Source organism: Streptomyces sp. JLSY215, assembly GCF_059682825.1.
This window is the reverse complement of the sequence record NZ_JCASPU010000002.1, coordinates 54,290-110,459: the sequence shown is the minus strand read 5'-3', so window position 1 is coordinate 110,459 and position 56,170 is coordinate 54,290. Positions and strand designations below refer to the sequence as shown.

The window sequence follows — 56,170 nt, the reverse complement described above, 5'->3', positions numbered from 1 at the left end:
TGTCACGGTCCGCATGATCAGGGCTCGGCCACCTTGTTCTGGATGATCGTCGGCGTGGTCTTCCTCGGCCTCCTGGCCCTCGTCGTGGACGGCGGCGGACAGCTCAAGGCCTCCGCGCACGCCGATGACGTCGCCAACGCCGCAGCACGGGCGGGCGGTCAGCAGATCGACGCCGGCAAGGCGATCCCCGGCGGGGAGGTCGTCGTCGACCCGGAAGCCGCTGCCTCCGTCGCCCGGGACTTCTTGCGCAAGGCCGGCGTGGACGGCACCGTCACCGTCTCCGGCGGCGGCAAGCGCCTGGACGTGAGCGTGAGCGACACCTACCACTGCCTGATGCTCGTCGGCGTCGGCCAGCCCACATTGCCCGTCACCGGGCACGGCACCGCCCAGCTCGTCCATCAGGTCGGAGACTGACTGACATGCCCTACCCCCACTCCCCCGCGCGTCGCCCCTGGCCGCTGACCCTGGTCCGTGCCATCGGCAGCCTGCTGGCTCTGGCCGCGCTCGTCGTCGGCCTGCCGATCGGGCTGCTGCGCATCGGCACGTTGCCCGACGGCGTGCCGTCCCTGGGTGATATCGGGGACGCGCTGATGGCACCGGACGACGGGCAGGTCCTGTTCACCGCCATCACGCTCGTGTGCTGGGTGCTGTGGGCATGGTTCGTCGCCTCCCTGGTCGTGGAGGCCGCCGCCCTCCTGCGCCACCGCGCCGCGCCGCGCGTGCGGGGCCTGGCCGCACCGCAGCGTCTGGCGGCCGTCCTGCTGGGCGGGTTGCTGGTCCTGCCGTCGGCCACCGCGATCGCCGCGACACCCGCAACCGCGGTTGCCCACAGCGCCACCGCAGCGCCCGGCCCCTCCGCTCCCCACGCCTCGGTCCCTCAGCAGCAGGCCCCGCACACCGGCCCCCAGCACACCGTGGGGGCCACCGGCGAGACCCTCTGGGACCTGGCTGAGCACTACCTCGGCGACGGACGCCGTCACGCTGAAATCCGTGCCCTGAACCCCGGATTGCCGCAGACCGCGACGCTGCCCGCCGGCACCGTCGTCAACCTGCCGGCCGACGCGAGCGGAGTGCACACAGATCTCGCCGCGGCCGCCCCGGCCGCCGCCGAGGCCGGCACGCAGCAGCAGACGAAGACCGAGACGTACACGGTGGCTGCCGGGGATTCGCTCTCCGGTATCGCGCAGAAGAAGCTCGGCGACGGCGACCGGTGGACCGACATCTATGCCGAGAACAAGGACACGATCCACGACCCGGACCTGATCTATCCCGGCGAGCGCGTCGACCTGCCCCCGCAGGCCACCCCGAGTCCTCCCGGCGAGCACAGCAAGCACGGCCAGGACGCGGCGCCCAAGCACGAACACCCCGCGCCGGAGCCGGGCAACGGCAGCGATGCCTCCCCCCATCACGAGCACCAGGAGCAAGGCGGGGACACAGAGGACACCAAGCCCGCTCCTGCTGCGCCCGACGCCTCCGAAGGAAAGACCACAGGGCAGGACGAGACGGCGACACCCTCGCAGAAGCCTTCCGCTGCGCCCTCCCCCACCCAAGCAACGCCTGCCCCGCACGCACCCGCCCGCCCTGCGGCCTCGGAGCAGGTCAGCCCCGGCCAGGTCGCCGCGATCGGTGGCGGTGTCCTGGCCGCGGCCCTGCTGTCCGCTGTCGCCACCCGGCGCATCCTGCAGCAGCGTCGCCGGCACCGCGGCCGCCGCATCGCACTCCCCGAAGAAGGGGCTGCCGCCGCCGAGCAGAATCTGCGTACCGCCGAAGCTGCTCTGGACACCACGATGCTTGACGGGGCCCTGCGCACCGCGGCAGTCCATCTCACCGCCGCCGGCCGGGAACTGCCGCCGCTGTCGGCAGCGGTGATCGGCCCGCGCGAGATCGTGCTGCACCTGACCGAACCGGCCGCGCCCGTACCGCCCTTCAGCGCCGCACCCGACGTACTGCAGCGGTGGGCCTGCCCCACGCGAGGGGGCGAACTGCTGCCCCAGGAGCAGACCGACGACGTCGAATCTCCCTACCCGACGCTGGCCTCCCTCGGTTGGGACGAGCAGGGCCACTTGATCCTGCTCGACCTGGAAAACGCCGGGCACCTGCACCTGACAGGGGCCGACCGGCACCGGGTGCTGCGCACCCTGGCCCTGGAGCTGGCGGCCAGCGAATTCGCCGACCACCTCACCGTCTCCGCCATCGGCCAGTCGGCGCCCGGCCTGCGCGAGGAGATGCCCGAGCGGGTCATCGAGCACGCGGACATCGCCAGCGCGCTGGGCGCTATCCGCGCGCATCACACCGAGCAGCAGCGCGCCCTGGCCGTCCTGGGCGCACCTGGTCTGCGTCGTGCTCGGACCGGGGAGGAGACCGCCGCTGCGTGGAACCCGCACCTCTTGTTCAGCGACGCCGATGACGGCGCGGGCACGGAGCTTGAAGAGCTGCGGCAGGTCGTTGCCGACTATCCGCGGTCGGCGACCGCGCTGGTGACCACCGGCATCGGTGCGGCCGTCCCGTCCGGGGCCCAAGTGGTGGATGCCGATACGGCGGCCGGGCCCATCACGCTGCCGCTGCCGGGCACCGAGGTGGAGGTCTCGTGCAACGTGCAGGCGCTCAGCGATGAGGACTACGCCTACGCGCTGGAGGTGCTGGCGACGACCCGCGCGGACGACGTCCCCGCCGCCCAGCCCGTCGCCACTCCCCCGAAGGCCGTCCCGGATCTGCCGCAGTACTCAGCAGCGACGGATGAGCCCACGGCCGCGCCCGTCGCTCCCCCGGCGCCGCCGGCCAGCTCCCCGGCCCAGGTACCGAGCCTGATGGCCCAGTTCGCCCTCTACGAAGACGAACCGCCCGCCGAAGACGACGCGGCGGATGCCGCTGCGGGCGACACCGAGGACCAGGAGGGCGAAAGCCTTCCCCTCCCCCCTGGCGGGATGGACGAGCCCACACCGTCCGGCTCTTCCTCGCCTGCGGCGCAGCACCGTGGCCCGGCCGTACACGCACATGTCTCGCCGATGAAGGAGACGCCGGAGCCGGAGCCGGCGTTCGAGGCCGCGGTGGAAGACACCGAGGGCGACGGCCCCGTGGTGCGGATGCTGGGCCCCGTGGACATCGAGGGCACCCAGGGCACCATCGAGTCCAAGCGCAAGCGCACCTGCATCGAGCTGGCCGCCTGGCTCGTGCTGCACCCCAACCTCGACCACCACGCCGTGGACGAGGCGATGTGGCCCGGCCGGGACACCGCCCGCAAGTACCGCAACGCAACCGTGAGCCGCCTGCGGACCTGGCTGGGCACCGACGAGGACGGCAACCCCTTCTTCCCGCCCATCGCCACCACAAGCGACGCCCGCTACGCCCTGGCGCCTTCGGTCGATTCCGACTGGCACCACTTTCAGCGCCTGACCGCATCAGCTGCCAAGAGCCCCAGCCCTCAAGCCGCCGCCCATCTGCGTGCTGCACTCGAACTCGTGCGGGGCCGGCCGTTCTCCGGCGTGAACAGCCGGCGCTACGCCTGGGCCGAGCACCAGGCCCAGGACATGATCTCTGCGATCGTGGACGCCGCCGGGGACCTGGCCGAGCACTGCCTGGCCCAGGGCGATCCGCGCGGCGCACTGTGGGCGGCCACCAAGGGGCTGGATGCGGCACCCGAGATGGAGAACCTGTACCGCGTTCTGTTCCGCACCTACGCCGCCCTCGGCGACTGGGACGCACTGGAGCGGGCCGCAGAGAATCTCGACACCCTCAACCTGGAACTGGGGGTCGACATGGAGGAGGCCACCGCCGAAATCCTGGCCCAGCTCAGCACATCCGCCTGACCGACCCGGGCGCCGTGCACCGGCGGCGCAGCACGAGAGGACGCCGCATGCTCCAGCTTCTGGCCTCACTGGTGGGCCTTGTGGCCGGTGCTGGCCTGCGCCCGGTCGTCGTCGCCCTCGCCGTCCCGGCCGGGCAGCCCGCTGCCGTCACCTGCCCGGCCTGCTCACCGCGGCCGGTGCCGACGTGGGGCCCGCACTCCTTGCGGCTTCTTCCGCCTGGCGGGCGCTGTCCCGACTGCCGTGTGCGGCTGTGTGCGCCCTGGGTGCCGGAGCTCACCACCGCCGCCGCGTTCGCGGTGGTCGCGGCCGGTGGCTCTGTCGGCTGGTACGCCGCCGCCCAGTACTGGATCGCATTCCTCGGCGCTGGCCTTCTCCTGATCGACAGTGCCGTGCAGCGACTGCCGAACCTCATGACGCTGGCCGCCGCCGTCGGCACGCTGATACTGCTCAGCGCCGCATCCGCTCACCACGAGAACGGGAGCCTTCTGCGCGCCGCGGTCGTCGCGGCAGCGGCCGGAGGGGTCTTCACGGTTCTCGCGCTGTGCGGGATGGGGCTGGGCGATGCGAAGCTGGCGATCTCTCTCGGTGCGGTGCTCGGGTGGCGCAGCTGGCAGGCCGCAGTCCTCGCGCTCGTCCTGACCTATCTCCTCGGCGCCACGGTGGCGGTTGTGCTCCTGCTGAGCCGACGCGGACACCGCAAGAGCACGCTGGCCTTCGGACCGTATTTGATCATCGGCACTCTGGGCGCGGCCCTGATCACGAGTAGCTGAGCTGCCCTCCGGGATGCCGCGCCGTCTGCGAGCCAACGTTTGATCTGTCGGCGCGCTGCTCTCGCTGACCGCGACACCCCAGGGCAAAGTGCGTCCTCCTCAGCACCACCGCATACCCGCACTACGGGACGCCGGCCGATTACCCACATGCTTACCCCGCACCGAATACCCGCAGCTCCCCGCGGTTCGGCAGGGCGCGCCTGCGCCGTGGCCGATGGCCACCGAGCACATCGGCCACGCTCGGCCATGGCCGATGACCGACTCCGGGATTCCGGCCATCGGCATCGGGGCAGTCGGCGGGTGGCCGATCCCGCGCACGTCATGGCCGGTGGCCGATGACCGGTTGGGAGTCCGGTCGGCCACTCCAAGAGAGCGGATCGGCCATGGCCGAACACGCGCAATGTCATGACCGATCAGCGGCCACGCAGACGCTTCAGCCAGCCCCGTACGCCGGTCCGCTGCGAGGCTACAAGCGCGGGCGGAAAGGCGGAGGCGGCGGGATGCGCGGAGGGGCACGGCACATCGGGCACCTGCGGTACTGGGCGGCCTTCAGCCGGTGTCTCGTTCTTCCGAGGATCCGCAGTTGGCAGCTGTGATGCGGGACGGATTGCGGGCTCCGCTCCTGAGTCGCTCGTGCCCAGGCCTGTGGCCGAGGCCGCTGCGTGGGTGGGTATCCGGGGATGGCTGGTGGGTGCATCAGCCTGCGCCGTACGCAGAGCGGATACCCAAATGCTTACCCCTGGTGGATACCTGCAGGTCCGCTGCTGGTCTGTCGCAATGGCCAGTGCGGGGTCTCGCCGTGGCGGGTGCCTGCTATCGGCGGTGGCCGTCAGCCACACGGCGTCCGTGGCCGACGGCCGATGGCCGATGTGGCTGACTCCGGAACGGCCATCGGCCACCGGCCAGCCGATCCGGTGGCGAAGCTCGCCGGGAGAGCGGCCGACTCAGAGTCCTGACCGAGGCCCTGTCCTCGTGGTGGCCGATCGGTCACGTGCGGTCGGCCACCGACCTCAGATGTCCGCGACGCTGCTGTCCCATCTCGCGCTCGCGACCTTCCTTGATTTCCCTCGCCGCCGCGATGTCGCGCTGACCCGTTCGCGGGGCCACCTTCAGCCGACGAGCGACCTCGGCACCGGACAGTTTCTTGCCGGCGGCCTCCGCTTCGATCAGCCACTGCACCACCTGCTCGATCCTCTGCTCTTCGGCATCGAGCTCTTGCTCCTGGTGCTGTGGCTGCCGCGCCGTCGCCGCACCGGTGTCGGTCGCTGCGATCTCCCGCTGTTGCGGTCGGCCGGTGTCGTCCGGCACACGCGCTGACGGGATGACCGACGGTCGGGCTGAGGACGCCACGTCGGTCTGTCCGGTCCCGTCGTCGATGGCCGGTGAGATCGGGTGGTGTACCCGCTCCTCACCGGAGGCCGACGCCGCGGCCACCGGTTCCGGAAGCGTGGCCGTAGAGGCCGCTCCGGCGTTGCTGGCCGCCCCATGGTCGACCGCGCTGCCGTATGCGGCGTGACCGGCGCCAACCGTCTTCCACTGCCCAGACTCAGGCTTCGGGTCGACCACGTCCCTGACATCACCCGTCTCAGCGAGGTGTTCCCGGCGCAGCTCCTGCAGAGCGGGGCGCAGCACGGCTTCGGCGAGCGGGCCGCCTGTTTCCGGGTCGGTGACGCCGTAGGCGTCACCGAGGTACAAGCCGAACTGCCGGGAGTTGGGGGATGTGCCGTATTGGGTGATGTAGGCGTGGAAGGCGTCAGCGAGGTCCGCGACACCAACTGTCCGCTCGGGCGTCTCCTGCATGTTGACGTCTGCAGGCGCTGGGCCGCTCTCCTCGTCCCGGCGTCCGGACTGCTCGGCGGTGTCATCGGCCGGCGCCAATGCAGGGGGAGCCTGGTCGGCTGGCCGGGCCACGGCCGGAAGTTCGATGCCCGCGGCCGTCAGCCCGGCCGGCGCGGTCTCGGCCAGCGGCACCCCGTACCGCGCCAGCCGCAGCGGCATCAGCGCCTCGACCGGCGCCCGGCGCCGCCACGCCCGGCCGAAGCGGGCCCGCAGCCGCGCCTGGTAGACGAGGCGGTCCTGCTCGAGCCGGATGACCTGGTCGTAGCTGCGCAGCTCCCACAGCTTCATCCGGCGCCACAGCCGGAACGTGGACGGGAAGGCGAGCAGCCAGCGGGTCAGCCGGACGCCCTCCATGTGCTTGTCGGCCGTGATGTCGGCGATCCGGCCGACGGCGTGCCGGGCGGCCTCCACGGCCACCACGAACAGCACCGGGATGACCGCATGCATGCCCACACCCAGCGCGTCCGGCCAGGCGGCCGCGCCGTTGAACGCGATCGTCGCGGCCGTCAGCAGCCACGCCGTCTGGCGCAGCAGCGGGAACGGGATACGGATCCAGGTCAGCAGCAGATCCAGCGCCAGCAGGACGACGATCCCCGCGTCGATGCCGATCGGGAAAACGGCCGAGAACGCGCCGAAGCCCTTCTTCTCGGCCAGCTCGCGCACCGCCGCGTACGAGCCGGTGAACCCGATGGCCGCGATCAGTGCCGCCCCGGCGACCACCACCGAGATCAGGATCCGGTGTGCCCGGGTCAGCTCTGGCGGTCTCCCCGTTCCCACAGTCACGCCGCTCCCCTTCTTCCACAGCGCTTTCAGCACGAGCGACCTTCACACTCTCATGGCGTGTTGCTGACAGCCTCGGTTCGTCGTGCGCACGGCGACGATCGTCAACGAATAGTGATCGTCGACGGGGCACACGAAGGAGGCGGGCCCCGGGCCCGCCTCCTTGATAGGTCACCCAAATTTGGGTGGTTGAGCTCTACCGGTTGTTGAGCGCCTCCCGTAACGCGTTGAGAATCGTCTGCGTCGCGGCGTTGATCTCCTTCAGAGTTTCCGTCGCAGCGCCATGCAGCTTGGTCTCGATGTCGTCGCTGAGTTCGGTGAGCGCCATGCTCACAGCGTGGGCTGCTTCGTCGTCGACGAGCTCGGCGTCCAGGATGTCCCGCTCGTCCGCCCCGGTGGACTGGCTGCCCGATTTTGGGTGCCCCGTCGACTCAGGGGCGCCCGTGACGGGGGCACCCAAATTTGGGTGACTACTGGTACCCAGAGCTTCGGTGCCTTGCTCTCCGGGCTTGTGCGTCGCCTCGTTGGCTGGGGGCCGACCTGGGCAGGTACTCCAGCTAGGCCCGTCTGCCCACACGGGGATTTCGTGAGGCGGACCTGTCCCGGATTGGATCCTGCGAGTCCAGTGGACCGTCGAACTCGATCGCTCCTTCCCCAAGGCGAAGCACGCCCAGGTCGTACTCGTCCCGGCGCCGGCTATACGTCGCGCGTGGGATTCGCACACCGCTGTCGGTCAACAGCTCGCCGATCTGTGCGCATGTATGGCTGGAGGACCAGCGCAGGCAGCGAGTTGCGTTGCTGCGGCGGGGCGGCAAAAGGACGGCGTGGGAGTGCCACCACAGGTAGGACCGCGCCATCAACGCGCTCCGCAGCGCTGTGCAGGGCGATGGCGCCCAGTGGCTGGAGGCCGCTTCCTCCTCAGGTGTGAGTCTTTTCTGGCGCCAGACCGGTTGGCGGGCGTTGCCGGTTTCGACACGGCGGCTGGTCTCGACTTCGTCGTTGAGGAGATAGCGCATTGTGCGGGTCGCCATGCTGAAACTGGTGTCCTGCAGCACGAGCATTCCTTGTGTCGGCAGGTGTCGAAGGAGGAGCGTTCGCTTGTTGATCTGGGCGACGCGTAGTCCCGGAATGCCGTAGTGCTCGTAGGAGCCATCCGGGAAGATTCTGGTGTACGGCAGCAGGTAACTCGCGACTCTTCCGGCAGTGTTGGTGCTGATGAGCAACCTGTCGAGCCGCGGGGCGATGTAGGAGAAGTACAGGATGAGGTCGCGGAACGAACGGCCGCCGTTGCGATCCCAGGGATGATCCATATCGCGACTGAAGAAGCAGTCCCAGAGCATCGCCTGGAAGGCCTGCTGGCCGGGCTGGTCGGTGTCCAGTACCAGTCGACCATTGTGCGCCCTCTGACTCAGTACCTGGCTGGGTAGGCCGAGCAGCTCCCTGCATTCGGCGAAGGCTGCTTTGTCGTGCACGTGCGGCATAGAAGCTCCAACCGGCGACATCCCGGACTGCGCCGTAGCTCAACAGTGACCGCAACGCTGCAAGGTGACATGGCTGACCATGGGAAGGCTGGGCATCGCACCCTTAGGCTCTCTTGCGCATTCATCCGGGCGAACGGCTGGCCACCAGCCTGCCTCCAAGGCTGTGGAGCAAGACCATAGGACATTTCACGTGAATCGCGTGACGGCGCCACGCTGAGAGTGCCGCAAGTCAACAGGGACGCACCACCTGACAGCACGCGCCGCACGGGTCCGGGGTACCTGACCAATCGTTTGCCCAGCTTGTCAGGGAAGAGCTCGCACGTTGGTTGCGGTCTGACCAATGACCTCGGCGACCAGTGTGAGCGCCTCGTCACACTGTTGTCGCACCCCGGCTAGGTCTCTGCTGTTTCTGGCCTTGCCCTGTGGGGCGCTTGGGTCTTGGTAGTCGAGATCGTGGACGATGGCGTTGCGGGCTGTGAAAAAGTCGTCCAGCTGCTTGAGGCGGGATTCCGGTATCTGGGCATTGGTGATTCCGAGGGTGTCGCGGAGCCGTGTCTTGAGGTCTTTGCTGCCTTGGAAGCTGGCTTTGGTTCGTGCTGCGATGTAGAGGCGGATCATCTCTTCGCGTGGTGCGGGGCTCAGGATGGCGTCCGCCAATGCAGCGGAGGGCCCCTCGGCGAGCTCGAGTTTTACGTAGTCGTTGAACTTGCGGGTGGCGTTGCCATTGCCTTCCACGAGCAGCGGCACAGTGTCTCGGAGGAGGCGTTTGCAACAGGCGTCGAGGCCGCTGGAGGTGAAGACGATCGCGGCCCGCAGCAGGTCCGTTTCGTCCCGCCCAAGCCGCCCCCTGGCGTCTTTGCCGGATTCTTGCTGTTTGGCGAGGCGTACGAGGGCGAGGCCATCGAACACGCCCTGTACCGACTGATGGGCAGCCGTGAGGAAGTTCCAGGCAGGAGTGACAGCGGGACCAGTGGGCTTTCTAGGAAGCCGTGTCAGTTCGATGGAGGTGTAGCCGTTCCCGCCCATGCTTATACGCCGCCCGCCTATGCCGTAGTGCAAGTCCTCAGATTTGCGATAAGCGTAGATAACTCCCCTGGCCTCCATGGATAGTTCACGGATTTGAGAGCAGCGCGAGAAGGGCCGTTGAGGGGACTCGGCCGGTGAGTGTGGACAGATCCACCTCCGAACCTAGTAATGTTCGGCCGCATGAGCATCCCAAGCCCACGAGGAGACCGAGAGAAGCTAATTACCGCTCTCACTCCGCAGTTGCGTCGGCACCTGAAGATCCGGGCCTTTGAACACGGAATGGACATCCAGGACGCGACCGAAGTCGCCATCAAGACCTGGTACGGCGCCACGAAGGTGCCGGAGGTGAAGACAGACGGTGCCCGAACATGGGGCACCTTCCTGCCCGCAGGGGAACCGGACGCATTCAAAGCCGCCTGCACCGAGCGAGGCGTGACGTATGTGAAGGGCCTCGCCCAAGCCGTGACGATGTGGTTGGAGGCTCACCCCTCCCCCACGACTCCGCTGACGGCCCAGCCGGTCGTCCGGGTCATAGTGGCCAACCAGAAGGGCGGCGTCGGCAAGACGTTCATCTCCAGCGGCATGGCCCAGGCCCTCGCCGAGGCCGGCCACCGCGTCCTCATCGTCGACTACGACCCGCAGGGCCACCTCACGGCCGAATTGGGCTTCGAGGACCTGATGTATGAGGACGACGTGGAGACGCTCCTCATGCACATGGATGGCACCGCCAAGGGCGACATCCACGACCTCTTGGTCGCGCTCGATCAGAAGCGATTCGGGGAGCGCCTCCATCTGCTGCCCGCATCCGACGACGCGTTCCTGCGCGACGTGGCTCTGTCGAAGGTCTCCTTCAGCGAGGCCGCTCTGGAGCGGGCACTGGAGCCGTTGGAGAACGACTACGACGTGATCATCATCGACGGGCCGCCCAGCCTCGGCCTGAACATGGACACCGCCCTGTATTACGTGCGGCGCCGCGAGGGAGAACTCTCCGACCGCTCCGGCGTCATCACCCCAGTGTGGGCAAACAAGGCTTCTCACCGGGCCTTCCGCCTCCTGCGCTCACAGATGGAAGACCTGTGCCGCAAGGGACGCATCACTGTCGACTACCTGGGTTTGGTCATCAACGCCTACGACAGCCGGCGCGGCAAGCTGGTCAAGGAGAACCGCGACCAGTGGGAGCGCAGCACCTCCCCCACCGTCCTCGCCGTCATCGGGGACCTCAAGGAGGGCCGAGAGGCCGCGGACGGTGAGATCCCGCTGCTGGAGTACGCACCTGACAGTGAACACGCGCAGGCGATGCGTGACTTGGCGAAGGAGCTCGCGGTATGAGGCAGGCCAAGGCGAAGCAGCAGCAGCGCGTGACGCGCGGCTTCACGCTGGACGAGGAGGGCCAGGACGTCGGTGCTCCTGAACCTCGCCGGGTCCGGACGCGTCAACAGATCATGAGCGGCGAGGGCAAGCGTCCGCCGGCGGCGGTGAAGCTGGCCGAGCTCGCGCACAATCCGTACAACCCCCGCGAGGAGCTCACCGATGTCGAGGAGACCGCCGAGTCACTGAAGGCCAAGGGGCAGATCCAGCCGGTGACGGTAGTCCGCCGCGAGGCCTTCCTCAAGGCCCACGAAGGGCAGGAGGAGGCACTCGGGGACGCCTCGTACGTGGTCATCGACGGCAACCGCCGCCTGGCCGCCGCACGCCTGGCCGGCATCGATGAACTTCGGATCGACGTCCACGACGATCTGGCCGTGAGCGCTGCGGACATCCTCGAGTCGGCTCTGATCGCGAACATCCACCGCGTCGACGTCGATCCGCTGGACCAAGCGAAGGCAATTGAGAAGTTGGTCGAGACTCACGGCCAGCAGAAGGAAGTTGCCGCCCGGCTCGGCAAGACCCCGGCATGGGTCTCCCAGCGTCTGGCTCTGCTGAAGCTTCCCGAAGACCTGCAGGAAAAGGTCGAGACCGGCGAGCTGACGGTGAAGGACGGACGCCGGATCGGCAGCATGCACCCCGAGGTGCAGCACGCGGAAGCCGAGAAGGCGATTAACCGGGTTAAGTCTCCGCGCAAGCCGCGTGGCAGCTCTCCGAACACGGCGCCCTCGGCCGAGCCGGAGACGACGCATGCGGGTGTCGCCGTCGCCGACCCTGCGTTGCCCTCGCAGACGACAGCCCAGGAATCGGCGGACGCTGCGCCCGCCGAGACGATTAACCCGGTTAATCGCGATGCGCCTGCGGCGGACCCAGTGGCGGCGTTCACCCGCTACGTCGAGCGCGCTGTCGACTTCGCTGCCGAGATGCAGGGCATCGCGGCCTCGTACCGAGAAGCAGCCACCGTCGATCAGGGCGAGGCAGACAAACTGGTGGCCAAGCTGCGAGAGCGCCTGGACCGTGTCACGCGTCATCTGCCTGAAACGGGCAGCGAGTAGCAAGCAGGAACACCGGGCGGAAGGCCGGGGTTTCGGACTGCGAGGTCTGGAACCCGGCCTTCCGTTTTTGTGCCCCATCTCCCTTTCCTCGCAGTCCGGTTGAAGGGCTGGCCGTCACGTCGTGCTTCCCCTCAGCAGCACCACAGCGCCGGTCCCAGGACCTGCCACCGTAGGTAGTCGGTGGGGTTCGAATCGAAAGGAGGTATCGGTGGCCCGTTTCACCGAGAGCAGGTCCCTCATCAAGAGGCGCGTCCGGTTCTACGAGAAGACGCCTGCGATTGTTGCCGCGCAGCGCGCACTCATCGCCGAGCAATACACCCCTTGCCGGCGCATCGCTCTCACCACATGCGCGGACCCGCGCGTGGACACCGACTGCGTCGTGGAGGATGCATACGCCCGTCTCTGCGCCGACTGGGTACGCCAAGAAAAACGCGCAGTGCAGTCCCTTCACGAACTTGTGCGGTTCTACGCACGGGACGCACTGAAGCACGTACCTGACTCCTGGACCGGCAGGGACTGGACCGACCACGAGTACGCCGTGATCTTCGCCGACGTCGCGGACACGGAGGTCATGAAGGCACTCCACGTCATCGACGCGATGCCCGAGTCGATGAAGCGAATCTTCGAAGCCCGAAGGATCTTCGCCTACCCCATGGCGCTGACCGCGTCCCGGCTGGGCGTCTCGATCAACTCCGTCGGCACCACGAAAGCCGACGCCCGCATCAGCGCGGTGACCGACCTGAAGGCAGTCAAGACGTTCTTCGCGGAACAGATGGAAGGGGGTTCCTGATGCCCGGCAAGTCCGCCCGACGAGAGGCACTAACCGACCAACGCTACGTACGAATCATGGAGAAGGCCGATGCGATCCAGGCTCGACAGCGTCGGGAAGACGAAGAAATCAGCGTGGTCCTTAGCAGGACCTCGCTCGCCACCCTTGTCCTCACTGGGATGCTCGTGATGGGTGCGCTGCTCGCAACGGGCGTCTCCTTCGAGATTCTCCAGTCGCTCATCGCCGTGGTCGCCGCTGTCCCTGGCGTCGTCACGTTCATCCTGCGTTTCAAGAACCGAGATTAAGAACGGGCCCGCCCTCTCACCGACCGTCTCTCACAACACCCGATGAGGGGCCGGCCCATGGCATATCCGGAGGACACACCATGTTCAATCGTCGCACAGCAAACTCTGAGCCGTCAGCTCAGCCGACCCCGCGAAGCGACGAACGGGTGCGGGAAGCTGGGGCAGGGGAGTTCAAGCCGCCCAGGCACTGGCTGCCTGATCCCGTCTCGCGGCTCGGCGCGACCTTCTACGCCATCGCCGGCGCGGCGGTCTGGGAGACCACGATCTACGTGGTGCATCACGTTCACGTGGTGCTCACCTGGATCTGAGTGCCGCGGAGGGGAAGTCCCCGAAAGCCTGAGTTCCGCCCCTCCGCCATGCACGGAATTAACCCGGTTAAGTTGCCCCGCTGTCCCGACTGCCGGGAAGGCGAATTCAAGCGAGCATGCTCGAAACGCAAGGAAGGCCGGCCCCACAGAAGTTCTGTGGGGCCGGCCTTCCTTGTCGTTCGGCAGGCGGAGCGTCGAGCTTGCGCAGGTATCTCAGCGGTGACGCCAGTGCTGATGCGCCTTGAGGACTTCGTGGTCGGCGAAGCAGAACGGGGCGGCTGGGTGCTCGGGTCCCTCGGGCCCGTCACTGCGACAGCGTGCACCGCGTCGTTCGCTGGCGGGATGCCCACATCGCGGGGGAAGCCCAAATCAGCCTTGGGCGTGGGTGAGCATCCGGTGGTCCGGGAGTGAGGTTGAGGCGTGTCTCGCAGCGCCGCTCGCTGTAGAGGTCGAACCGGGTCAAGGGCAGCGGCGAGCACAGCCTGGTGCTCCCAGCGGCACGGCGGTCGCAGGCTGGGCGAGTCCCTTGAGCGTGTGGGGGCGTGGCTCTGCGCTCGTGTATGACCAAAGCCCACTCGACGTCGCGTGAGCGCCGATTAGCGACTCCTGCGATCCTCACGCCCATCGATTTGGCTGCCAGTGACGATTTCGAAGCGGCGTTCCGAGACGTGCCATCTCGCCGCGCTCCCCGGTCTGGCGAGCGCCTCGAGTCCTGCAGCCTCCACCGCGTCATGCTGGGGCATTGGAAGCTTCAGGCCGCTCCAGTTGTGCCACCACTCGTAAGGTTGGCAGACGATCTCGCATCGGCCCCATCCCGTCTTTCGGACGCTGGCGACGGCGATGCTACGGGGAGGTTGCATGTGCGAGTCGCACATGTGGCAGAACCAGTGCCACGGGGGGACTGTGATCCACCGGCTGGAGCTTTCTGGGGCATGAGGATCGAATACGGCGTCCAGTACAGCGCGAATCTGCTCGGGGCCGACTGGCTCCTCGACATTGCGCTTCTTCGCTCGTGCTGACGGACGGCGCAGGGAAAGCGAGGGGGTGCTGACCGCAGCTCGCAGGGCATTTCGGCGCGCTTGTTGGAGTGCTTGCTCGGCTGCGGAAGCCCCATTCTTCGCCACGGGTGACGGGGCCCAGCGCTGAAGGGCTGCTATCCCTGGCCGGGGTGCGTACCAGCGCCGCGCCACCCCATCCCAGCGAGCTCCGAGTGCTTTCGCCTCGTCCTTCTCTCGGAACGGCACATTCAGCCAGATGCGTTCTGCTGCCATCTTCGCCCCCCGGTAGACCTGACACCGTCGCCGCTCAGCGTAGGGCCAGGGTTCGCTTGCCAGCCGTCCCTGAGGTGCCTGCGGGGGTTCCGTCGGCTGCCCGTGGGGAGCGCATGGACAGAACCCTGACCTGTGGCGACTGTTGGGTGAGACCTACGCCGGGCAGTCCTACGCGAGGAACACCCCGAGGCGCACCACGCGCTGCTGCGAGAGCTGACCAAGCAGGAGCAGCCGGCCTGAGGCCAGAAGCTGACCCTGAACGCAAAAAGCGGCCCCTGCCGACCGGATCCAGGTCCGGTCGGCAGGGGCCTCTTCGCATCTGATGAGGCGGGCTTCGGTAGGACCTCTGGGGCCCGGCGGTCGGACGGTGTTGGTCAGCGGGCGTCCGAGGCCGGCGTGGTCTTGTGGCTGTCGCGGTGCTCGCGGGCCTCCGGTTCGACGAGCAGGCGCAGGTAGCGCGGTCCGTCGATGACTCCGTGCTCGCTGCACTTGGCCTGGTAGCCCGTGCGGCCGGTGCAGCCGGAGTCCGGGTCGCTGGGCATTCCGGACGGCTTCACGTCGTGGTCGCAGACGGTGCCGTCAGAGTGGACCGGCTCGATCTTGACGCTGGTTCGGGCCATTCTGCCGATCTCCTATGTGTTGGGTTCGCCGGTGTAGGGGAGTTGGATCAGGACCGCCCTTTGCGTACTGCCTGGGGACGGGCGCGGTGGTGCGGGCGGCTCGACACGGACCAGCTCGAACTCGGGCAGGAGACCGAGCTGTCCGGCGGCGGCTGCGCGGGCGGCGAGGGTGAGCGAGCGGGTGACCTGATGCCACCTGCTGAGTCGCCGAAGGCAAGAAACTGCCTGACCCGCCGCAACGTCTTTGAGGGCATGACGCCCCCAAGCACCGAACCGTCTCCGGCTCCGCCAGACTGGCCTCACTGCGGTCACGGCGCGGACTCTGCGACTGACCCGATCGGCTGCCGAGGAATACAGGTCCCCACGCATTCCCTCTGCCTGGCCCACCTGAACCAGTCGGACCGCGACGCTTATCTGGCCACCTTGTCGCCCAACGCCGACATCGACCACCGTGGCACCGCCTTCACCGATGAACTGCTCAGCGAACTGCTCGCCACGCTCACTGAGCCCTCCACAGGACAGCCCCGAATCGGCAACGCCCGTTTTGACGAAGCTGAGTTCAACGCTGGCACGGTCTTCGACGCGGCAACGTTCAACGGCCCTGCCTGGTTCGCGGGAGCCACGTTCAGCGGCGACGCCCAGTTCAACAAGGTCGAGTTCGGCGACGAAGCACACTTCGAGAGGACGTACTTCGGCGGCATTGCCTCATTTGAGCGAGCCGTATTCGCCAGCGGTGCCTGGTTCGTCAGTACGCAAATAGTCGGCACCGCCGTGTTCGGCGGAGTGAAGTTCAGCCGCGAGGCTTCCTTCTTCGGCGCACAGTTCAGCAGCATCGCCTGGTTCGGGGGGGCTAAGTTCATCGGCGAGACCTGGTTCCGTCGGACGGAGTTTCGCAACGACGCTGTCTTCCTCAAAGCCGCCTTCGAACGCACCACTGCTCTGGGGCCGTTGGTTTGCACAGGAACGCTGCTCCTGTCGGAAGCAATCTTTGGGGCACCCGTGACCATCGAGGTGGCAGCGCACACCGTGCGCTGCCAGAGGACGCGGTGGGCTTCCACTGCCGCGCTGCGACTGCGCCGCGCCGCAGTGGATTTGACCGACGCAGTCCTTGAACACCCCGTGAGCATCGCCGCCCCCTCCCGCCCCTTCACTGCGGACAGCGAGGAATTGAGCGAAGTGAACCTGCCCAGCGATCGCGTTCGTGTCGTATCGCTGAGAGGAGTAGACGCGGCGCACCTGGTACTCACCGACATCGACCTCACCAACTGCCGGTTCGCCGGAACGATCCACCTCGATCAGCTGCGGCTGGATGGGCTGTACTCCCTGGCGGCCGCTCCCGCCGGCCTACGTTGGCGCGGGCTACGACCGGTGCGCTGGACGCCTCGCCGGACGCTAATCGAAGAACACCATTGGCGTGCAACACGCTTCGACGACGCAGACGGCTGGACCGCTCCCCTCGAGGGGGAGGAGGCGCTCAAGCCCGCTGCACTGGCGCCCGTGTATCGGCAGCTACGCAAGAGCTTCGAAGACGGCAAGCACGAACCAGGAGCCGCCGACTTCTACTACGGCGAAATGGAGATGCGCCGTCACGCCGACGACATCCCCTGGGCCGAGCGGACTCTGCTCACCGCGTACTGGGTTCTGTCCGGCTACGGACTGCGGGCCTCTCGCGCCTTCATATGGCTGATGACAGCCATGGCCGGCACGACGCTGGCGATGTTGCTGTGGGGTCTGCCTCAGCACGATCCGAAGGCGACCATCACTGGCGCCCTGAGCGGCCCCGGCAAGATCACCCTGACTGCCCTGCCGCCCACTCTGGCCAACCTCAACATCCCGTACCACGAGCGTCTCTCGGCCGAACGAGTCGAGAAGTCCCTACGGGTGGTGATCAACTCAGTCGTCTTCCGTTCCTCCGGTCAGGACCTCACCACCGCCGGTATCTACATCGAAATGGCCTCACGGCTGAGCGAGCCCGTCCTGCTTGGCTTGGCCCTCGTGGCCATCCGAAATCGCGTCAAACGCTGAGGACCACCGCAAGTACCTCACGCCAAGCTCTCGAGGTACTTCCACCGCCAAGAGCCCGGAGGCGTGGGTGCGATGCCCTGACGGCAACCACAGGGCCTCACCAGCAGACCAAAATCGCCTGTGCGGCGATCTGACGGCCTGGCAGGCACATCAAGGTCGCACCATACCAACCGCTTCGAGTTCGGCCGCGCATGGCGCCGTTCTGGCGGTCGCCTTTTGGGTGATGGGGGCGAAAACTACCGCTTCGACCAGTGGCTGCCCCACCCTCAAGCTTCACTGAGCCGCACAACGGGGGCTATTGAAACTCCGAGCGCCTGACGGTCCAGCGGACCTATCGTCTCGGCCATGGATTCAGAGCAGTTGAAAGATTCGTCCCACAGATGGATGAATGCCGCGCTGGCGGCCTTCGTCGAGGGCCCCGAGAGCTACGACTTCGCCATTCACCACGCTGGAGTGGCTACGGAGCACCTGCTCAAGGCATACCTCGCCACGTTTCATCCAGCTCTGATTGTCGACGGTCGGCACTTCGACTCGTTGCTCCACGCCACGGGCCTGGGTGCCCACGCAGGCCCGCTGACCAAGGTCAAGACCATCGGCCTTGTTGAGGCCCATGAGCGAGTGGTCAAGCTCCTTCCCAGGAAGACCCCGATCGACAGGAAGGCTCTTGAGCCCCTGGCGGACGCCCGCAATGGAGTTGCCCACAGCGCGATACACGACTCCTCGCAAGCCGAAGCAGTGTTCACGGTCTGCCTGCGCTTGGCCGACCCGGTTCTCGAAGAACTGAAAGTTGATCCGCAGAGCTACTGGGGCCCCTATCTGGTTCTGCACGACAAGCTGGTCGATGAGCAGGTCCGACAGGAACGCGTCGCGGCGGAAGCCCTACTGGTCAAGGCCCGCTCAGTGTTTGAACAGCGCTTCGGACACATGTCACGCAAAGAGCGTCAGGTCGTTCTGGCTGCAATCACCAGTCAGCCGATGATCACCATGAGTAAGGAAGTGCCAATAGAGTGCCCTGCCTGCGGTTCTCAGGGGTGGGTAGCTGGCGAGGTGAGTGTCCAGGGCTTCGCCGAACACGCCAGTGTCCACCTCGTCCCTTACGCGTTCCACTGCGCGGCATGCGACCTCGAAATCGAAACCAAGCTGCTCAAACACTTCGGTGACCTGGATTACGACATACACCTCTTGGACGAGGACGCCTACGACTACCTCAGCGACGAACCGCCGGGGGACGAAGACTTCTACAGAGGCCGATGAGTCAGCTCACCCAACGGCATTCCGCAGGTTCTGTTAGCCGCAGTTACCAATAACGGGGAGCGAAGCGGCGGCCAGGAACTCCAGGCCGCCGACGGTGAGCCGGGCGGGTTGGTCTGGGGCCTCCGCTTGGACGACGATCCCGGAAACGCGCAGCAGGTCGCCGGGCTGTATCTCGGTGAGCAGCGCGTCGGCGATGCGGGGGTCTGCGGTGGTGCAGGAGAACACCGTGTCGGGGACGTCCGGGGCGGCGTCTGCCTGGTCGGCGGGGGAGACGATCAGGTCGAAGCGGGCGGTGCCCCAGCCGGTGCCGGGTGCGGGGATGGCGTCGACGTAGCCGTCGAGGTGCGTCTGGGGGTTCATCAGGTGGCCTCCGCCAGGGTCTCGGTGGTGCGAGGAGAGCGGGTACGGGTGGTGCGGTGCGCGAGGGCCAGGAGGTCGCGGTTGCGGCGTTGCTGCTCGGGCGTGATCGGTCGGGCTTGCGGGCCCCGGTCAGCATCTTGTCGAGCTGCGCCGGACCACACGTCCGCTTGTCGGCACCCTCCGGGCGCGTCTTGTGCCACTGGTGGGTCTGCTTCGACTTGGCGACGCATTCGTTCCACACCCACCGGCACCGGTCCCACTCGCCCCTCAGGGCACTGCGGGCCGTGGACGACACGCGCAGCCGGCACGTCCACCGGGCATGCCTGACATCATCCGCCATCACGCGCGTCGCCATGAACATCAACCTATCCGGAAAGCCATGAAACTCCGCCCGAGTTCGTGACACGATCTGGTCCATGGGAAGAGCCTCACGCCGTCGAGCGGAACAGCGCGCACGACCTGCGAAAACGAGGCCCACCGCGGCCGTCCGCTCCTTGGCACCCACCGACCTGCCGACGGTGAAGCACTTGCTGAAAGCAGTGGTGGAACCCCGAAGCTCTCAGGCGCTGGACTTCTACGTATCGGAGCCGTCCGAGGCCAACCGATTCGGTGTGGGCTTGGTCGCGGAGAGCGAAGGCGAGGTTGTTGGCGTCGTAGCAGGAGCAGGAATCGGCCTCCACCTGCCTGGACTTCATGTCTCCGAGCAGGAGATCGCTCGGCGAATCGGGCTACTAGACGTTCTGGCGATCCGCCCGGATCATCGCCGCCAGGGGTTGGGTTCCCTGCTGTGCGGTTCCCTGCTGGACCGATTCCGTGACGGCGGGCACCAGATGATGGTGACGATGTTGGCAGCCGGCAGGCGGGATCTCATCCCCGTCTACACCGGATGGGGGTGGAACGTCGGGGTACGCGGCGCTGGGGTAGGAATCGAGATCGGCCCGCACCAAATTGCCATCGCAGAGGACCCAGCCGCACGCACAGCCTGGACAGCACTGGCGCCCGGGGTACGCGCTGTTCCCGTCAAGGGACTCGGGGTTCCAGTGGTGACCGGAATCTTCGGGTGACCCAGCTCAGTTCCTAGGCTCTCAGCTCGCCAGCTGGCCCTCAGCGCCCGAGTGGGGGTGTTCCGGGTCCCAGTCGGGTCGCTCATCCGGGCATCACGTGTGCCGGCTGGTCGGCCTTGAGTCCGATCCGGGCGGGACATCTGGGGCACTTCGAGCCAACGCCAGCGGCGCCGCCACCCGCCCGGCTCACCACGAGACGGGTGGGTGGTCCTGGACCGTGTGTACGCCCGGTTCACTACCTACCTCGGCTCGCCGATGGTCTTTGCGGTCGCTGCGGCGAGTCGGTCAGCCGGTTTGAAGTCGGCGAGTTCGATCGCGAGCAGTGCACGTACAAAGGCGGAGAGTTGAATGCTGCTCCGGCGGATCTCGAAACGTCGATAGACACCGGGAGTGAATGCCGCGCGGTGCTTGCAGCCTGCCCGAAGGCAGTGTCCCTCCGCGGCAAGGGCGAGCCGCTTGTAGGCGTCATCCTTGGCACCGGTCACCTGGGCGTCACAGCCGAGGTGATCCAGCGCAATCCGGTGATGGGCAGTGGTTTCCTCGATCGTGAGCCGTCCTCCTCCGGCTGTGATGTAGCGACCAGGATTGACGGACGCGTACGGGTGAAGGAGCGGCAGCCCTGTCTCTGATGGGTGCAGGGGAGGGAGCCCGTCGTACTGGACGTACGGGCCGCGGTCGGTGGCCATGTGATTTCCCTCGTCACGGGTTGGCGCCAGGCTAGGGTCTCGGGGGATCGTCAGCAGGAACGGTGGGGAGCTCTCCTGGCAGTGGGCGCGGCTGGGGCGGTAGAGGTGCTGGAGGGCGTCGGCCCGGCCCTACAACGCGTACGGGCACCCAAGGTCACCACACATTCCGCCGACACGGTGCCGCTGGTACTCAGGTCAGTCTCGTTCAGGTGCGCTATCGGGTTGAGAGCACAGGTGCGCGGCCGGACAGGCATCGCATCCTCGCTGGTCCGCCCAGCCGGAAGCACCGACCTCGGCGAACAGCTCCTTTGCACGCTCAGGGCCACCGACACCGTCGAACGCCCCGTACTCCTCAGCGTCGGGGCGCTCGAGCTCTACCTGCTTGGCCCGCATGTACATCAGCGCGGAGAGCTGTTCGGGCGTGAGGTCCTGCGCGGCGGCGTTCGGCATGCAGACGCCGGGGACATTGCTGGCCGCTTGCTCGCCGTAGAAGATCCACTGGTCACCGGGACTCTCCGGAGGCTTGGCGACGAAGCGCAGGAAGGGGGTCTCTTCGTACTCCTCAATCAGGAAGGCACCAGAGGCGTGCAGGCGATGCAGGCTGGAGCGGATGCTGCCGAGGTCGGCGCCGAGGCGTTCAGCAGCTACTTGAAGCGGCAGGATGTGGCCGCCGTCGGGACCGTCCAGGATTCCGAGATGCCCAGTGTCGATGGCCATGTCGAGGAGGATCGCGGCCATCGGCGCGTTGCCGCCGTAGTGGGTTCCGATCACCGCGAGGCGCTCCATGAAGTCGCGGCTGTCCTCATCCAGTCGGGGATCTTCCCGCACGTAGGTCAGGTCCATGTCCGCCGGTACTTCTAGCCATTCCTCGTACGGCTTCCCTGGCGGCTGCAGCTGCTGCAGGGTGTACGGCGCGGCCTTCCGCGGCCGGCGCTGCTTGCCCGGCTTTCTCCTGCCCATCGCTTCCTCTTCTGCTGGTGCCTGCGGCCTGCGCACTCTCAACGCGCGGGACATTCCGGGAGAAACGGCCATAGGGGAACATTCGTCGCTCGGAGCACAGTCCCCAGTGGGGACTTGTGGAGCCTGCTGGCAGACATCTGAGGGGGAGGTGCGCCTGGTCCGCGGCCGACTCGTGCACGGCAGCCTCGACGTTGACGGTCAGGTGGCGACAGCCAAGCTGGAGACGGACGCGGTGGCCCGACTGCGGCGGGTGCGATGGGGGACGTCGAGGATGGGGGGTGGGGTGGTGAGGACGGTAGCGGCGCTGGAGGGGGCTAACTGGGGTGGGCCGGTTGGCGTTGAATGAGCTGCGGGTGATGCGTCGCCAATGCTCGCCTTAGTCAGGCTTCGCGATCACCAGCTGCAATTGACTTTGCGTGGTGCGTAGGAATGCCGATCCTTGGCGATCAACACGTCAACGGCGTGGGGCGCCGTGCCGTGGAGGAGCAGCAGGGTGTCGGCGTCATATTCCAGCTCGGCCGCGAGTCCCAGATTGCGCAGGTGTAGGGGGTCGGAGTCCTCAGCTCGGGGCGTCAGGGGGGCCATGACCACAATGGCGGACGTCGCGGCAAGCATCTTCAGGCGCCGGCCGAGGTCTGCGGCCTGCTCCGGGTGATGCACGGTCGTGCCGTCCAGGTCGGGCGTGATGAGCCCGAAGTGGTCGATGACGACGAGTTCGACGGGACGGCGGGTGGGCGCGAAGGACTCAAGGACCGACTCGATCTGCGACGGGCACAGGTCCCGGCGCTGGATGTGGAGATCGGGAATGGAGTTGCGGGAGGCAAATTGGGGTGACCAGAGGACTGTCCGCAGACCCTGAGCTGCGGTGTGCACGGCGAGGTCGTAGCCGAAGTTGGCCTCCCTGCTGCCGGGGAGGGCCCCGATGCCTACGAGGTGACCTGGCCTCAGGTGCAGGTAGGCGTCGAACTCGGGCCATGGCGAGGTCATGTACTCGGATTCAGTGCCTACGGGGATCTGGTCATCGGTAGGGTCCATGCCTCGTCCTTCGTGAAAGGGCACGACGTTCGGCGCCACCGTCGCATCTCCGGCGTCAGCGCAGGTGCAACACTGTGATCTTTTGGCCTGATCGGCGTTGTGGCTGGCTGATTGCGAGCGGTGATCTGCTCTCGCGCCCGGCGCGGACTCGAGTCGCAGCGGCAGGCTGGGGGGTGCCCTCCGGTGTATTCGGACCGCGGCGGCCGCCGCGGTCAGGCTGGCCTGTGCCCGGTGGAGCACGTCCGGCACGCGGTCGCGCTGCTGGGGTCGTAGCGCCGCTGCCGGCAGGCGCACCAGGGCCAGTTCAGGCATGAAGGGCACTGGGTGTGCGGGGCTGCGACCGGGAGGCCGCAGGTTCCGCCCTTGCCGGTGCATTCGGCTATCGGCGGCCGGTAGCTGACGGCTTCGGCGGGGGTGCGGTCCGCGGCCGTACGCTGCTCAATGTCCTCGGCTTCCCCGGCGGCTTCGTTTTCGTGGGGCGCAGTCAGCAGCCGGCCGCCGCGGCAGACGCGACAGGGCGTGTCGTCCTGATCGGGGCGGTCGGGCGGTGCGAGGAGCCAGCCGTCCTCGCAGCGGCCAGCGCACTCGGTTGGTGACACCAGCCACGCGGCGACGTCGTCCGGCTGGTACCCGATGTGTCCGTGGCCGGCCTTGCGGTGAAGGGGGCTGTTGGCCCACCTGCGCCACCAGCGGCGTTCGATGCGCGCGGCGAGCTGTCCTGGGGTGAGCCACTGCAGCTCGTGCTGAATGATGTCCATCGTGGCGGGTGGCACGGATCCGCCGCACGCCCGCATGACCGGTTCGGGCAGGGCGGCCAGCACGCTGCGCACCGGGCTAACTGTCCTGCCGAAGGACGTGGCGGCCTGGCAGTCCGCGCACCGGTTCCAGTCCCACGACCGCGGGAAATAGGTGCGTACCCACTTGTGCCGGTGGTCTTTGCGGTCTTCCGGCTGAACATGATTGATACCCGAGGCGTAATCGGGGCGTTCCGACAGAGGGGCCGCGCAGGTGACGCAACGGCCGCTGCAGGACCGGCAGAGTTGGCCGTCGGTGGTGGCGGCCTGGCAGCCGGGGCACTCCCGCTTGCAGACCTTGCACAGGTGGTCGTCGGGGTGGGGCTCGGGCAGCCAGCGGTGCTTTCCCTGGCACCGTACGCAGCGGCGGGTGTCGGTGTCCTTGTTGTGTGTCGGCAGCACCGGCTGCCCCGGGCATCGGTCACAGACCACGATGTCCCGGTCGGCGGCGTAGCGCAGGTTCATGCGGGCACCTCCTGGCGTGCGGCTCCCCAACTGCAGCCGCCCTCAGCCTAACTGGGGCTGGACGTGCCGCCGCGCTGCCAGCGAGCGTGGGTCTCTGCGCGTCGTTGCCGGCGTCGTTCGCAGGCATCGCACAGCCAGCCGTGGGGAACATTCGCCGTGGTGCCGTTCGAGCAGCCGACCCCCGCGCACCGTGTCGCACGGGGCTCGTGGTGGACCCGCACGTCAGGCCCTCTCGGCCCCTCCGGCTCGGGGTATCCCTCTGGCTTTTGACCGAGGATGAAGGCGCCGTGCCGGACCGGCGAGAAATTGACCCATTCGCGGGGGCTGTGATCGGGGACGGAAGTGTCGGCGTGCAAGTCGCACCGCTGGGTCAGCCAGCGTTTGATGGCCCGGAATTCGACCGTGTCGAGCGACCACACCCACATCGTGCCGCCGGTCTCGTTGAAGATCTGCTCGCCTTCGCGCCCAGCGGCGTAGGGGATCTCCGTGCGCACCCAGTGGCCTTCCGTCAAGGAGGAGAGGGAGTAGACGGTGTCGGCACACCGCTCTCCGCCATCGGCTGTTGCGGTGCACTGCAGTTCCTCGATCCGGCCCGGGGCCAGGCGCAGGACGCTGCCGTAGCGCATGGTGTGCCGTACCTGGCCGGCTCGGGCCGCGTTCGCCGGTTCCGGTTCGGCGACAGCCCCCGGGTCGTGGGACTCCACCGGTCGGGGGGTGAACGTCCCCGCGTTGATGTTGTTCTGCATCCGAGCCCCCAGCTTCGTCACAAGCGGGCGCAGGGTTTCGTCGAGGTCGCCGTGGTCGAGGGCCGGGCAGATGGTGGTGTGGGCCAGGCGGCAGTATGCGTAGCCGCGCAGGGTGCCGGAGTAGGCGACGCCGCCGTCCACGTACCACCGGTACCTGGGCGGGATGTACTTCAAGGGGAATTCGCCGGGCATCAGGGGGATGCGGCGTTCGTCGAAGCGGTCGAACCACTCGACCGGGCATGAACAGTACGCGCACACGCCCTGGGCTTTGCTGCGCAGCAGTCGCGAGGTGTTCGACCGGTGCAGGCTTATCGACATGGCGGGCCCCCTGGCAGTTCCAACGGGGCTGCCACGCCCTGTTGTTGCTCTTCGACCGGACGGTCAGTGTACGAGCCGGCCCCGGGCCGGCGAGCGTGACGCTCCCATCTCGTCACTCCGGCGTACGGTCGCCCGGCGACGGCCGTCGCCGGTTCACCTCCGCTCAGATCTCGCCGCGATGACATCCAGGTAGCTAGGCCTCGCCTTCGTCCGGTATGAGGTCGTCGGACAGGAAGGCTCGGTTCTCTTTCGGTTACATCAGGATGGTGCTGAGCCTGCCGAAGATGTAGTCGCCAGAGTTGCTGTTTTCACCGTCGACCGTGAGTGGATGAATGAGTAGGTCGGTGGAGGCCATTACAGCCAGAGCCGCTTGGCGTTCGCCCACGATCGGGAACAGCCGCATGTAAAGGCGCTGCAGGCGGAGAGCGGCGCGGCGGACGACCCGTTGGTCGACCTCCGCTTCCAGCCCCGGCGTGGACTCGGTGAGCAGTTCGAGTACGAGAGGAACGTCGGCTGGCTTCCAACTGTCGCGCTGCTCGTTGATCCACCCGATCAGCGAGGCAAGCTCATCGACTGACCCGTCTTCGGCCTCCACACCGGGCTGTGGCGTGGTCGCGGCCGGTGGCAGGGCGTGCCGGATTTCCGGCAGGCTGGTCTCCAGCGGGCGGAGGTCCAGCACGGTGTAGAACAGGACACGGGTCATCGCGCTCAGGCCAAGGTTGTTGATCTCCCCGAACGGTTTGATCTCCCAATCCGGATCGGCGGCCGCGTGCTGCGCGTGGGTCTCGAGTTGATTGACGGCATGGGTGCTCATGTGGATGCGCGGTGCACGAGGGTTCTTCTGCGCGGCCTCCGCAGCAGCTCGGGTGGCCCGCCACACCAGGTTGTAGATCTCGCCGAGTGGCCGGTGGCGGGCCACTTTGTATGCGGCATCCCGTAGGCGCGCCTCGTGATGGTCGGTGACCTCGGGCAGGTTCACTTCCTCCAAGCGGTGGAGGAAGTAGCGCAGGGCCTCCTCCGCCACGAGTTCTTCAGCCAGCGAGAGGAGGTCGTCTTGCTGTCCAGCGGTCAGGCGTGCGGGATTCAGGGCAGTCGCGAGGTGCTCGTCGAGCTCCTCGGCTCCCGTACCGGGGCTGGTGCCGAAGGGCGCGTAGAAGTGGGCCATGCCGGGATAGAACTGCGAGGTCAGCTTCGGAGTGTCGACTTCGTCCGGCTCCCCATCGGTCGCGCGCAGGGCGTCCTCGAATGATTCGGGCATCCAGATGAATGCCCCTACGGGGCTGGATGGATGGATTCTCAGCAGCCCGACGCGCACCAGTGCACCGAGCACCGAAGACGTTTCGTATGCCTTGGGGTGCAAGGGATCCAACCATGATCCGATGTCACTGACTGGGGTGGTGGACGGCGCGTAGCGAAGCAGCGCCAGGGCCGCGGTCATCTCCCTGACCGGCGCGGTGGGCACGGAGATCTCGTAGGTGAGGGCGTACTTCTTGTCGAGGAGAGTGCGTTGCGCCTGCGTCCAGGCGGTCCGGACCGCTTCGCGGGCTTGCTGCGCTTCGGCCTTGGTCTTTGCTGCTTCTCGTTTGGCCTTGCGCTTGGGGTCGAGAACAGCTTGGACGGCGCCCAGCAGGGATGGATTGCAGTCCACACAGGCTGGTGTCTCACCGTTGCACAGTTGTTGAAATGCCGTGCGGGAGGTGAGGCTCAGGGATCCGCCGCACTGGGGGCATTTGTGTCCGGGGACGACAGCGCGGACGGCGGCGGCAGCCACAGCGTGGATGGGGCTTCCCCACCCGGCGGTATCGATGCTGGTGGTCTTCTCGCACCAGATGGGGGTGCTGTAGTCGGGCGCGAACCCGGCCAGCGCCCAATACCTCTCGCCGATCGCGACGAGCTCAGGATCAGCCTCATCGTCCGTGATGACGGCTGGGATGAGGTGGGTGAGGTCGTCGCTGGTCTGTCCGTGCTCAGGCGCATCAGTCACATCTGCTTACTCTATGCAACCGGTGCCGTTACGGGAAACGGATGAGATGCCCGCCCGTTGCGTCCCGTCCTGCGAAGCGGTTGGTGAACGCACGCAGGCCGGTTCCTGGAATCTCGTGGCACAGCTGGTGTTCCGCGCCGATCTGTACCCGCAGCTGTGCCGTCGCCTGGGCCTCCGCGGCTGCCTCCATCTCGTCCACTTCGGCAGCAACGAGCAACGGCGCCGCCAGCAGCAGCTGGGCCAGCCCGCCGACCATGCCACTGCCTCCAGCCCTCCGCCGACGGCCTGCCCCGGTTCAGCCCCGCCGTCGGCCTCCTCTGCGCTCGGACCGTACGGGGACCAGCGGCATGACGGTCGTGCCCCGCGGTGAACGTAGGAAACCGCCAGGTGTGGGGCCGCCCTCGGTGCGAGGGGGGTCTCAGGCGCTGTGCTGTGGCTGGGTGAGCCCGGCCGGGTCGATCTCGAACGCGAAGGGCTCGGTGAGGCTGGTGACCGTGCCGGGAAGTGCGGTCGCTGTCTCGACGTATCGTCCGCGGTCCAGTTCGCTGATGATCAGGCGCGGGGCCGGGTCGAATTCCAGGCGCCAGTAGTGCGGGATCGCGGCCTCCGCGTAGAGCAGTGGCTTGAGCTTGCGGTCCATGGTCTTGTTGCCGGGCGAGACCAGCTCGATGACCAGTTGCACGGCGTCGGCGTCGATGCTGACGGCGTCCTGTGCGGTCGCGCCGGTATCGGCGACGACGATGTCCGGCACCACCAGGCCGGACGGCAGGAGCACGTTGATGGCCTCCAGGATCTCGACCGGTGCGTCGGCGGCTCGGGCCGCGGCGTCCAGGGCGACGTGGAGGCGGAAGCTGGCCCGCTGGTGGCGCAGACCGGGGGCGGGGGACATCACGAGCGACTCCCCCAGCAGTTCGTAGCGGGTCGCGCGGTCTTCCGGCAGGGCCAGGACCGCGTCAACGGTCCAGGGCCCGTGGTGCGTAAAGCTGGCAACGCTCATCCCTTCACCTCCCATCACGTACTGACAGTGTGGCCCAGCGCCGAGGCCGGTGTCTGCTGTCAGCGGTCTCCGGGCCTCACGAAACGGCACCGGCCAGCCGGGCGAACCGCTCTGCCCGGCTCAGGCCCGCGGCTTTGCCCTCGCAGGCGGCACATCGGCATCCGGCGGGTGGCTGGCCGATGAGAGTGAGGCCGCAGTCAGTGCAGGTCCAGGCTCCCTGCGGACGCCGCGCAGGTGTGACAGTGGCACGGGCTTGGGCGGCGCCGGCTTGGTAGGCATCGGACCGTCCCTGGAGTGTGGGTTCCATGGGCTGTGCCGGGGTGTGGGCGACGCGCCATGCCTTGCTGCGGGTGGCGAGCAGGTGCTCGGCGGTGCGGGTGCGTGCCTGGTCGGCTGCCTCAGCGGCCGCCAGCTGTGCGGTGTCGAGATCCGGGTACAGGTGGCGGCGGCGCATCTGCGCCGCGTGGGCCTGGTCGGCCTCGGCACTGGCGAGGAGGCCCCGGGCGAGCGTGTTCAGCGCGTCGGCCCGGTATTCGTTGACGATGTCGTTGGCCTTCAGCTTTGCGGCCAGCGCGATCATGATGTCGTTGCCGCCTGCGGCCTCGGTCTGGGAGCAGGCGGCCTGGATCCGGGTGCGGGCCTCCGCCTCAGCGTGGCTGACGAGAGCGGCGGTGAGGTCGGGGTCATCGCAGCTGCCGGCCGCGACCGCGGTGACAGCCTGCAGGAGCAGCTTCTCGGACTCCCGGTAGTCCCGGCACACTTGGCACAGGCCAGCCGCCTCCGGTTTGCCGCACTCGATGCAGGGCATGGCTCGCCGGACCTGCTCAGCCGCTTCGGCTGCTTTCCGTGCTGCTTTCCTGTCGGCTTGGAACTGCACCTCGGCCGCCTCAGCCTGTCGGCGCCGTTCTTCGACCTGAGCGAGCTCCTCGTTCACGGCTTCGCGCACCTGCTGCGCGATGGCCTCGCGCAGCTGCTCCGGTGTGGCCTCGGGCCTGCGGGTCCTGACCTCGTCGGCGATGCGGCGGCGCAGTCTGCGGCGGTCTGCAACCATCTCCTCGCAGCGCTCGCAGACGGCGCCGGAGTGCATGAGGGTGCCCTCGTCGCACCGCTGATCACCGCAGTGCGAGCGGGAGGGCAGGCCCCGGTGCAGGAGCCAGCCGACCGGGTCCTTGACCCCAGACGCCCGTCCCTTCTGGTCAGTCAGACGGCGCGTCAACCGGTCAGCGAGGTACGCCTCCGCCCGGTCATCACCGACCCAGCTCGCGACACGCCACAGCTCGCGGTAGGTGGCCTCTTCCACCAGGTCTCGGGCGTGGGACCGGTCCAGCCGGTCCCACAACGCCTCCACCGGAGCGAGAGCCACCTGCAGCTCATGACGAGGCCGGGGAACCCTCCCTCGCAGCCTGCTGTGGTGAGACCCGCCCATGTCGACGAGTAGGCGGGCAGCAGCACCCTGCCCAGGTCCAGGGCTTCCGCCGTCCGTGGCCTGCTCCTGGCGCTCCTGCTGTGTGGGGATGGTGGGGGGAGTTGTTTGCATTTCCCCGCGCAGCGGGCGGTCCGCAGCACCGGTCGGCGGCACGGGCCCGGCGGCGGTGTTGGTCTCGGCGGTCTGGTCCTCGCGTGTGCACGCGCGTCCCGGCAAATTACCGGTCCCCCCACGGCTGTAGCCGGAAAAGCCACCACTACCTGCACCCTCATCCCCGAGATCAGCCATAGGTGCGTGGTAAGCGTGCAGTCCTGCAGAAGACACACCTGCTTCAGAGGCCGATCTACCCCTGTTGACCTGCGGTTTCGCCGCCTGCGCCGGGATCTGGTCCCCCCCTGCAGTTGTCGCACCCCGTCCCGGACGCGGAATAAGCCCTCCGGGCCGGCCCTCAGCCCGCCGGATCCGCCGCATCTCCCGGTACGCGGCCTCCACCGCAGGGATCACCAGCTGCTCCCGGCCGCCTGGTGTCACCCGGGCCTCCACCACGCCCGCAGCCACCAGCCGGGCCAGGACCTGAGCTCCCTCAGTCGGCGAACTCCCCAGCAGCCGCGCGATCGTGGCCGCCAGGCGCCCGTGCTCGTCCACCGCACCGCCGCACAGCCGCACCACACCCGTCGCACGCGACTCCAGCACCAGCAGCAGCAGCGCGAGGCGGTCCGTCGCAGCACTCCGGCCGGTGCGCGTGCCCAACAGCCCAGGCGGCGTCTGCCTACCGTCGCGGTGTGACCAGCCCGGCGCGCACACCGCCCCCAAAAGGCCCCACAGCACGGCGAACTCCACCTTCTCCAGCCGCAGAGGATTGTGGGCGGGCTGGTGGTGGCGGGCATCGAGCAGCGGCAGCAGCTGCCAGCGAATACCAGTGATCACCTGTGTGCCCGGCCGCATCTGGTTCTCGGAGTCGGTGATGTGCTCGCGGTCCAGATACGGGCGTACCTCATGTCCGATGGTCGACGCCGTCACCCCGACCCACCGGCCCAGCTCCCGAGCCGTCATCTCCACCGAGAGGTCTGCCGCCGAAATCTTCGCAGCCAGCGCCACCGCCGTCATCCGCACCGAATCCGGCGCACCCACCAGACCCGGCTGCCCCATCAGCTCATGCATCGCTCCCCGCAGCCGGTCCTTCATCGCGTCGGTGTGTGTCAGCGGATGCCCCGCCTCCCACACCGGCACCGCCTCCGCTGGCCGCACAGCAGTCGCCCTCCTACTCACGGCGGCCCCCTGCAGCCACGCACGCAGGCGCGGAATTGGGGACAGCGGCATCAACAGATGCGAACGGTGCAGGCTGGGCGTTGAACTTCGAGGTCACGTACAGAGAGGGGACCGCCGAACGGCCAGATGTGACACCTGACCAGGAAGAAATCTTCAGGCGACCCTGGAGCCGGTGCCTGGTGATCAGCCGGTGTCCATCGTTTGGCTTCTCGCCGAGCGGCTGGAACGGTGCGCTGATGGTGGCCGAAACCGACCCGCGCGACTGCAAAAAAGACCTATTGCGCGCCATTCGGGCATGGGTGGGCTGGCAATGGGGAGACCTGTGGTGCAAAATGACAACGCCTCCGAGCGCTAGTTGCTTGACGGCATAAAGAAGCGCCCTCGTGGTGCTTCACGGTTCGGGCAGAACCAAGATCGAATCGTTCGAAGCCGGGTGGCACCGGGTCGAACAACTCCTCCAGGAACGGCTGTGGCAGGCCGGACCGGAGATCAGACGGGGCGCTGCGCCAAGGTGAGTGGCATCACCAGGTGGCCAGGCCCCGGGCGGCTAGAAGTCCTGTTTTGAACAGGCGCCGCCCCCAGACTTACGTCATCTCGACCCCCGTCAGGGGCGAGGTGTGCCCGCGCCCGGACCGGCGCGGAAGCATAGAAAAGGCACCCAGTTTCCGGAGCGACGTGCAGGCCATCGCTACTACGGGAGTGGGTGCCTTGTGTGTCTGGCAGAGGGTACGGGTACCCTGATTCATGTCGAGACCATTCTCTGTAAGGTCTGCGGCCGTGCCCCGGAGTGCAGCCTCGCGGGGCTTAGCCATGTCTGTATTGATCTTATCCGCAGACACAGTACCCCCCTCGCGTCATGTAACGACACCCCGCCACATGCCGTGTCGGCCTTGCGTAGCACCTTCCTGATGCACCGCCAGCTCGAAAACGTTCCTACCCTTCGCGAAATCCCGGGAGCTCAGACCGGCATGATGAACAGCATGCACGCGACGCTGACCGACCCCCTGGACGTGGAGACCTTCGCCAAGCCGGCGCAGCAGCTCCGATTCGCCGCGGCGATGAACCGGATCGCTGACAGCCGGCCCCCAGGTGCCCCGGTGCGCGTCTACATCAGTGCGGCCCCCAGGACGATGAACAACCCAAAGTGGGACAGCTGGCTCGCGCAGATCACCGAGGAACTGCCCGACAGCGTCGAACTCCTCCACTACCGCAACGTCTTCACCGACGAACGGCCCTACAACTGGGACAGTCTCGTCGAAGAACTCGATGGCCTCGTCATCGTGGGCAAGCAGAAAAGGGCCGGCAGCCGGGTCTACCTTCTCGGGCCTATCGCCCGCCTCGAGCTCCGCTCGCTCATCGCTCAAAAGCCGGTGCTGCTGTACGGGCACAACCTCGGCCTCATTCCCGTCATCGACTGCCGGAGCCAGGTCCTCAGCCCGGAAGCCGAAGCGCCGCGGCTGAAGCTCATCGCGCCGAAGAGGTGGACGAACGACAGGACAACCCTCAAGGCTGCTTTGCATGCGCTCACCCCAGCCAGTGAGGGTGTTGGGGCCGGACAGGACACTGGCATGGGGGACCATCTCACCCATCCGTTCGTCGCACCCCCTCAGTGATCTCTCAGGACCGTCGACCGGACAGGCCGCAGGCGTTTCGTGGCCTCAGGTCAGTTGAGCACCCGCATCTGCCCCACGGTCGTCGCCACCGTTGACGCGCGGGTGGTGGTGAGCTCTCCGGCCTGTCCGGCGCCCGTCCAGTGCACTTTCCAGGTCGCGGTGGCTCTCACTTGGTAGCGGTGGTCGGGACGGTCGCTGGAGGAGTGCTGCAAGAGGTGCCCGCAGTCCGGCGACTTCTGCTTGCCGAACTCAGGCCGGTAAGGGGTGCCGGCCCCCATGCAGGTGACCGTCGTCCCGTCGCCCATCTCCCACCGGACTTGGGACACCGTGGCCGTCGCGTTCACGGTGACGGCCCCTGCGGAGGCGGTGGCCGTCACCGGACCGTAGGTGGCGCGGCCCTTGCGTGCCCACATCCACATCGGCATTCCGACGACGTACCGGCCTGCCGCCCGGGGACTGGCGATGTCCGGGCCACCCAGCCGCATCTTGCTGACTGCCTCCTGGGCGAGCGCCTGGAGGTCTGGCCCCTTAGCGTTCGGGGGAGCAGCGGCAAAGGTCACCCCGCCCATCAGCTCCCGTCCAGCTCCCGGGCACGACACCTCGTACAACGCGCCCTTGTCACCGGGTTTCCAGTCGTCGGGGATATTGTTGGCGATCTTCCACACCGGGTCGTCTTTGGCCGGCTGGGGCGTCATCGGTGCCCAGTAGCAGGCATCCGCCGAGTTGAAGGTCCCCATCCCATCCCGGTGACAGGGCACCGTCTTTCCGTCGATGGCGCAGCCCGACCCGCCGCCGGTCCTCCTAGGGCGGCTGTTGGTCTTCCCGGGCGGGGCGGGCGCCGGGGCCTTCGCTGTCAGATCGCAGTCCAGTCGGTCCGGCGGGCAGCTCACCGAGCCGCCGTCGGCGGCCGCGCCGGGAGCAGCGGCGAGCATCAGGGCAACCGCGACTGTGCCGACGCTTGCTGTTGCCCGCAGAGGGCGGCCGGTCAGCACGTCTGTCCCCGGTCGATCTTGGTGGTCCAGATCTTCCACGTTCCGCCGACCGTGACAGCGGTGGCGGTGTAGACGTGGCGGCGAGGGCCGGTGCCCACCGGCACCTCCTTGCCGCTCTTGCGCTCCACTTCGGTGTAGTGGCTGGTGTCCACGCAGTCCGTGATCGTCGCCTTCGCCGGTTTCGAGGCAGTGTCCACCGCGGTCACTCGCGGCGCGATGACCGGCTTACCGCGCATCACCGTGCCGTGGTCCTGGTAGTAGGCCAGCGTCACCCGGATGTTCGACAGCGCCGTGTTCGCCGCGTGCTGGGCGGCTGCCGGGTCCAGTTTCGCCTTGGCGTAGGTGCGGGTCCGCGCTTCCCACAGAGCCCGGTATGCCTTGAGAACTGCGGCCTTGTCTGCCGCCTGCGGATCAGTGGGCGAAGGCGAGGAGGAGGCCGCCTGGTTGGTCGTCGCGGGCGCCTTAGCGTCCGAGTTGCCCGAGCTGCCACATGCGGTCAGAACCAGCAGCGCTGCAGCGGCGAGCAGCCCTCCGGCGGCGCGTGATGATGCGGTGGTCACAAGGCCTCAGTCCCCCAGATGATCGGCCAACCTCAGATCCGCACGGTACCTCTGAGCGGCTGAACGGTCACAGAACATACCGGTTAGCCCAGTACTACCGGCCTGGCTGAGGTGACGGCCCCCGTTTGCGGTCGGCCCTCACACGCCCGGATCGGACGAGGACCGCGGCGCAGCCCATGTGAGACATGTCGATCAGGCTGGAGCGTCCGTGGTCGGTAGGGCAAGGGCTGCCAGGACGGTTGTGGGGTGACCGTCGTAGACGAGGTGCGGTTCGAGGGATGTTGGTGGATGAAAGCGGCCGGCGAACCTGCGCAAATCCTCTTCGGAGAACTCGATTGAGTTCGCGTCCACAGCGGCGTCCTGGTTCCGCGTTTGGATTCGTTTCCACCGGACTTCGTGCGATACGGGTAGGTACACCAGCAGCGGGGCGCCCCCGGCCTGCGTCGCATAAGTCCGCCATTCGCTTCGCTCCTCCGGCGTCCAGAAGCCATGATCGACTACCACGTCCTGACCGTCGGACAGTCGCCTGCGCAGCTCCGCGGCAATGTCACGTAGGACAGGCGCTTCTCGGACACGGAATTGGCCGCGCGGAAAATCGGTGCCGTATCGCCCGTACCTCCGAAACATCTCTTCATCTGGACACATCCGGACCAGGCCATGCTCGGCAAGGGCCTTGGCAAGGCGTGTCTTACCAGCGCCGGGCATAGCGCTCATCAGAACGCATCGTGGAACACGCGCTTCGTTGCACCGGCTCACAGCACTACATCCGACGTATCGAACCTGGTCCGGCCAGGCGCACCGACGTCCACGCCATGCTCCAAAGGCTGCTCGTGGTCGTCGAGGAACGTTGACGAGAGGACGAGAACGGCAGCCACGGTCCCCGGCTCCAGTTCCAGGTTTTCGATGTCGCGATCAGTGGCGAGGCGAGCCGCGGTTGTGTCTCGGCGGGTTGTCACTCGGCGGCCTGTTTTGTGGGCAATCAAGTCCAACGAAGTGCCGTCCTTGAGGCGTTCGGCATGCAGAAGCTCGGGGAGCTCCTGAGCAAAGGCCCCGGGGATCCAGGACGTGGAGTGCGCCACGACACCGTGACCGTCACGGTACGTGCGCGTCCGCTGGATGACGCGGTCGCCAGCACGCATTCCGAGCGCCTCGGCGACATCATCCGGTGCTGCTACGAGCTGTGCGGCATGCGAATCTGATCGCTCTCCATCGCCCCACGAGGACCCCGTCCGCCGACCGCGATCCAGCCGCTGTCCCCCGGACGACAGGGGGGCCGGCGGGCCCAGCACCTCGCTGCCAATGCCCGGTGCCGAACGGATCAGGCCCTCGCTGCGCAGGACATTCAATGCCTTATCGACGGTCGCCCGGCTGACGTCCCACTCCTCAGCAACACGTCTCGCCTGGGGGAACCTCTCGCCTGGGGGCAGATCCCCCCTGTAGATCGCCTCCCGGTAGTAATTCGCGATTTGCCGGAACGGGGCCGTTACCCCGGTGATCTTTGGCATCTAGGCCGGCCCTCTCACATCGATCCCTTGGTACTTGCTGTACATGCATAGCTTAACGCTTGACGGCCTAGGCCGACATAGGCCAAGCTAGGCCATGTCGGAACCGGTTCTCTCATCCGGCACCGCCCCAGGGCGGCGGCAGATGAGGGAGCTGGATCCTCGGCCCCACAAAACTTCATAGCCCGTAGAGCTTTTCCGAGGTGACGAACCATGAGATCCCTCGCCGGCTACGGGAGCACCACCACCGCGATGCGGTGTCCACGCCCCAGGAATGCGTCATCGCCCTGGCACGCGGAGACCGGCTCGCCCACCCACCCTCTTTCCGCGAACCTCGTTCGGGAGCTCTCATGAAGCCCAACCTGACCCGCGACCCTCTGAAGATCAGCAGCCTCCCCGTCCACCACCTCCAGCTGCGCGTCAATGAGCACCGCTCGCTCGTCTGTCCTGACTGTGAGGAGTGGCACCCGGTTCGCCGCGGCGTTGTGTGGCCCCACCGCCTGGAGCGCACCGAGCGCGGCAAGAACGGTGCCAAGTGCCCCGGGTCGGCCCGCCGCGTCGTCATCGACATCGACCTCGAGGCGTGGGGCCGGGCAATGGCGGAGGCGTCGGCCTCCGCGACCGGCCGGCGCAGCACCAAGGTGACCCGGAAGCCGACGGCTCCCACGGCCGCCCCCGTCGGTCAGCTGGCTGCCGTCATCGCATGCCAGGGCCCGACGGCCGTATCGCGGCTCGCTGTGGTGTTGGAGCGGGCGCGCGGCGCCGTCGCGGCGCACCGCGTCTCCTGCCCGATGTGCTGCAACGGCGCACGGTGCGCGGCGGGCGGGGAGCTGGAGCGGCGACGCGCTGAGACCGAGGCCACCTGGACGCTCGCCCGTGAGCAGCAGGCGCGTGCTGAGGGGGCCGCGGAGAAGCGCCAGCGGCACCACCGTGAGCAGCAGGCCCGTACCCGCCGTGCGCAGTGGCAGAGCCAGAAGCAGGCCGTGAAGCGGAAGGTGCCTGCCGGGGCGGTCGCGCCGATCGTCGGCGTCGATGTGCCGCTGGAGCCGCTGCGGATCACCGCCTGACGAACGACGAATCAATTGGCCCCGGAAGCATCTTCCGGGGCCAACTCGCTTTTACGAACTACTCCGCGTGCGCCATCCCCCGTGTGGATGGCGCACACGGGGTTGCTCGTCCGAGCAGCCTCACGGCGACAGCCCCCGGGTGCGACCAGGGGCTGTCAGTACCAGGACCTGAAGTGGAGGACCTGATGACCGACAGCATGACATCCGTGATCACCCGGCCGAACAGCGGCGTGTTCGACGACATCGCGTTGGACCGTCTGCACGCCGAGGTCCAGCACCGCCGGCGCACCGCCGATGCCCTTGTCCCCGCCTCCCGGCGGGCGGCACGCACACTCGATGCGATGCGGGATCGTCTTCCCCTTCCTCCTCTTCCTGCGTTCGCGGCGACGGAGGAGGACCTGAACCGGGAGTTGGAGGATCCGGGGGAGGGCTGGGACCAGGCTGTACCCCCGACCGTGCTGCCGCAGGCCGCCGGTGGCGTGATCTTCGGTGATGGTCGCGTCGGCGTCGACGTGGCGATGAGCGTGTCCTGCCCGGATTGCGGTGGCGAGGGCGGACGGATGCATGACACTTCCGACGGGGGAGTGCTCCGCCAGACCTGGCACACCTGCAGCACCTGCCGCGGCACCGGGACGCTGGGCCAGTGACCACGCAGGCACCCGTGCGGTGCGATGACTGCCAGGGCACCGGCCGCCAGTAGCCGCCCGCAGCCGTCTGGCGCGGCGGGGAAGGCCAGCCGCCGAACGCGGCCGGGGCCATCGCGCCGCGCATCGCACCACATCCCGGCAGGACCTCTCGTGCTCGACTCCTGCGGCATACGCCGCGCCCGCGTCGCCCGCAGTTGGCGGCGCGGGCTCTCGCACTTCACGGACTCGCACACCCGTACACCCGCATGTTGCTCGCCGCTGCCGCTGTTGCGGCGGCGGGCTTGTGGGAGGCCGGCCACCGGGTCCGTGACCTCCATCCACCTGCACTTTCACAGGGACATCGTCATGGAACAGCCCAACACCCCTCCGACCCCGCCGGTTTCGCGGTTCACCGCTGACAAGGCGCGCAAGATTTTCGCTCCGGAGGTCGGCCCGCGGGTCATCGGAGGCGTCTACTCCTGCGCCTACTGGCAGACGACCTACCGCGTTGCTGGCATCCACTACGGCCCGGACGCGCTGGCCGCGATCGGCTGGGACGCCGGATGGGCCATCACCGTCCAGGACGCCCAGGGCGTGCGAACCCACTGCACCGCCTGGGCCGAGGAGGACAAGGCCTTCGTGTCGCCGCCGTGGGCGGTCGTGTACCGGGCGGCGCACGGTGCTCTGCCCCTGGACCACTACAGCAACCTCCAGGCCGCCCGCGCCCACATCGCCGACCTGATCGAGCGCGAGGAACCCGGCGCGGTTGCGGTGTGGCTCGCGGATGACGTCGAGGACCCGCTCAGCACCCTCGAGGCGCACCTTTTCGGGCGGCACGGTGAGCCCGAGCCCACCGAATACGTCATCACCCCGCTGACCGTCGCCGACCGATACGACCCCGCGGTCGACGAGTAGGCGGGCGCCGTGGCTGACGACCTCTACACCCGCTACATGCGCGCCCACCAGGAGCTGCGTATGCACACCGGCGCCTGCGCCGACTGCACCGACACCGCCCGGTGCCCGGTCGGCGAGCGGCTCTACGAGAGCTTCGCCCGCCTCCAGGACGCCCACCTGGGGCGCCAGCAGCGCCGGCACAGCCCGTGACTTCCAAGCCGGACGCCTGAGAGATCGGGCTGGTCAACCGCGTCACAACCGCCGCCTGTTGGTTGCCCGCTGCGCCCCTCCGCCACGTCGGCCGGAGGGGCGCAGTCGCAGGGGAGCCGGACAGTCCGGACCACAACTCTGAGAGAGGGCCCCTATGCCCAAGACGACGATCGCTCCCGCCGAACCCACCGCCGCCGCTGTGGTGTTCACCGACGAAACGCTGCGCAAGGCGGCCAACCTGGCCGCCGACGCCTACCAGCCGGTGTGGACCGGCCCGTCCGGCGAGGAGTCCTCCGGCGAGATGCTGGCCCGCCACATGGAGGCCACCGTCACCCTCCTCGACAAGGACGGCTGGATCCGCGCCTACGACTACCGCACCGGACAGCCGACCGGCGCGGACCTCGCCGACATCGACTCGATGACCACGAAGGACATGGTCAAGACCCTGCTGCGCCTGGTCCGCGACGATCTGGGCACCGACCCGCAGCGGACTCTGTCCGGCGGCCTGCGACAGGTCGGTGAGGCTGGGCTCCACGGTGATTCGGACACCGCCCATATCGCGACCGGGATCCTGGATCTGCTGATCCAGGCCCACACCGGATCGGCGACCGCCCGCGCCACGCCGTGGTCGGAGCGGCTCAGCCGTACCTATGCGGACATCGTCGCGCTGCTGACTGCGGGTGCCTGCTTTGCCCGCACCTACGGGCCCGGTGCTGCCGGCGCCCCGGAGCGGGTGGCCTGACCCCTCCGCAGCACTGCCGGGAGCGGCCGCTCACACCTGCGGCGGCCGCTCCGGCAACACCCCCTATCCCGCCTGAGCTGGCCGATCGGCGCAGCTGCTAGACCCCCGCGGCCCGCCCAGCATCTGGGCGGGCCGTCGTGTTGACCCGAAAGGAGTTGGCGTGGCCGCCCGTTCCGCCACCCGCAGCAAGTCCAAGACGAGGAAGCCGGCCTCCGCGCCTGCGAAGAAAACGGCCGCTACCGCGTCCGCGAAGAGGACCGCCGCCGCTGCGAAGCCGGCCACGCACGTCCTGCAGGCTGCGCAGGAGACGGTGGAGCAACTGCCCGTGCAGGCCCAGGGTGAGGCCGCGGAACTGATCGAGCGCGCTGGCGAGCAGGCGCGGCACATCCGGCACGTGGCAGACGACCGCGCCCGGCAGGTCCTGGCCGAGGTCACCGAAGAGGCGGGGCGCCGGCTGCGCGAGGCCACCAGCGACGCCGACAGCACGCGAGCCGAAGGCGCCCGCGACGCCCAGGCGATGCGGGACGAGGCCCGCCGCGGTGCGAAGGACACCACCGCCGCGGCCCGCGCGGGTGCGGCCCGGCACCGCAACCGGGCCGAGCGTGCCGCCGCCGCGATCGAGCAGCGCGCCACGGACCGGGTCGAGCAGTTGCTCGTCGACGCCCAGGCGCGCGCTGAGGACCTGGCCGCCCAGGCCCGCGCCGAGGCCCGGCAGGCGCGCCTCGGCGCCCAGGCCCAGGCTCGGCAGATCCTCGCGGAGGCCACCGAGGAAGCCGGCCGCCGCCTGCGTGCGGCCGCCGAGGACGCCGGGGGTGACGCGCAGGAAATCCGGGCGCAGGCCCGCCTCCAGGCGAAGGCCGCCGTCACCGCGGCCCGCGCGGCCGCGGCCCGGCACCGCAACCGCGCCGAGCGTGCCGCCGCCGCCATCGAGCAGCGCGCCGCAGCACAGGTGCAGCAGCTGCTCGTTGACGCCCAGGCGGAGGCCGACGCTCTCCGCTCCCGTGCGGCCGACGAGGCCGGCAACCTGCGTTCCGAAGCGCAGGCGCAGCTCGGCCAGGCCCACGCCGAGGCCGAGCAGTGCCTCGCCGAGTCCCGCGCGGCCGCCGACGCCGTCCGTGCCCAGGGGCACAGCGATGCCGCCGAGCTGCGAGCGCAGGGCGAGAGCGAGGCCGGCCGGATCCGGGCCGACGCCGAAGCCGAGGCGGAGCGCCTGCGCAGTGAGGGACGGTCGGAGGCCGAACGGATCACCGCGCAGGCCCGCACGGCCGTTGAGGACGCGCAGCGCACGACCGAAGCGGCCCGGGAGGCTGCGCAGCGGCTGCGTCGCCTGGCCGAGGAGGACACCGAGCGGCAGCGCACCGAGGCGGCTGAGGACGCCCAGCGCACCACCGACGGAGCCCGCGCCGAGGCGGACCGGCTGCTGGGGGATGCCCAGCACAGTGCGGCCCGCGCCAAGGCAGAGGCCGACGAGCTGCTCGAGCAGGCGCAGGCGCAGATGACGGAGGCGGGGGAGCGGCAGCAGGCGGCCGATGACGCGGCTGCGCAGGCCGCTGAGGAACTGCGCCGGGCCACTGACCGCACCGAGCGGCGCCTGGCCCGCAAGGAGCTCAAGCACGAAGCCCGCAACCGGCGCCGCGACGCGGCCGCCGCCCGTAAGGAGAAGCGGCGCGCCAGCCGACCCGCTCTGTCGGACCGGCTGGTGCGGATCTCGGCGTGGTTTCGGAAGCTGTCGACCGATCAGGCCCGCCGGGTGCTGGTCGCCGGTCCGATCCTGGCGCCGATGGCGGTGGCCTGGTGGTCGCAGATGGACTACGCCAAGGCCGCGTTCGGCTGGTGGACGATCTTCGCGATCGGGTTTGCGGCTGCCTGGGAGTGCACCACGGCGTTCACCGGCTGGATGTACCACCAGGCCCGCAAGGCTGGTGACGCCGGGCTGTTGTACCGGATTTTCACGTGGATCTTCGCCTGCGGTGCTGCGGCGATGAACTACGCCCACCACTGCGGCCCCAACGGCCGGCCGACGCAGCCGGCGGTGGCCTTCGCCACGATGTCCATCGTCGGGATGGTGCTCTGGGAGCTGTATGCCTCCCTCCTGCACCGCAAGGCCCTGCGGGCCAAGGGCCAGGTTGCCAATGCCCGGCCGCGCATCGGCGTGATCCGCTGGATCCGCTACACCCGGCACTCCTTCACTGCTTGGTCTCTGGCCATCACCGATTCCACGCTCACCACACTGGACCGGGCCTGGGCCGCGGCCGAGGCCGAGGTCGCCCGCAGGGACACCCTGAAGGCGGCGCGTGACGGCCGGCCCCTGCCGTCCTCGTACCGGGTGGTTCCCGCCTCCGGCTCGGCCCGTCCCACACACGTTCCGGCGTTCGGGGTGAGCCTGACGCGGTTCGCCGAACCGCATCGCCCCACCGGCGTCCCGCTGGGCCGGTTCGCGCCCTCCCGAAAGGTTCGCGAACTGACCGTGAAGGGCGAACTGGAGGCTCCGCAGCGCGAACCGGTTCGCGAACCGGACGGCGAACCCGCCTCGCCCAGGTCCGCGAACCCCACACCGCGCGAGCGCCAGCAGATGGAGCAGGAGGAGCAGGTTCGCGCAGTGCTCGGACTGATCGGCGAACTCGGGTATGACGAGGTTCGCCTGCCCGTCGTCATGGAGCGAACCGGCATGGCGAAGACCACCGCCCACGCACGGCTCAAGACAGCGCGCGAACTCTACGCGCAGGCGTGAGCGCAACGGTTCGCGAACCTCGCGAACTCCTTGGGCGAACCGGATCCGGCGAAGGCGCGAACCCGGTTCGCCGGACTTCCGCAGGTAGCAACGATCTGGGGCGCAGTTCACGAACCAGTTCGCTGAGCGTTCGCGGACCGGGCGGGGCCGCAGGCGGGTTCGCCGAACCAGTTCCCGAACGATGCCCCACCCGCTTTGCCGGGCAGTTGCCCGAACCTCTTCGGCCGACACGGTTCGCGGATCTGGCGCTCGCCTCCCCCGAGACGAGACACCGCGAACCGCGAGCCGCGAACGCGAACCACTGACCGGTTCGGCGAACCACCCACGACTTTCTCCTGCCGACCGGTGTCGGCCCCAACCGTGCCCCGAGGGTGCGGGTGTGGGGCCGGCCACGGCCGCCAGGCGGCCACCGTGCGCCCGGCCCGCTTTTGCAGGGCCTGGCCGGGCGCACGTCCCTTTTCACCGACCGCGCGGCGGCCCGCTTTTGCAGGGCCCGGCCGCCGCGCGGCCTCTCGCTCGCAAGGAGCTGACTCAGCATGGCATTTCCCCGCATCTCCATCGCCCCCGGCAGTCGCCCCGACTCCCGCCACGAGACGACCTACCAGGCGTCCCGCGGCGGCCACTACAAGACCGAGCCCAAGCCGGTCCCCGCCACGCCCAAGTCGCAGAAGCGGGAGGCACGCTGATGGCGTTCTTCGGCCTCGTCGGCAACGACCGGCAGCTGGCGTCGACGACCTACGGCGACCGTGAGTCGGCCTCCGACAAGGCCGCCCGCAAGCGGCTGGAGGGCCACCGCCGCAACGCGCGGGCCGCGGACCGGCAGGGCCAGGCATGGGAGAACGCCGAGCGCGCCCGGCAGGACCTCAGGGGTCGGTGGGGCCGATGAGCGCGAAGACCGCGAAGGCCTCGCCCAAGACGCTGCGGGTCCGTGAGGAGCAGCGAACGCTCGCCGCGGTATCAACGGTCCTGCCCACCAGCAGCGGCGCCGCCTCCTGCACCACCAAACGCGACGTGTTCGACGTCGCCGACAGTGGTCGCGCGCCCCTCGAGATCCGCATCGAGGCGGCGACCACCTGCGCGAGCTGCCCGCTGCGCCAGGGCTGCGGGTTCCGCGTCGCGATGCCCCGCACCGACTCCCGCGCCCGTGCCCGCAACCGCGCACGCAACCGCAATCGCACCACCTGACCCGCCACCCAACGTTGCAGGCCCGCACCGACCCTGGTGCGGGCCTGCGCCTGTCCCAGACGGAGTGCTCGTGTTGGCCTGCCTGCTGCTCATCCGCCGTCCCCGCCGCCTGCGTCACCTGCGCCGCCTCGCCGCCACCGATCAGCCGGCGACCCGCACCCTGCTGCCCGGCCACCCCGCCCCGCCCCGCCCGGCCGCCGTGCCGCCGCAGCTGCCGCCCACCTTCGAGCCGGCCGAGCCGGTCCTCACCTCCCCGGCCGCGCCGGACGAGAACGAACGCTCCACTGCGATCCGTCTGCAGACGGCGGTCGACGGCCGCGCCCACACCGTCCCGGAGGCGCGCCGTGCCTGACGCCCCGCCCTCATTCACCAAGACCAGCTGGCCCCTGGGCGCGACCGACGGCGGCTGCTGCGCGCTCTGCCCGATCCGCCAAGGCTGCGCGCTCGCCGGCGACACCTATGTCGTGTGCCCCATCACCGGCACCGTCCCGCCCACCGCTCCACCGCCGCGTATCCCCGCCCAGCCCACCGTCGGCGCCGACGACGCCGACGCCGAGGATCCGTCCGAGCAGCGGCGGTTCGACGTCACCGAGGTCGCCTCCCGCGGCGTGGAGGCCGCGATCTCCGGGGCGTTCGGGTTCGGCTGGACGGATGTGGCCACCGCCCTCATCGAGCGCAGCGCCGTGTGGGACTCCGAGGGCAACAAAGTCGACTGGGGTCGTCTGCAGATCAAAAGGAATCTGCTGTGCATCGCAGTTGCCACGGCCGCGCCCCTGGGCGATCACACCGCGACCGTGTGGGTCGCCGACGCGGTGCGCACCTACAGCCTCGGCGCCGTCTTCGTCCCCGCCGGAATGACGCTGGCCTTCGTCGGGCCGCTATTCGTCGGCAAGCACGCATCCGGCGCTTTCGGCTTCCTGTGCAAGGCCTTGTGGGGCGTGGCCGCTGCCACTGCCCGCGCCGCCTGGAGCCTGATCACCTCACGTCTGGGCTGGGTCATCACCCGCCCCGCCATCTGGGCCGCCATCTGCGGCCTGACCGTCGCCACCTGGCGTTTCGTCGTCTACCGCCTGACAGGAGCCCTCTGACCATGAACATCTTCGACAACCCCGGTGCCAACGCCGGGTTCGGCACCCTGGCCTTCGCCGCGATCGGCACCGTCGTCATCGTCGCCGGCTTCAAGTTCAAGTGGCTGCGCGAGAAGTGGACCGTGATCCTGGTCGGGGTGTTCGTGCTGCTCGTCACGGTCAACTCCGCCGGAATCATCGGTGAGATCGCCGGAGCCCTGCGCCACGGTCTGAACGCGGGCGGCGAAGCCGCCGTACAGGGCGTGGCCGGCGCCAAGACCACACCGCACCCTCCGCGCACCACCATCACCCCCGTCTCGGCGGGCGGCGCAGTCGTGGGGCTGTGCGGCATCGCCTGGTACGCCGTGAAGCTCTTCGCCGCCAAGGGCAAGGCCAAGGACCGCAAGGAAATGATCATCGGTGCCGGTGTCGGCATCTGCTACGGCACCGGCCTGGGGTTCACCGGGTTCTTCGTCGCCGGCGCGGTCCTGGCCGCCAACAACGTCGGCCTGTGGCTCTTCGGCGGCTGATTCGGGCCGGGACGGTCCCCCACACCTCGCTGAGGTGTGGCGGGCCGCCCCAGCCCGGACCACCCGCCCACCACGGAGGACACAAGTGAGCACCACCCACCACCCCACCCCCCGGGGCGAGGTCGCCCCCTACGAGGGTGAATACGTCTGGGCCGAATTCGTCGACGACGAGGAGCCCGGCCCCCGCCCCAACGAGGACCAGGAGCAGCCCGCCGGTACACACGACCGTCGCAGGCCCGCCCACACCGCTGTGCGGGCCGCGGCCATCGTCCTGCGCGCCATCGCCGGTCACACCCTGCCCGGCCTGCGCCACGCGCGGGCCGCCGTCGCCCACTGGACGACGCTCGGCTACATGTCGGGCGAGGAGATCCGGCGCCGCCTGGTCAAGCGCCACCTCGACACCTACGTCGAGCAGCGCGAGGACATCACCGCCGACATCAACCGCCTGGGCAAGAAGGCCCAGAAGCTCACCCGGGACGCCGTCGACTACGGCCTGACCGCCGAAGAAGGCCGCCGCCTGAAGGACGTCGCCACCGAGCTGAAGCTGCGCCGCACCGCTGGCAAGGCGCTCACACGCATCCCGTTCGATGTCGCAGGCGCCCAGCCCACTGGCGACCAGATCCGCCAGTTCCGCACCGTGCGGGCCCTGGGGCGGTTCGTAGGCGTCATCGTGCCCGCCGGGGCCGCCGCCCTCGGCGTCGTCCTCGCAGCACCGCTGGCCGGCCTGGTGGCGGTGCCGGTGCTGGCCGGTGCGGCCTGGTGGCTGGGGCGTCACCCGCTGGCGCTGACGCAGCGGGCCCTGCCCGCCGAGCTGGTCGGCCCCCGGGAGCTGGAACCGCTGCCCGGGGTCACCGAGGACGCCACCGTCGCCGAGGAAACCCCAGCCGGGCTGTTCCCCGGCGACGACGGGAAGCCCTTCCCGATCCGCGCCGCGACCACCCCCGAGATGGCCACCGAGTGCGTTCGCCGGGCCCTGTGCATCGAGGGCATGCCGCTCGCCCACGTCGGCGAGGCCGTGTCCTACCCATGGGGTTGGGAGACGGTGGTCCGGGTGTCCGAGGGCACCCCGGCTGCCATCGCCGACAAGCTCGGCGCCCTGGAGACCCGGTTCGACGTCGGCGACGGCGACGTGATCCTCGAGCCCAACCGCAAGCGCACCGCCGAGGCCCTGCTGCGGGTGGTCACCGGTGACCTGTTCGGCGAGATGAAGCCCCCGCCCTACCGGGCCCCGCACTCGGTGGACATCAACGCCGCCGGGGTCTTCGGGATGAGCGCGGACGGAAGTGACCTCTCCTTCTCCCTCGCCGAGCTGATGGGCGAGGTGATCGCCCGCTCCGGCGGCGGCAAATCCACCATCATGCGGGACCTGCTCGACTGGACCACCGCCGCCCACAACGCGGTCACCGTCTTCCTGGACCCGTCCGGCGACGGACCGGGCCAGTTCACCGACGCGATCAAGCTGCCCATCACACACCCGATCCACATCGAGTTCGCCCTGCTGTCGCTCTACCGCCTGGCCACCGGCCGCGCCCGCATCCGCCGCAAGCTCGGCATGGGCGACAACTGGCAGTGCACCCGGGAGCACCCGGCGGTCATCGCGTTCATCGAGGAGTTCCCCAAACTCACCAAGCGCAGCAAGCAGATCATCGCCGAGCTGATGCTCGTCGGCCGAAAGGAAGGCATCTGGATCATCTTCGCCGCACAGGGGGCGACCAAGGAGTTGCTCGGCAGCAACATCGCCGAACACCCGGCGTTGAAGATTCTCGGCGCCTGCAGGGCAGTGGACACCGTCGGTGCCCTGGGAGGCGGCGCAGCCGACTTCGGGTACCTGCCACACCGGCTGCGCCCGAAGTCAGGCAGCGAACTCAACCACTGCGCCCAGACGTACATCGTCGGGGCCCCGGGCCTGTCCGAGGACCCCATGCTCCACAAGTGGCATTTCATTCCTGACGACGAGGGAGGCCGGCGTGCGGCCGAGCGGCTGGCCGCCGGTCTGGTCGACGTCGACCAGGCCTCGATCGATGCCGCGCTCAGCTCGCCGAACCCGCCGGGCCTGAAGTTCGCCGACGAGGACGAGTACCTCCACTACGTGCCGTGGCCCAAGCTGCTGAAGATGGTCGCCGAGGACGACGACGAGCCCGAGGCCCGCGGCCCGGCGGATCTGCCGCTGATCCTGCGGGCGTTCCGGGAGGCATTCGAGGCCGCTGAAAATCCTGACTTCCTGCTCACCGATCAGGTCCTGGACCACCTCGCACACTTCGGCCCCGAGTGGCGTCAGTGGGATGGCAGGGAGCCCGCGGACCGCCGCCGTGAGGGAGCCAAGAAGATCGCCCGAGAGCTGAAGAAGGCCGGCATCAGCACCCTCAAGACGGTCCGACGAACCGACCTCGACAAGGACACCCCGCCCTCCGGCTACCTCCTCACGGACGTCGAAGAAGCCCTCGACGCCTACCGGAACTGACACGCAACGTCACCACACCCGGCGCCCGCCGATCCGTCGCCGATCCGTCCGCGACCCGTCGCCGATCCGTCCGGGGGACGGATCGGCGACGGTCGACGGCAGATCAAGAGGACCAATCACCACCTGCGGAAACGGATCAGACAGATCAGATCCACACACCCCCGAAACGGGCCGTCAGAGCCCCACTCAGAGCCGTTTCCCCGCCCCCAGCAAACACCAGCGCCGCTGATCCCCCCGCCAGCCCCTACTGACTACCCAACGTCACACACCACTCGCCTCTGGCCCTCCTGGCACCCGCCATGGAGGGCCGCCACATACCCGCCGGAAAGAAGCGATCCCATGCGCCGGTACCTCTACCGCTGTCCCGTCTGCCGCACCACCAGCCCCCTCTGCCGGACCCGTGCCGAGCTCAAAGCCGAGGGCGAAAGCCACCGCGAAACGCTCCACGGCGGCCACTTCCCCGACGGCGAGAAGGCCGGCGAAGTCGACCGCCGCGGCCGCTGGTACACCGACCTCGGCCCGCTCGCCACCCTCCAGACCCGCCTCGCCGACGCCTACGCCGACCTCCGCGACCCCGACGGAATGGGCCACCGCCTGTGGGCCGGCGCTCTGGCCTGGCTCACCCTCGCCACCGCCGGTCTGACGGCTCTGTGGGCCACCACCGCGGCCCTCCAGCCCTAACTCGAAAGGAGTCGATTGTGTTCGTATCTCGTCAGGGACTCGCCCAGACCACATACCCGGAGCACACCAATGCGTCCGTGATTCTGCCGGACGAGGCGCAGCCGGTGAGGATGGCCGGCTGGACAGTGACCACCTGGTATCGCGACGCCAACCTCGGCGGTCGCCCGTTGTACCGCAGGACGATCGCCCAGGCGTTCACCGACGCCGCCGGCGAAGTGCGGCACCGCGAATGGTGATGCCGTGCCGGACCGCCCTGCTGCTGGCGGTCTCTTTACCGGTCACGGTCGCCGCGGCCGCCGCCACGCTCAAGGTCGGCCACTGGCAGCTGTACGCCGACCGGCACCGCATCGAGCTGACGCCCCGACCCCGCCGCTCCTGCTCCGACTGCCGGGGCGCGGGCGGCTGGTGGGTCGGCGGCGCGAATCCGGAGATGGAAGCGTGCGGCTGCTGGGCCCCCCGGCGCGAGCTGCGCATCCGGCTCCTGCCCGTTCCGGCCTGGCCGGACGAGCCTCCGTTCTGAACGACCCGGCCCCAGCCACACCGGCAGGGGTCGGGACCGCCGGGTGGCCGCGCATCGACAAAGGACCGGGCAACCCGAGGGCCGCTGCCCGCAGGGCGGCCGCGAGAACTCCTCCCATCCAACCGCTTCCACGGAAACCACGCCCATGACGATCTACGACCTCAGCGGCGACGTACGCGCTCTGACGGTGAAACAGCCCTATGCCGCCTGCAGTGCCGCCGGAGCCAAAACGATCGAGAACCGCAGCCGTCCCGTCCGGTGCTGGTCCGCTCCGGTGCTCATCCACGTCGGCCTGCGCCTCGACCGCGCGGCCCTGCGGGAGTCGCTCGTCGCCGCCGCCGTCCGCGGCATGGACCTGGAAACCGGCGCGGTGATCGCCGTCGCCCGCCTCGCCGGATCCCACCCCGACGACGGCCCCTGCACGCCCTGGGCCATGGCCGACCACCACCACTGGCTCCTCAACGACATCCAGCCCCTGCCACTGCCCGTGCCCTGCACCGGCGCCCTCGGCCTGTGGCGCCCACCGCCCCACGTTCTCAACCACGTCCGCACCCAGCTCACACCACTGAACGAGGCCCCATGACCGTCTTCCGCAGCTGCCCGGCCTGCCAGTCCCCCGACACCGAGGACTACGGCCAGCCCATCCCCCATACCGACGACAGCGCCGACTGCGCCCGCTGCCGCACCTGCGGCCACTCCTGGTCCCTGGACCCGGGCGCCAACGGCTCGTGCACCGACTGCGGCGGCAGCGGCCGCCTCGGCAACCAAGGCCTGTACGACCCGCGCTGCCCGTGCCACGAGGACACGCCCCAGCTGACGGCGTTATCACCTGCTGCCCGCGCCGACGCCAACCTCACAGCCCAAGTCACCACCCTGGAAAGCCAGCTCGGCCGCTGCGACAGCAAAGCCTCCCTGCTCCTGGCTCTCACCGGCGCGCTGCTCGCAGGCCTCGCCAGCATCACCCCCGACATCCACCCGCCCACGGGCGCCATCCTCATCGGTGTGCCGGGCATTGCCGCTGTACTGGCCGCGACCCTCCTGCTCCTCCTGGCGGTCCGGCCCTATACCCGCGGCGACGACCGCGCTTCCTGGCCCCACTGGGCACGCCTGACCCCTGACCAGATCTGCACCCAGCTCGCCGAAGACCGCCGTGCCCAGCAGATCGGCGTCCTGTCCCAACTCGCCGCCGCCAAGTACCGCCGCATCCGCCTCGCCGTCGACTTCATCATCAGTGGCCTCACCCTCCTGACGCTCGCAGCGATCACCGGCGCCGTCGGCGCGTGACGCCACCCACACGAAGGCTCCTGCGTGCCGCAGCAATGCGGCACGCAGGAGCCCTCTTTGCGTTCTGGGGCCGGCCCGCAAGGCCCGCACGCGATGCCCTGGCCGTTACGGACCGCGTCTGACGCTGCCATCCAGCGCCTTGCCGTCCCTCTGCTCGCCGCTCCCACGGGTTAAGACCGATGCCGTCCGGCGCGAGGCCGCCGTCGTAGCTGGTCGGGGCAAGAGAGGTTAGTTCCAGCGCAGGCTGAAGCAGGTTTGCGTCATTGGCGCCCGGCACGCTAGGACCTGTCCGGGCGATCACGTGCGGAGCCAGATGACGATGGCTGCGACGGTGACGGTGCCGAGAAAGACGTAGCCCCGCTTGTCGTAGCGGGTGGCGACTGCTCGTGCCTGCTTGAGTCGGTTGATCGTTCGCTCGACGGTGTTGCGTTTCTTGTACCGCTCTTCGTCGAAGCCTGGGGGCCGTCCGCCTCGTGAGCCCTTGCGTAGGCGGGCAGCCTGGCTGTCTGTCTTCTCCGGAATGGTGTGCCGGATGCCTCGATGTCGCAGGTAATGGCGGCAGGGCCCGTTGCTGTACGCCTTGTCGGCCGCGACACTCTGCGGCCTCTTGCGCGGCCTGCCGCGCCCGCGTCCTGGGACGCGAATCTTCTCCGGCACCGGTGCGAACTGAGTGCAGTCCGCCCGCTGCCCCGGCGTGACGACTACGGACAGCGGACGGCAGCGTCCGTCCACGCTCAGATGGACTTTCGTGGTGAAGCCACCGCGCGAGCGGCCCAGGCCCTCACCCGATGCGCCACCTCCACCAGGCGGCCGTGCAGGTTCTGCCACGGCGTTTCGTCCTGGTGTTCTGCCGTTGTGGCCCCCTTTTGATGCGGGGCTGGTGGTGGGTCGGTGCGGGCGCCGGCAGCGTGGTGGTGCGCGCGCACGGTCGTGGAGTCCACGGAGATGTCCCAGTCGATCTCACCCGCCGCATCGGCTGCGGCCTGGACCTGCTGCAGCACGCGCTCCCATGTCCCGTCAGCCGACCACAGCCGGTGCCGTTCGTAGACCGTTTTCCACGGTCCGAAGCGTTCCGGCAAGTCACGCCACTGCACCCCAGTCCGTATCCGATGCAGGATGCCGTCGATCACCTGGCGGTGGTCCCGCCACCGGCCGCACCGGCCGTTGCTCACGGGCAGGAACGGCCGCAGTCGGTCCCACGCCTCGTCCGTCAAGTCCCCGCGAACGGTCATGCTCCGGAAAACGAGTTCTGCCGTCTGATCAGCACGGCCTACGCTTCCGTGATCGATGACACCGCATATCCAACGTAACGCGGGTATTGATGTGGACGTGAACAGCGGCAGTGGCCTTGCATCGTGGGAACGGTTGCCTGGCTACGTCTTCCGGCCGTATCGCGGCCACGACGACCATGGCGCGATGGCCGCTGTGCGGCTGGGCTGTGCCCAGCGGGATCGGACCGACGCCCGCTCGGTTGTGGAAGGAATCCCGACGGCAGCCGAGATCGCCGAATCCTGCGCCAAGCTGGACGACCCATCCGAGAACCAGGTCCTGGTGGAGCACGACGGTGGCGTCGTCGGCTACTCGACGATCAGGTGGTGGCAGGAGCGGGACGGGACATGGCTGTACCTGCACCGCGGCTACCTGCTGCCCGAGCACCGCGGCCAGGGCATCGGCTCGGCCATGCTCAACTGGGCAGAAAGCCGTATCCGCCAGCTCGTGCAGCAGCATGGAACCGCGCAGACGGCCGTGATCGGCGCGAACGCCATGGCCTCCGAACAGGAGGCAACGGCGCTGCTGCTCGAAACGGGATACCGGCGTGTCTTCAGCCTGGTAGAGCTGGAGCTGTCCGATCTGCGACAGCTCTCCGACGGCAAGCCGTTGCCAGCCCGCATCCGAGTCGGTGCGGTCGATCCGAGCAGCTACCGCGCGGCCTGGAAGACGGTCGTTGATTCGTATGCGGATGCCGCCTTCACCCAGAGGTGGACGTTCGAGAGCTTCCTCGCTACTGCCGACCCGACCTGCTGGCGGGCTGCTTGGGATGGGGAGAGTATGGCCGGGGTCGCCTTGTGCTCCATCCGTCGGCACGACCCCGCTGTGGGCGAAGTCGAAGAACTGAGCGTCCGGGCAGAGTCAAGGCGTCTGGGACTTGGGCGGGCCCTGCTGCTGGACGGGCTGCGATGTCTTCGCGAGCACGGTGCGGAGACCGCCCGGTTGTACACCGGGACTGCGAATCCGCACCGGTCCTACGACCTCTACGAGAGCGTAGGGTTCCGGCGCCGGAACGAGCACGTCCGCTACCGCAAGCCGATCGCTGTCTGATCCGACAGAGGCAGCTCGGCAGCACCCTGACAGTGCGGATTGCAGAAGACTGAGCCCGGATTGATCGGCCGGACAGGTCCTAGTCGATCTCGATCTCCAGCTCTTTGATCTTCCCGCTGCTGCTGACCTCGGCGGTGATTTCCGTGTGTCGGTGGACGCCCGCGTCCTGGGCGGCGCGGACGAAGTCCTCGAGCTCCTCGAACGTGATGTTCTTCCATTTTCCCGTGAGTTTCAGCGTGCGCGGCATGCCCCCATGCTCGCTGATCACTACCTGCTGCCACAGGGCTTTGTTGGGCTTTGGTCGTAGACCCGCGGCGCAGGGAGAGCAGGGCGTCGGGTGGTGTGCGGAGGCCGGGCTGCTTACACCGGGTCGTAGTCCAGGTCGATGTCGGGGCAGGTGGTGGCGAGGTCGCGGAGGGCGTTGCGTTCGGTGTGGTCGATGGTGAGGTTCCAGCGGAGTTTGGTGGCGACCCAGTCGGCGATGTAAGTGCAGCGGGCCTCGGCGGCCGGCGGCATCCACTGGGCGGGGTCCTGGTCGGCTTTGGAGCGGTTGGTCTTCGCGGTGACGGCGACGAGGCTGCGTTCGGCGTCGAGGTCGTTGGCGTAGGCCTGGCGGCGGGCGGCGGTCCACTGGGAGGCCCCGGAGTCCCAGGCTTCGGCGAGGGGGACCATATGGTCGATGTCGAGGCCTCTGGGGTCGGTGACCGTCTGCTGGTCGTAGTAGCTGAACCAGACGCCCGAGAGGATCTTGCAGCCGGGTCCGGTCTCGACCGGGACGCGGGATTCGGAGATGAGGACCTCGGATCGGGTGTTGCAGCCGTCCTTGTCCTGGTCGACCCAGTGCCGGAACTTGGTGCGCTCGTAGCCGTCGCGAACTTCGGCGGCCTGAGGGAGGGCTTCGATGCCGTCGTGGAGGCTGATGGTGGCGGCGTGCGCGGGGGTGGCTGCGGCCAGGGGCAGCAGGGCGAGGGCTGCGGCGGCGAGGGCGCGCATAGTCGTTTTGATCACGATGTGTTGATAGCGCTGGTCCGGCACCGCATGTTGAGGAATGCCCGGGGCGGTCACCTTCGGGAGTGAGTAGTCGTACCAATAGCCTCAAACCTGCGACATGCAGGGGACGGCTCGCGGGTGGCTACGGGGCACCGGGGTCGAAGCTGCCGCCGGTCAGCGGGGCGCGGCGCAGGTCGGCGTAGGCGCGGACGGTGACGCCGGGCTGGCCGGGGGTGCGCCTGGGTGCGGAGGGGCCGCTGGAGAGCCACAGCCCGCCCAGCGCGTCCACCGCCTGGGTGGCGGTTTCCTCGTCGGCGGCGGTGATGTCGACCACGACCAGGCCCGGTTCGCTGACATGTCCCTCGGAGATCTTCATGGCACGGCAGACGCCGCGGGGGCCCGGCGGAGTTCGCCGTGATCGCGAACATCACCCAGATGAGTAGGCCCGGTGCTCCGGCGAGCAGTTGCACACCGCTCGACGGCCCGGAGGTTGGGTAGACGCCAGGAACCTGACGTTCTCTCACCGTCCCGGGGGTTCGATGCCTTACACACGTCGCCTTGCTGCGCTGGCCTGTCCGCTCGTGCTGCTGTCCGCAGTCGCCTGCACGACGAAGGCACCTGGCGAGGACAGTAAGCCGTCGGCCGCGCCGAGCTCGGGAGCCTCTGACGGGAAGGGCGGCGGGCACCGGCTGGCGGACGCGATGGGCCGGCTGAAGACTGCGACGGAGTCCCGGACCGGCTACGAGCGGACCAAGTTTCACCTGTGGATCGACGCCGACCACGACGGCTGCAACACCCGATCCGAGGTTTTGATCGCTGAGGCGGTGAAGAAGCCACAGCAGGGTTCGGGCTGCCGTCTTACCGGCGGCACATGGCGCTCGGCCTACGACGGCAAAACCCTCACCAACGCCCGCCAGCTCGACATCGACCACGTAGTTCCCCTCGCCGAGGCCTGGGACTCGGGTGCCTCGAAGTGGAGTGCCGACCGCCGCGAGGCCTACTCCAACGACCTCGACGCAGCGCGCAGCCTGATCGCGGTCAGCCTTGGCTCCAACCGCAGCAAGGGCGACAAGGACCCGGCCGAGTGGATGCCGCCGGCCAAGAACGACACCTGCACCTACGCCGCTGACTGGGTCGCATCCAAGCTCCGTTGGAAGCTCACCTCGGACCGCGCTGAGAAGGCCAAGCTCAAGCAGATCGCAGACGGCTGCCCGCGGACGATGGTGGCGTACAAGCCCGCACCGTAGACCGCCGAGGTATCAGGCTGGTGGCCCGGGGAATTCTGTCCCAGGCTACCGGTCTGTTGGTGTCGGCCTGCTGGGCGATGGTCCAGCGTGTGGTGGGGTGTCAGCGTCTGCGGATGGCCGCGATGATGATGCCGGGCCTGGGGATCCTGGAGAGCCTGAGGGTGTCGGGCGCGGATGCGCCTGTCCGCAACGACCGATGAGAGTGGCGGGAAACTGTTCCTTCGGGCCAGAGCCCCGAAGGAATACTGCCCGCATGGCCGTGACACAACAACTTGCCCGGGTGAGCGAGGAATACCTCGATCGATGCCGCACCTTGGCCGCCGCCAATGCCAATGCCAATGCCGATCCGGAATGGAACCCGCCCACCAACGACTGGATCGATCTCGACTGGGCCCCGCGTTTCCTCACTGGTGCCTGCAAGCTCGCCGGGGTGGACTCGGGCACTCTCGAAGCGCTCAACCGTGCCCTGGACGGTGACCCGGACGTCGACGTTTCGGTGCTGCTCCATCCAGAAGCCGCCAGCTCCTTCGGACCTTGTCCCACGGCTCTTGCTCCCGACTCAGTAACCAACGTCGCAGCCAAGCTCGCTGAGCTGGACTGGGACAAGGTGTTGGCCGCGATCCCCGAAGACCGTTGCGAAGCCATCGCCGGCGACGGGTTCACAGGCGACTCACTGATCTACCTCACGAACCACTTCACGGCCCTGAGGGACTTCTATGTGGATGCAGCGCAGCGCGGGATGTTCGTTGTGATGTGGTGGGGCTGAGTCTTACCTGGGCTGGGCCAAGCTCGGGCTGACCGCCGGGGGCGTGGTCCTCACGCTGGCCGACTATCAGGAGACGAGGCGGCCCTCATCGGCGCTGGCAGTGGGCAGCAGCCGAGCGCGCCGGCCTCCTACCCGCCGGGCCCGTATCAGCAGCAGCCGAGCGCGCCCAGTCCGTACCCGGCGCCTCCACCCACGCAGCCGCCGGGTCGGTAACGCCTTGTCGTATCGATAGGGCTGTAACCGAACCCAGCAGCCCGCACGCCGCGGTACGCCTAAGGGGCCCGGACGATCCTTGAGTTCTAGTGGTCGTCGCAACACCCCCAGCTCAGGGGATGCGATGGACTTCGAGGTTCGGGCGGATCGGCGGCCACAGGGGCCGAAGAAGTTGAGCCGCGAGCGGGAGACATACCTTCTGCTCGTGGATCAAGGAATTCCTGATGTGGACGCCTGCCGGATCGTTGGCATCAACGACCGGACAGGCAGGCGATGGCGAAACGGCCGGCAGGCGTCCGGGAAGAACAAGGGGGCACCACCCCTCGTGGAAACGGGGCCATGGCGGTACACCGAGGACCCAGAGTCGGCGGCCACCCAGGAGCGCGAGGACGACGCTCCTTCGCGCTACCTTCGCGAGGCGGACCGGATCCACATAGCCGACCGCCTCCGGGAGAAGGCGTCAGTCCGCACGATCGCTGCCGAGCTGGGACGCAGCCCGTCCACGATCTGCCGGGAGATCCGCCGCAACCGCACGGTCCTGCCCAGCGGCCAGTGGTACTACCGACCGCATGCGGTCCATCGGCGAGCGGTCCGGCGTCGGCCTCGGCCGAAGGTCGGCAAGATCGGCCAAAACCCGGAGCTCCGTGACTTCGTCCAGCATCACCTGACCCTGCGCTGGAGCCCCGAGCAGATCTGCCACGCTCTGCGCAGACGCTTCCCCGACCGGCCGGTGATGCACGTGGTTCACGAGACGATCTATCAGGCGCTTTACGTCCAGGGCCGCGGTGAGTTGAAGCGGGAACTGACCCGCGCTCTGCGGACGGGACGCGCAGTGCGCCGGCCGCATCGCCACTCAGCACGCCGGAGAAAGCGGTTCCCCCACCCGATGGTCGTGATCAGCGAGCGGCCCGCAGAAGCCGCTGACCGAGCTGTCCCCAGGCACTGGGAGGGGGACCTCATCATCGGCAGCAACTCCCGCTCCACCATCGCCACCCTGGTCGAACGCAGCACTCGCTACCTGATGCTGGTTCACCTTCCCAACGGCCACTGGCTTTGTTCATCTCTAGGAACAGCATTTGTCGGCCGGTTTCGGAGGAAGTTGGTGATCAACTGGCTCATGAATGTCGAAGAGAAGTGATGGCGCTGTCGTGAGCGCATATTGAGGTTGCGCCTATGACCAAGAAGGGGCCAC

The 56,170-nt window shown here is 68.6% G+C and carries 56 protein-coding genes and 3 pseudogenes (1 of these 59 only partly in view); 34 read left to right on the top strand and 25 right to left on the bottom strand.

Annotated elements, in window-relative coordinates; translation table 11 throughout:
• The 3 genes in view from AC5677_RS41440 to AC5677_RS41430 are tightly spaced (at most 47 nt apart) and all read left to right on the top strand, a layout consistent with a single transcriptional unit that may run on beyond the window.
• Positions 1 to 414, top strand: the 3' portion of a protein-coding gene (locus AC5677_RS41440) for a TadE/TadG family type IV pilus assembly protein (RefSeq protein ID WP_497197080.1). Its footprint begins 45 nt before the window's first position; only the last 414 of its 459 coding nucleotides appear in the window; its start codon lies off the left edge, out of view; the stop codon is at positions 412 to 414.
• Between the two features lie 5 nt (positions 415 to 419).
• The gene (locus tag AC5677_RS41435) at positions 420 to 3,806 is read left to right on the top strand and encodes an AfsR/SARP family transcriptional regulator (RefSeq protein ID WP_497197079.1); all 3,387 of its coding nucleotides are present in this window, start codon (positions 420 to 422) and stop codon (positions 3,804 to 3,806) included.
• Positions 3,807 to 3,853: 47 nt separating this feature from the next.
• Positions 3,854 to 4,576: a prepilin peptidase gene (locus AC5677_RS41430; RefSeq protein WP_497197078.1), complete on the top strand. Its 723-nt coding sequence runs from the start codon at positions 3,854 to 3,856 to the stop codon at positions 4,574 to 4,576.
• 987 nt (positions 4,577 to 5,563) lie between these two features.
• Here the strand turns inward: AC5677_RS41430 and AC5677_RS41425 are convergent.
• The 4 genes from AC5677_RS41425 to AC5677_RS41410 all read right to left on the bottom strand — a co-directional run bounded on the left by AC5677_RS41425 (position 5,564) and on the right by AC5677_RS41410 (position 9,735).
• Positions 5,564 to 7,198, bottom strand: a complete 1,635-nt coding sequence (locus tag AC5677_RS41425) for a DUF2637 domain-containing protein (protein ID WP_497197077.1) — start codon at positions 7,196 to 7,198, stop codon at positions 5,564 to 5,566.
• A 193-nt stretch (positions 7,199 to 7,391) separates the two neighbouring features.
• The gene (locus AC5677_RS41420; RefSeq protein ID WP_497197076.1) at positions 7,392 to 7,655 is read right to left on the bottom strand and encodes a hypothetical protein; all 264 of its coding nucleotides are present in this window, start codon (positions 7,653 to 7,655) and stop codon (positions 7,392 to 7,394) included.
• Between the two features lie 97 nt (positions 7,656 to 7,752).
• Complete coding sequence (locus tag AC5677_RS41415) at positions 7,753 to 8,667, bottom strand: hypothetical protein (RefSeq protein ID WP_497197075.1); 915 nt, start codon at positions 8,665 to 8,667, stop codon at positions 7,753 to 7,755.
• 312 nt (positions 8,668 to 8,979) lie between these two features.
• Positions 8,980 to 9,735 (bottom strand): hypothetical protein, encoded by a 756-nt coding sequence (locus tag AC5677_RS41410; protein ID WP_497197074.1) that lies wholly within the window; start codon positions 9,733 to 9,735, stop codon positions 8,980 to 8,982.
• 246 nt (positions 9,736 to 9,981) lie between these two features.
• Here AC5677_RS41410 and AC5677_RS41405 point away from each other — a divergent pair, with 246 nt between their 5' ends.
• The 5 genes from AC5677_RS41405 (at position 9,982) to AC5677_RS41385 (ending at position 13,504) form a co-directional block, all read left to right on the top strand.
• On the top strand, positions 9,982 to 11,031 hold the full coding sequence (locus AC5677_RS41405; RefSeq protein WP_497197073.1) for a ParA family protein: 1,050 nt from the start codon (positions 9,982 to 9,984) through the stop codon (positions 11,029 to 11,031).
• Positions 11,028 to 12,122 carry a ParB/RepB/Spo0J family partition protein gene (locus AC5677_RS41400; RefSeq protein ID WP_497197072.1) on the top strand — a complete coding sequence of 365 codons (1,095 nt, stop codon included), beginning with the start codon at positions 11,028 to 11,030 and terminating at the stop codon, positions 12,120 to 12,122. Before AC5677_RS41405 ends, AC5677_RS41400 begins: the two co-directional genes overlap by 4 nt.
• Positions 12,123 to 12,330: 208 nt before the next feature.
• Complete coding sequence (locus AC5677_RS41395; protein WP_497197071.1) at positions 12,331 to 12,912, top strand: RNA polymerase sigma factor; 582 nt, start codon at positions 12,331 to 12,333, stop codon at positions 12,910 to 12,912.
• Entirely contained in the window at positions 12,912 to 13,196 is a 285-nt protein-coding gene (locus tag AC5677_RS41390) for a hypothetical protein (protein WP_497197070.1), read from the top strand. Before AC5677_RS41395 ends, AC5677_RS41390 begins: the two co-directional genes overlap by 1 nt.
• Before the next feature lie 146 nt (positions 13,197 to 13,342).
• Positions 13,343 to 13,504, top strand: a complete 162-nt coding sequence (locus tag AC5677_RS41385) for a hypothetical protein (RefSeq protein WP_497197069.1) — start codon at positions 13,343 to 13,345, stop codon at positions 13,502 to 13,504.
• A gap of 1,124 nt (positions 13,505 to 14,628) precedes the next feature.
• On the opposite strand, the pseudogene AC5677_RS41380 reads toward AC5677_RS41385, so the two are convergent.
• Positions 14,629 to 14,775, bottom strand: a pseudogene (locus AC5677_RS41380) (DUF5710 domain-containing protein); the annotation flags it as partial.
• Between the two features lie 374 nt (positions 14,776 to 15,149).
• Positions 15,150 to 15,395, bottom strand: coding sequence for a hypothetical protein (locus tag AC5677_RS41375; RefSeq protein WP_497197068.1), 246 nt, complete (start codon positions 15,393 to 15,395; stop codon positions 15,150 to 15,152).
• Between the two features lie 42 nt (positions 15,396 to 15,437).
• Between AC5677_RS41375 and AC5677_RS41370 the strand changes: the two genes are divergently transcribed.
• Entirely contained in the window at positions 15,438 to 17,420 is a 1,983-nt protein-coding gene (locus AC5677_RS41370) for a pentapeptide repeat-containing protein (protein WP_497197067.1), read from the top strand.
• A 345-nt stretch (positions 17,421 to 17,765) separates the two neighbouring features.
• Entirely contained in the window at positions 17,766 to 18,674 is a 909-nt protein-coding gene (locus AC5677_RS41365; RefSeq protein WP_497197066.1) for a hypothetical protein, read from the top strand.
• Positions 18,675 to 18,707: 33 nt separating this feature from the next.
• On the opposite strand, the gene AC5677_RS41360 is transcribed toward AC5677_RS41365, so the two are convergent.
• Together AC5677_RS41360 and AC5677_RS41355 are read right to left on the bottom strand one after the other, a co-directional pair.
• On the bottom strand, positions 18,708 to 19,034 hold the full coding sequence (locus tag AC5677_RS41360) for a hypothetical protein (protein WP_497197130.1): 327 nt from the start codon (positions 19,032 to 19,034) through the stop codon (positions 18,708 to 18,710).
• A gap of 115 nt (positions 19,035 to 19,149) precedes the next feature.
• A pseudogene (locus tag AC5677_RS41355) lies at positions 19,150 to 19,389 on the bottom strand (RNA-guided endonuclease TnpB family protein); the annotation flags it as partial.
• A 139-nt stretch (positions 19,390 to 19,528) separates the two neighbouring features.
• Between AC5677_RS41355 and AC5677_RS41350 the strand changes: the two are divergent.
• The gene (locus tag AC5677_RS41350; protein ID WP_497197065.1) at positions 19,529 to 20,098 is read left to right on the top strand and encodes a GNAT family N-acetyltransferase; all 570 of its coding nucleotides are present in this window, start codon (positions 19,529 to 19,531) and stop codon (positions 20,096 to 20,098) included.
• A 239-nt stretch (positions 20,099 to 20,337) separates the two neighbouring features.
• Here the strand turns inward: AC5677_RS41350 and AC5677_RS41345 are convergent, their stop codons facing one another.
• The 9 genes from AC5677_RS41345 to AC5677_RS41305 all read right to left on the bottom strand — a co-directional run bounded on the left by AC5677_RS41345 (position 20,338) and on the right by AC5677_RS41305 (position 30,757).
• Positions 20,338 to 20,784 carry a DUF6420 family protein gene (locus AC5677_RS41345; protein ID WP_497197064.1) on the bottom strand — a complete coding sequence of 149 codons (447 nt, stop codon included), beginning with the start codon at positions 20,782 to 20,784 and terminating at the stop codon, positions 20,338 to 20,340.
• Positions 20,785 to 20,979: 195 nt separating this feature from the next.
• Complete coding sequence (locus AC5677_RS41340) at positions 20,980 to 21,816, bottom strand: hypothetical protein (protein WP_497197063.1); 837 nt, start codon at positions 21,814 to 21,816, stop codon at positions 20,980 to 20,982.
• Between the two features lie 321 nt (positions 21,817 to 22,137).
• Entirely contained in the window at positions 22,138 to 22,779 is a 642-nt protein-coding gene (locus AC5677_RS41335; RefSeq protein WP_497197062.1) for a P-loop NTPase family protein, read from the bottom strand.
• A gap of 212 nt (positions 22,780 to 22,991) precedes the next feature.
• On the bottom strand, positions 22,992 to 24,038 hold the full coding sequence (locus AC5677_RS41330; RefSeq protein ID WP_497197061.1) for a hypothetical protein: 1,047 nt from the start codon (positions 24,036 to 24,038) through the stop codon (positions 22,992 to 22,994).
• 47 nt (positions 24,039 to 24,085) lie between these two features.
• Entirely contained in the window at positions 24,086 to 25,102 is a 1,017-nt protein-coding gene (locus tag AC5677_RS41325) for a DUF6083 domain-containing protein (RefSeq protein WP_497197060.1), read from the bottom strand.
• 253 nt (positions 25,103 to 25,355) lie between these two features.
• Positions 25,356 to 27,086, bottom strand: coding sequence for a hypothetical protein (locus AC5677_RS41320; RefSeq protein WP_497197059.1), 1,731 nt, complete (start codon positions 27,084 to 27,086; stop codon positions 25,356 to 25,358).
• A gap of 28 nt (positions 27,087 to 27,114) precedes the next feature.
• On the bottom strand, positions 27,115 to 27,342 hold the full coding sequence (locus AC5677_RS41315; RefSeq protein ID WP_497197058.1) for a hypothetical protein: 228 nt from the start codon (positions 27,340 to 27,342) through the stop codon (positions 27,115 to 27,117).
• A 162-nt stretch (positions 27,343 to 27,504) separates the two neighbouring features.
• A complete protein-coding gene (locus AC5677_RS41310; protein WP_497197057.1) occupies positions 27,505 to 28,083 on the bottom strand; it encodes a Uma2 family endonuclease in 579 nt (192 codons plus the stop codon).
• 76 nt (positions 28,084 to 28,159) lie between these two features.
• Positions 28,160 to 30,757 carry a hypothetical protein gene (locus AC5677_RS41305; RefSeq protein WP_497197056.1) on the bottom strand — a complete coding sequence of 866 codons (2,598 nt, stop codon included), beginning with the start codon at positions 30,755 to 30,757 and terminating at the stop codon, positions 28,160 to 28,162.
• Between the two features lie 929 nt (positions 30,758 to 31,686).
• Here AC5677_RS41305 and AC5677_RS41300 point away from each other — a divergent pair.
• Positions 31,687 to 32,391: a hypothetical protein gene (locus tag AC5677_RS41300; protein WP_497197055.1), complete on the top strand. Its 705-nt coding sequence runs from the start codon at positions 31,687 to 31,689 to the stop codon at positions 32,389 to 32,391.
• Between the two features lie 50 nt (positions 32,392 to 32,441).
• Here AC5677_RS41300 and AC5677_RS41295 read toward each other — a convergent pair whose 3' ends face one another.
• From AC5677_RS41295 to AC5677_RS41280, 4 genes are all read right to left on the bottom strand, one after another.
• The gene (locus AC5677_RS41295; protein WP_497197054.1) at positions 32,442 to 33,383 is read right to left on the bottom strand and encodes an ATP/GTP-binding protein; all 942 of its coding nucleotides are present in this window, start codon (positions 33,381 to 33,383) and stop codon (positions 32,442 to 32,444) included.
• Complete coding sequence (locus tag AC5677_RS41290; RefSeq protein ID WP_497197053.1) at positions 33,377 to 33,943, bottom strand: hypothetical protein; 567 nt, start codon at positions 33,941 to 33,943, stop codon at positions 33,377 to 33,379. Before AC5677_RS41290 ends, AC5677_RS41295 begins: the two co-directional genes overlap by 7 nt.
• A 192-nt stretch (positions 33,944 to 34,135) precedes the next feature.
• Positions 34,136 to 34,657, bottom strand: coding sequence for a P-loop nucleotide/nucleoside kinase family protein (locus tag AC5677_RS41285; protein WP_497197052.1), 522 nt, complete (start codon positions 34,655 to 34,657; stop codon positions 34,136 to 34,138).
• A gap of 38 nt (positions 34,658 to 34,695) precedes the next feature.
• A complete protein-coding gene (locus AC5677_RS41280) occupies positions 34,696 to 35,448 on the bottom strand; it encodes a GntR family transcriptional regulator (RefSeq protein WP_497197051.1) in 753 nt (250 codons plus the stop codon).
• Between the two features lie 347 nt (positions 35,449 to 35,795).
• Between AC5677_RS41280 and AC5677_RS41275 the strand changes: the two genes are divergently transcribed.
• The 18 genes from AC5677_RS41275 (at position 35,796) to AC5677_RS41190 (ending at position 49,443) form a co-directional block, all read left to right on the top strand.
• Positions 35,796 to 36,512, top strand: a complete 717-nt coding sequence (locus tag AC5677_RS41275) for a hypothetical protein (protein ID WP_497197050.1) — start codon at positions 35,796 to 35,798, stop codon at positions 36,510 to 36,512.
• A gap of 173 nt (positions 36,513 to 36,685) precedes the next feature.
• Positions 36,686 to 37,159, top strand: coding sequence for a DnaJ-like cysteine-rich domain-containing protein (locus tag AC5677_RS41270; RefSeq protein ID WP_497197049.1), 474 nt, complete (start codon positions 36,686 to 36,688; stop codon positions 37,157 to 37,159).
• 345 nt (positions 37,160 to 37,504) lie between these two features.
• Positions 37,505 to 38,053, top strand: a complete 549-nt coding sequence (locus AC5677_RS41265) for a hypothetical protein (RefSeq protein WP_497197048.1) — start codon at positions 37,505 to 37,507, stop codon at positions 38,051 to 38,053.
• 9 nt (positions 38,054 to 38,062) lie between these two features.
• Positions 38,063 to 38,242 carry a hypothetical protein gene (locus AC5677_RS41260; protein WP_497197047.1) on the top strand — a complete coding sequence of 60 codons (180 nt, stop codon included), beginning with the start codon at positions 38,063 to 38,065 and terminating at the stop codon, positions 38,240 to 38,242.
• A gap of 154 nt (positions 38,243 to 38,396) precedes the next feature.
• The gene (locus tag AC5677_RS41255; RefSeq protein ID WP_497197046.1) at positions 38,397 to 38,984 is read left to right on the top strand and encodes a DUF6197 family protein; all 588 of its coding nucleotides are present in this window, start codon (positions 38,397 to 38,399) and stop codon (positions 38,982 to 38,984) included.
• A gap of 160 nt (positions 38,985 to 39,144) precedes the next feature.
• Positions 39,145 to 41,715, top strand: coding sequence for a DUF2637 domain-containing protein (locus AC5677_RS41250; protein ID WP_497197045.1), 2,571 nt, complete (start codon positions 39,145 to 39,147; stop codon positions 41,713 to 41,715).
• Positions 41,716 to 42,251: 536 nt separating this feature from the next.
• The gene (locus AC5677_RS41245; RefSeq protein WP_497197044.1) at positions 42,252 to 42,401 is read left to right on the top strand and encodes a hypothetical protein; all 150 of its coding nucleotides are present in this window, start codon (positions 42,252 to 42,254) and stop codon (positions 42,399 to 42,401) included.
• Entirely contained in the window at positions 42,401 to 42,601 is a 201-nt protein-coding gene (locus AC5677_RS41240; RefSeq protein ID WP_497197043.1) for a hypothetical protein, read from the top strand. The genes AC5677_RS41245 and AC5677_RS41240 overlap by 1 nt, the downstream gene beginning before the upstream one ends.
• The gene (locus AC5677_RS41235) at positions 42,598 to 42,900 is read left to right on the top strand and encodes a hypothetical protein (RefSeq protein ID WP_497197042.1); all 303 of its coding nucleotides are present in this window, start codon (positions 42,598 to 42,600) and stop codon (positions 42,898 to 42,900) included. Before AC5677_RS41240 ends, AC5677_RS41235 begins: the two co-directional genes overlap by 4 nt.
• A 70-nt stretch (positions 42,901 to 42,970) precedes the next feature.
• On the top strand, positions 42,971 to 43,252 hold the full coding sequence (locus AC5677_RS41230) for a hypothetical protein (RefSeq protein WP_497197041.1): 282 nt from the start codon (positions 42,971 to 42,973) through the stop codon (positions 43,250 to 43,252).
• On the top strand, positions 43,245 to 43,988 hold the full coding sequence (locus AC5677_RS41225; RefSeq protein WP_497197040.1) for a hypothetical protein: 744 nt from the start codon (positions 43,245 to 43,247) through the stop codon (positions 43,986 to 43,988). The genes AC5677_RS41230 and AC5677_RS41225 overlap by 8 nt, the downstream gene beginning before the upstream one ends.
• A 2-nt stretch (positions 43,989 to 43,990) precedes the next feature.
• Entirely contained in the window at positions 43,991 to 44,497 is a 507-nt protein-coding gene (locus AC5677_RS41220) for a hypothetical protein (protein WP_497197039.1), read from the top strand.
• Between the two features lie 85 nt (positions 44,498 to 44,582).
• Positions 44,583 to 46,958, top strand: coding sequence for a hypothetical protein (locus tag AC5677_RS41215; protein ID WP_497197038.1), 2,376 nt, complete (start codon positions 44,583 to 44,585; stop codon positions 46,956 to 46,958).
• Positions 46,959 to 47,297: 339 nt separating this feature from the next.
• Positions 47,298 to 47,639, top strand: a complete 342-nt coding sequence (locus tag AC5677_RS41210; RefSeq protein WP_497197037.1) for a hypothetical protein — start codon at positions 47,298 to 47,300, stop codon at positions 47,637 to 47,639.
• 17 nt (positions 47,640 to 47,656) lie between these two features.
• On the top strand, positions 47,657 to 47,875 hold the full coding sequence (locus tag AC5677_RS41205; protein ID WP_497197036.1) for a hypothetical protein: 219 nt from the start codon (positions 47,657 to 47,659) through the stop codon (positions 47,873 to 47,875).
• A complete protein-coding gene (locus tag AC5677_RS41200) occupies positions 47,875 to 48,159 on the top strand; it encodes a hypothetical protein (RefSeq protein ID WP_497197129.1) in 285 nt (94 codons plus the stop codon). The genes AC5677_RS41205 and AC5677_RS41200 overlap by 1 nt, the downstream gene beginning before the upstream one ends.
• A 145-nt stretch (positions 48,160 to 48,304) precedes the next feature.
• Entirely contained in the window at positions 48,305 to 48,742 is a 438-nt protein-coding gene (locus AC5677_RS41195) for an ASCH domain-containing protein (protein ID WP_497197035.1), read from the top strand.
• Positions 48,739 to 49,443: a Pycsar system effector family protein gene (locus AC5677_RS41190; protein ID WP_497197034.1), complete on the top strand. Its 705-nt coding sequence runs from the start codon at positions 48,739 to 48,741 to the stop codon at positions 49,441 to 49,443. Before AC5677_RS41195 ends, AC5677_RS41190 begins: the two co-directional genes overlap by 4 nt.
• Before the next feature lie 297 nt (positions 49,444 to 49,740).
• Here the strand turns inward: AC5677_RS41190 and AC5677_RS41185 are convergent.
• Positions 49,741 to 50,675, bottom strand: a protein-coding gene (locus AC5677_RS41185; RefSeq protein ID WP_497197033.1) for an IS5 family transposase whose coding sequence is annotated in 2 segments (ribosomal slippage) — positions 49,741 to 50,334 and positions 50,337 to 50,675 — 933 coding nt in all. Because the reading frame shifts where the segments join, the coding sequence is not laid out codon by codon here.
• A 91-nt stretch (positions 50,676 to 50,766) separates the two neighbouring features.
• Between AC5677_RS41185 and AC5677_RS41180 the strand changes: the two genes are divergently transcribed.
• Positions 50,767 to 51,762: a GNAT family N-acetyltransferase gene (locus AC5677_RS41180; RefSeq protein ID WP_497197128.1), complete on the top strand. Its 996-nt coding sequence runs from the start codon at positions 50,767 to 50,769 to the stop codon at positions 51,760 to 51,762.
• Positions 51,763 to 51,841: 79 nt separating this feature from the next.
• On the opposite strand, the gene AC5677_RS41175 is transcribed toward AC5677_RS41180, so the two are convergent.
• The 3 genes from AC5677_RS41175 to AC5677_RS41165 all read right to left on the bottom strand — a co-directional run bounded on the left by AC5677_RS41175 (position 51,842) and on the right by AC5677_RS41165 (position 53,128).
• Positions 51,842 to 52,009 (bottom strand): hypothetical protein, encoded by a 168-nt coding sequence (locus AC5677_RS41175; RefSeq protein ID WP_497197032.1) that lies wholly within the window; start codon positions 52,007 to 52,009, stop codon positions 51,842 to 51,844.
• A 113-nt stretch (positions 52,010 to 52,122) separates the two neighbouring features.
• Positions 52,123 to 52,770 carry an HNH endonuclease family protein gene (locus tag AC5677_RS41170; protein WP_497197031.1) on the bottom strand — a complete coding sequence of 216 codons (648 nt, stop codon included), beginning with the start codon at positions 52,768 to 52,770 and terminating at the stop codon, positions 52,123 to 52,125.
• 124 nt (positions 52,771 to 52,894) lie between these two features.
• Positions 52,895 to 53,128, bottom strand: a complete 234-nt coding sequence (locus AC5677_RS41165) for a DUF6207 family protein (protein ID WP_497197030.1) — start codon at positions 53,126 to 53,128, stop codon at positions 52,895 to 52,897.
• Between the two features lie 163 nt (positions 53,129 to 53,291).
• Between AC5677_RS41165 and AC5677_RS41160 the strand changes: the two genes are divergently transcribed.
• From AC5677_RS41160 to AC5677_RS41150, 3 genes and pseudogenes are all read left to right on the top strand, one after another.
• A complete protein-coding gene (locus AC5677_RS41160; RefSeq protein ID WP_497197029.1) occupies positions 53,292 to 53,999 on the top strand; it encodes an HNH endonuclease family protein in 708 nt (235 codons plus the stop codon).
• A gap of 253 nt (positions 54,000 to 54,252) precedes the next feature.
• On the top strand, positions 54,253 to 54,765 hold the full coding sequence (locus AC5677_RS41155) for a DUF1877 family protein (RefSeq protein ID WP_497197028.1): 513 nt from the start codon (positions 54,253 to 54,255) through the stop codon (positions 54,763 to 54,765).
• Between the two features lie 337 nt (positions 54,766 to 55,102).
• Positions 55,103 to 56,026, top strand: a pseudogene (locus AC5677_RS41150) (IS30 family transposase); the annotation flags it as partial.
• Positions 56,027 to 56,170: the final 144 nt, after the last annotated feature.

Excerpts from the sequence above, each read along its gene's own strand:
- AC5677_RS41175 (WP_497197032.1), bottom strand. The coding sequence starts at position 52,009 with ATGCCGCGCACGCTGAAACTCACGGGAAAATGGAAGAACATCACGTTC.
- AC5677_RS41235 (WP_497197042.1), top strand. The coding sequence starts at position 42,598 with ATGAGCGCGAAGACCGCGAAGGCCTCGCCCAAGACGCTGCGGGTCCGT.
- AC5677_RS41280 (WP_497197051.1), bottom strand. The coding sequence starts at position 35,448 with ATGCCAAAGATCACCGGGGTAACGGCCCCGTTCCGGCAAATCGCGAAT.
- AC5677_RS41265 (WP_497197048.1), top strand. The coding sequence starts at position 37,505 with ATGGAACAGCCCAACACCCCTCCGACCCCGCCGGTTTCGCGGTTCACC.
- AC5677_RS41400 (WP_497197072.1), top strand. The coding sequence starts at position 11,028 with ATGAGGCAGGCCAAGGCGAAGCAGCAGCAGCGCGTGACGCGCGGCTTC.
- AC5677_RS41210 (WP_497197037.1), top strand. The coding sequence starts at position 47,298 with ATGCGCCGGTACCTCTACCGCTGTCCCGTCTGCCGCACCACCAGCCCC.
- AC5677_RS41155 (WP_497197028.1), top strand. The coding sequence starts at position 54,253 with ATGGCCGTGACACAACAACTTGCCCGGGTGAGCGAGGAATACCTCGAT.
- AC5677_RS41300 (WP_497197055.1), top strand. The coding sequence starts at position 31,687 with ATGCACCGCCAGCTCGAAAACGTTCCTACCCTTCGCGAAATCCCGGGA.
- AC5677_RS41435 (WP_497197079.1), top strand. The coding sequence starts at position 420 with ATGCCCTACCCCCACTCCCCCGCGCGTCGCCCCTGGCCGCTGACCCTG.
- AC5677_RS41405 (WP_497197073.1), top strand. The coding sequence starts at position 9,982 with ATGGACATCCAGGACGCGACCGAAGTCGCCATCAAGACCTGGTACGGC.
- AC5677_RS41390 (WP_497197070.1), top strand. The coding sequence starts at position 12,912 with ATGCCCGGCAAGTCCGCCCGACGAGAGGCACTAACCGACCAACGCTAC.
- AC5677_RS41345 (WP_497197064.1), bottom strand. The coding sequence starts at position 20,784 with ATGGCCACCGACCGCGGCCCGTACGTCCAGTACGACGGGCTCCCTCCC.
- AC5677_RS41165 (WP_497197030.1), bottom strand. The coding sequence starts at position 53,128 with ATGAAGATCTCCGAGGGACATGTCAGCGAACCGGGCCTGGTCGTGGTC.
- AC5677_RS41375 (WP_497197068.1), bottom strand. The coding sequence starts at position 15,395 with ATGGCCCGAACCAGCGTCAAGATCGAGCCGGTCCACTCTGACGGCACC.
- AC5677_RS41160 (WP_497197029.1), top strand. The coding sequence starts at position 53,292 with ATGCCTTACACACGTCGCCTTGCTGCGCTGGCCTGTCCGCTCGTGCTG.
- AC5677_RS41330 (WP_497197061.1), bottom strand. The coding sequence starts at position 24,038 with ATGAACCTGCGCTACGCCGCCGACCGGGACATCGTGGTCTGTGACCGA.
- AC5677_RS41255 (WP_497197046.1), top strand. The coding sequence starts at position 38,397 with ATGCCCAAGACGACGATCGCTCCCGCCGAACCCACCGCCGCCGCTGTG.
- AC5677_RS41195 (WP_497197035.1), top strand. The coding sequence starts at position 48,305 with ATGACGATCTACGACCTCAGCGGCGACGTACGCGCTCTGACGGTGAAA.
- AC5677_RS41285 (WP_497197052.1), bottom strand. The coding sequence starts at position 34,657 with ATGAGCGCTATGCCCGGCGCTGGTAAGACACGCCTTGCCAAGGCCCTT.
- AC5677_RS41190 (WP_497197034.1), top strand. The coding sequence starts at position 48,739 with ATGACCGTCTTCCGCAGCTGCCCGGCCTGCCAGTCCCCCGACACCGAG.
- AC5677_RS41340 (WP_497197063.1), bottom strand. The coding sequence starts at position 21,816 with ATGGCCGTTTCTCCCGGAATGTCCCGCGCGTTGAGAGTGCGCAGGCCG.
- AC5677_RS41365 (WP_497197066.1), top strand. The coding sequence starts at position 17,766 with ATGGATTCAGAGCAGTTGAAAGATTCGTCCCACAGATGGATGAATGCC.
- AC5677_RS41335 (WP_497197062.1), bottom strand. The coding sequence starts at position 22,779 with ATGGACCCTACCGATGACCAGATCCCCGTAGGCACTGAATCCGAGTAC.
- AC5677_RS41275 (WP_497197050.1), top strand. The coding sequence starts at position 35,796 with ATGAAGCCCAACCTGACCCGCGACCCTCTGAAGATCAGCAGCCTCCCC.
- AC5677_RS41430 (WP_497197078.1), top strand. The coding sequence starts at position 3,854 with ATGCTCCAGCTTCTGGCCTCACTGGTGGGCCTTGTGGCCGGTGCTGGC.
- AC5677_RS41310 (WP_497197057.1), bottom strand. The coding sequence starts at position 28,083 with ATGAGCGTTGCCAGCTTTACGCACCACGGGCCCTGGACCGTTGACGCG.
- AC5677_RS41240 (WP_497197043.1), top strand. The coding sequence starts at position 42,401 with ATGGCGTTCTTCGGCCTCGTCGGCAACGACCGGCAGCTGGCGTCGACG.
- AC5677_RS41325 (WP_497197060.1), bottom strand. The coding sequence starts at position 25,102 with ATGTCGATAAGCCTGCACCGGTCGAACACCTCGCGACTGCTGCGCAGC.
- AC5677_RS41220 (WP_497197039.1), top strand. The coding sequence starts at position 43,991 with ATGAACATCTTCGACAACCCCGGTGCCAACGCCGGGTTCGGCACCCTG.
- AC5677_RS41360 (WP_497197130.1), bottom strand. The coding sequence starts at position 19,034 with ATGAACCCCCAGACGCACCTCGACGGCTACGTCGACGCCATCCCCGCA.
- AC5677_RS41315 (WP_497197058.1), bottom strand. The coding sequence starts at position 27,342 with ATGGTCGGCGGGCTGGCCCAGCTGCTGCTGGCGGCGCCGTTGCTCGTT.
- AC5677_RS41245 (WP_497197044.1), top strand. The coding sequence starts at position 42,252 with ATGGCATTTCCCCGCATCTCCATCGCCCCCGGCAGTCGCCCCGACTCC.
- AC5677_RS41200 (WP_497197129.1), top strand. The coding sequence starts at position 47,875 with ATGCCGTGCCGGACCGCCCTGCTGCTGGCGGTCTCTTTACCGGTCACG.